Source organism: Candidatus Skiveiella danica, assembly GCF_022705245.1.
GTDB lineage: Bacteria > Pseudomonadota > Gammaproteobacteria > Burkholderiales > Burkholderiaceae_C > Skiveiella > Skiveiella danica.
On sequence record NZ_JAKJEW010000001.1, the window covers coordinates 1 to 55,458 of the forward strand.

52 protein-coding genes and 2 pseudogenes are annotated in these 55,458 nt (G+C 64.2%); 32 read left to right on the forward strand and 22 right to left on the reverse strand.

What is annotated here, in order from left to right:
* From ACMUOY_RS00005 to soxB, 7 genes and pseudogenes are all read left to right on the forward strand, one after another.
* Positions 1–201, forward strand: a pseudogene (locus ACMUOY_RS00005) (sulfite dehydrogenase); the annotation flags it as partial.
* Positions 185–1,291: a c-type cytochrome gene (locus ACMUOY_RS00010; RefSeq protein ID WP_413889789.1), complete on the forward strand. Its 1,107-nt coding sequence runs from the start codon at positions 185–187 to the stop codon at positions 1,289–1,291. The pseudogene ACMUOY_RS00005 and the gene ACMUOY_RS00010, both read left to right, overlap by 17 nt.
* A gap of 68 nt (positions 1,292–1,359) precedes the next feature.
* Entirely contained in the window at positions 1,360–1,818 is a 459-nt protein-coding gene (gene soxY / locus ACMUOY_RS00015; RefSeq protein ID WP_290732872.1) for a thiosulfate oxidation carrier protein SoxY, read from the forward strand.
* A gap of 51 nt (positions 1,819–1,869) precedes the next feature.
* Positions 1,870–2,181 (forward strand): thiosulfate oxidation carrier complex protein SoxZ, encoded by a 312-nt coding sequence (gene soxZ, locus ACMUOY_RS00020; protein WP_290732870.1) that lies wholly within the window; start codon positions 1,870–1,872, stop codon positions 2,179–2,181.
* 84 nt (positions 2,182–2,265) lie between these two features.
* Positions 2,266–3,069: a sulfur oxidation c-type cytochrome SoxA gene (gene soxA, locus ACMUOY_RS00025; RefSeq protein WP_413889792.1), complete on the forward strand. Its 804-nt coding sequence runs from the start codon at positions 2,266–2,268 to the stop codon at positions 3,067–3,069.
* A gap of 18 nt (positions 3,070–3,087) precedes the next feature.
* Positions 3,088–3,741 (forward strand): sulfur oxidation c-type cytochrome SoxX, encoded by a 654-nt coding sequence (gene soxX, locus ACMUOY_RS00030; protein ID WP_290732866.1) that lies wholly within the window; start codon positions 3,088–3,090, stop codon positions 3,739–3,741.
* Between the two features lie 72 nt (positions 3,742–3,813).
* A complete protein-coding gene (soxB, locus tag ACMUOY_RS00035; RefSeq protein WP_413889794.1) occupies positions 3,814–5,547 on the forward strand; it encodes a thiosulfohydrolase SoxB in 1,734 nt (577 codons plus the stop codon).
* Between the two features lie 50 nt (positions 5,548–5,597).
* Here soxB and ACMUOY_RS00040 read toward each other — a convergent pair whose 3' ends face one another.
* The 5 genes from ACMUOY_RS00040 to ACMUOY_RS00060 all read right to left on the reverse strand — a co-directional run bounded on the left by ACMUOY_RS00040 (position 5,598) and on the right by ACMUOY_RS00060 (position 11,049).
* Entirely contained in the window at positions 5,598–7,238 is a 1,641-nt protein-coding gene (locus ACMUOY_RS00040; RefSeq protein WP_413889796.1) for an NAD(P)-binding protein, read from the reverse strand.
* Positions 7,239–7,307: 69 nt separating this feature from the next.
* Positions 7,308–8,306 carry a thiamine pyrophosphate-dependent enzyme gene (locus tag ACMUOY_RS00045; RefSeq protein ID WP_413889798.1) on the reverse strand — a complete coding sequence of 333 codons (999 nt, stop codon included), beginning with the start codon at positions 8,304–8,306 and terminating at the stop codon, positions 7,308–7,310.
* Positions 8,307–8,337: 31 nt separating this feature from the next.
* Positions 8,338–9,588 (reverse strand): transketolase C-terminal domain-containing protein, encoded by a 1,251-nt coding sequence (locus tag ACMUOY_RS00050; RefSeq protein ID WP_413889800.1) that lies wholly within the window; start codon positions 9,586–9,588, stop codon positions 8,338–8,340.
* The gene (locus tag ACMUOY_RS00055) at positions 9,581–10,168 is read right to left on the reverse strand and encodes a 2-oxoacid:acceptor oxidoreductase family protein (RefSeq protein ID WP_413889802.1); all 588 of its coding nucleotides are present in this window, start codon (positions 10,166–10,168) and stop codon (positions 9,581–9,583) included. The genes ACMUOY_RS00050 and ACMUOY_RS00055 overlap by 8 nt, the downstream gene beginning before the upstream one ends.
* 326 nt (positions 10,169–10,494) lie before the next feature.
* Positions 10,495–11,049, reverse strand: a complete 555-nt coding sequence (locus tag ACMUOY_RS00060) for a C40 family peptidase (RefSeq protein ID WP_413889804.1) — start codon at positions 11,047–11,049, stop codon at positions 10,495–10,497.
* Between the two features lie 179 nt (positions 11,050–11,228).
* Here ACMUOY_RS00060 and ACMUOY_RS00065 point away from each other — a divergent pair, with 179 nt between their 5' ends.
* The 5 genes from ACMUOY_RS00065 to ACMUOY_RS00085 all read left to right on the forward strand — a co-directional run bounded on the left by ACMUOY_RS00065 (position 11,229) and on the right by ACMUOY_RS00085 (position 17,212).
* Positions 11,229–12,209, forward strand: a complete 981-nt coding sequence (locus ACMUOY_RS00065; RefSeq protein WP_413889806.1) for an MDR family oxidoreductase — start codon at positions 11,229–11,231, stop codon at positions 12,207–12,209.
* Between the two features lie 137 nt (positions 12,210–12,346).
* Entirely contained in the window at positions 12,347–14,746 is a 2,400-nt protein-coding gene (locus ACMUOY_RS00070) for a Tex family protein (protein ID WP_413889808.1), read from the forward strand.
* 93 nt (positions 14,747–14,839) lie between these two features.
* Positions 14,840–15,925 carry a patatin-like phospholipase family protein gene (locus ACMUOY_RS00075; RefSeq protein WP_413889810.1) on the forward strand — a complete coding sequence of 362 codons (1,086 nt, stop codon included), beginning with the start codon at positions 14,840–14,842 and terminating at the stop codon, positions 15,923–15,925.
* Positions 15,922–16,998, forward strand: coding sequence for an acyltransferase family protein (locus ACMUOY_RS00080; protein WP_413889812.1), 1,077 nt, complete (start codon positions 15,922–15,924; stop codon positions 16,996–16,998). The genes ACMUOY_RS00075 and ACMUOY_RS00080 overlap by 4 nt, the downstream gene beginning before the upstream one ends.
* Positions 16,999–17,032: 34 nt before the next feature.
* Positions 17,033–17,212 carry a hypothetical protein gene (locus tag ACMUOY_RS00085; protein ID WP_413889814.1) on the forward strand — a complete coding sequence of 60 codons (180 nt, stop codon included), beginning with the start codon at positions 17,033–17,035 and terminating at the stop codon, positions 17,210–17,212.
* Between the two features lie 99 nt (positions 17,213–17,311).
* Here the strand turns inward: ACMUOY_RS00085 and ACMUOY_RS00090 are convergent, their stop codons facing one another.
* A complete protein-coding gene (locus ACMUOY_RS00090; protein WP_413889816.1) occupies positions 17,312–17,611 on the reverse strand; it encodes a BrnA antitoxin family protein in 300 nt (99 codons plus the stop codon).
* A 376-nt stretch (positions 17,612–17,987) separates the two neighbouring features.
* On the opposite strand from ACMUOY_RS00090, the pseudogene ACMUOY_RS00095 reads away from it, so the two are divergent.
* Positions 17,988–18,377 (forward strand): annotated as a pseudogene (locus tag ACMUOY_RS00095) (phospholipase); the annotation flags it as partial.
* Between the two features lie 311 nt (positions 18,378–18,688).
* The gene (locus tag ACMUOY_RS00100; protein WP_413889818.1) at positions 18,689–21,151 is read left to right on the forward strand and encodes a hypothetical protein; all 2,463 of its coding nucleotides are present in this window, start codon (positions 18,689–18,691) and stop codon (positions 21,149–21,151) included.
* Positions 21,152–21,323: 172 nt separating this feature from the next.
* Here the strand turns inward: ACMUOY_RS00100 and ACMUOY_RS00105 are convergent, their stop codons facing one another.
* Together ACMUOY_RS00105 and ACMUOY_RS00110 are read right to left on the reverse strand one after the other, a co-directional pair.
* Positions 21,324–21,770, reverse strand: a complete 447-nt coding sequence (locus tag ACMUOY_RS00105; protein ID WP_413889820.1) for a hypothetical protein — start codon at positions 21,768–21,770, stop codon at positions 21,324–21,326.
* A gap of 317 nt (positions 21,771–22,087) precedes the next feature.
* A complete protein-coding gene (locus tag ACMUOY_RS00110; protein ID WP_413889822.1) occupies positions 22,088–23,224 on the reverse strand; it encodes an iron-containing alcohol dehydrogenase in 1,137 nt (378 codons plus the stop codon).
* Positions 23,225–23,286: 62 nt separating this feature from the next.
* Here ACMUOY_RS00110 and ACMUOY_RS00115 point away from each other — a divergent pair, with 62 nt between their 5' ends.
* The 3 genes from ACMUOY_RS00115 (at position 23,287) to ACMUOY_RS00125 (ending at position 27,606) form a co-directional block, all read left to right on the forward strand.
* Entirely contained in the window at positions 23,287–24,282 is a 996-nt protein-coding gene (locus tag ACMUOY_RS00115; RefSeq protein WP_413889823.1) for an alpha/beta hydrolase, read from the forward strand.
* A gap of 28 nt (positions 24,283–24,310) precedes the next feature.
* Positions 24,311–25,168 carry a YbgC/FadM family acyl-CoA thioesterase gene (locus ACMUOY_RS00120; RefSeq protein WP_413889825.1) on the forward strand — a complete coding sequence of 286 codons (858 nt, stop codon included), beginning with the start codon at positions 24,311–24,313 and terminating at the stop codon, positions 25,166–25,168.
* Between the two features lie 122 nt (positions 25,169–25,290).
* Positions 25,291–27,606, forward strand: coding sequence for an O-antigen ligase family protein (locus ACMUOY_RS00125; protein WP_413889827.1), 2,316 nt, complete (start codon positions 25,291–25,293; stop codon positions 27,604–27,606).
* A 56-nt stretch (positions 27,607–27,662) separates the two neighbouring features.
* Here ACMUOY_RS00125 and ACMUOY_RS00130 read toward each other — a convergent pair whose 3' ends face one another.
* Complete coding sequence (locus ACMUOY_RS00130; protein WP_413889829.1) at positions 27,663–28,592, reverse strand: YgfZ/GcvT domain-containing protein; 930 nt, start codon at positions 28,590–28,592, stop codon at positions 27,663–27,665.
* 75 nt (positions 28,593–28,667) lie between these two features.
* On the opposite strand from ACMUOY_RS00130, the gene mltG reads away from it, so the two are divergent.
* From mltG to ACMUOY_RS00160, 6 genes are all read left to right on the forward strand, one after another.
* A complete protein-coding gene (gene mltG, locus ACMUOY_RS00135; protein ID WP_413890222.1) occupies positions 28,668–29,621 on the forward strand; it encodes an endolytic transglycosylase MltG in 954 nt (317 codons plus the stop codon).
* Positions 29,622–29,625: 4 nt separating this feature from the next.
* Positions 29,626–30,270: a dTMP kinase gene (gene tmk / locus ACMUOY_RS00140; protein ID WP_413889831.1), complete on the forward strand. Its 645-nt coding sequence runs from the start codon at positions 29,626–29,628 to the stop codon at positions 30,268–30,270.
* A complete protein-coding gene (locus ACMUOY_RS00145) occupies positions 30,267–31,277 on the forward strand; it encodes a DNA polymerase III subunit delta' (protein WP_413889833.1) in 1,011 nt (336 codons plus the stop codon). The genes tmk and ACMUOY_RS00145 overlap by 4 nt, the downstream gene beginning before the upstream one ends.
* Positions 31,278–31,301: 24 nt before the next feature.
* Positions 31,302–31,664, forward strand: a complete 363-nt coding sequence (locus ACMUOY_RS00150; protein WP_413889835.1) for a PilZ domain-containing protein — start codon at positions 31,302–31,304, stop codon at positions 31,662–31,664.
* Between the two features lie 111 nt (positions 31,665–31,775).
* A complete protein-coding gene (locus tag ACMUOY_RS00155; protein WP_413889837.1) occupies positions 31,776–32,579 on the forward strand; it encodes a TatD family hydrolase in 804 nt (267 codons plus the stop codon).
* On the forward strand, positions 32,579–33,238 hold the full coding sequence (locus tag ACMUOY_RS00160) for an ankyrin repeat domain-containing protein (protein WP_413889839.1): 660 nt from the start codon (positions 32,579–32,581) through the stop codon (positions 33,236–33,238). Before ACMUOY_RS00155 ends, ACMUOY_RS00160 begins: the two co-directional genes overlap by 1 nt.
* A gap of 201 nt (positions 33,239–33,439) precedes the next feature.
* Here the strand turns inward: ACMUOY_RS00160 and ACMUOY_RS00165 are convergent, their stop codons facing one another.
* The 4 genes from ACMUOY_RS00165 to ACMUOY_RS00180 form a co-directional block, all read right to left on the reverse strand.
* Positions 33,440–34,573, reverse strand: coding sequence for a branched-chain amino acid ABC transporter substrate-binding protein (locus ACMUOY_RS00165; RefSeq protein ID WP_413889841.1), 1,134 nt, complete (start codon positions 34,571–34,573; stop codon positions 33,440–33,442).
* Between the two features lie 146 nt (positions 34,574–34,719).
* The gene (locus ACMUOY_RS00170; RefSeq protein ID WP_413889843.1) at positions 34,720–35,079 is read right to left on the reverse strand and encodes a hypothetical protein; all 360 of its coding nucleotides are present in this window, start codon (positions 35,077–35,079) and stop codon (positions 34,720–34,722) included.
* The gene (locus tag ACMUOY_RS00175; RefSeq protein WP_413889845.1) at positions 35,072–35,515 is read right to left on the reverse strand and encodes a DNA polymerase III subunit chi; all 444 of its coding nucleotides are present in this window, start codon (positions 35,513–35,515) and stop codon (positions 35,072–35,074) included. Before ACMUOY_RS00175 ends, ACMUOY_RS00170 begins: the two co-directional genes overlap by 8 nt.
* 2 nt (positions 35,516–35,517) lie before the next feature.
* A complete protein-coding gene (locus ACMUOY_RS00180; protein ID WP_413889847.1) occupies positions 35,518–37,038 on the reverse strand; it encodes a leucyl aminopeptidase in 1,521 nt (506 codons plus the stop codon).
* Positions 37,039–37,061: 23 nt separating this feature from the next.
* On the opposite strand from ACMUOY_RS00180, the gene lptF reads away from it, so the two are divergent.
* The 5 genes from lptF (at position 37,062) to ACMUOY_RS00205 (ending at position 41,942) form a co-directional block, all read left to right on the forward strand.
* A complete protein-coding gene (gene lptF / locus ACMUOY_RS00185; protein WP_413889849.1) occupies positions 37,062–38,177 on the forward strand; it encodes an LPS export ABC transporter permease LptF in 1,116 nt (371 codons plus the stop codon).
* Entirely contained in the window at positions 38,174–39,277 is a 1,104-nt protein-coding gene (gene lptG / locus ACMUOY_RS00190; RefSeq protein WP_413889851.1) for an LPS export ABC transporter permease LptG, read from the forward strand. Before lptF ends, lptG begins: the two co-directional genes overlap by 4 nt.
* Before the next feature lie 8 nt (positions 39,278–39,285).
* Positions 39,286–39,666 (forward strand): sirohydrochlorin chelatase, encoded by a 381-nt coding sequence (locus ACMUOY_RS00195; RefSeq protein WP_413889853.1) that lies wholly within the window; start codon positions 39,286–39,288, stop codon positions 39,664–39,666.
* A 58-nt stretch (positions 39,667–39,724) separates the two neighbouring features.
* On the forward strand, positions 39,725–40,678 hold the full coding sequence (locus ACMUOY_RS00200) for a CysB family HTH-type transcriptional regulator (RefSeq protein WP_413889855.1): 954 nt from the start codon (positions 39,725–39,727) through the stop codon (positions 40,676–40,678).
* Between the two features lie 94 nt (positions 40,679–40,772).
* Positions 40,773–41,942 carry a pyridoxal phosphate-dependent aminotransferase gene (locus tag ACMUOY_RS00205; RefSeq protein ID WP_413889857.1) on the forward strand — a complete coding sequence of 390 codons (1,170 nt, stop codon included), beginning with the start codon at positions 40,773–40,775 and terminating at the stop codon, positions 41,940–41,942.
* Between the two features lie 47 nt (positions 41,943–41,989).
* Here ACMUOY_RS00205 and hrpA read toward each other — a convergent pair whose 3' ends face one another.
* Entirely contained in the window at positions 41,990–46,105 is a 4,116-nt protein-coding gene (gene hrpA, locus ACMUOY_RS00210) for an ATP-dependent RNA helicase HrpA (protein ID WP_413890224.1), read from the reverse strand.
* On the opposite strand from hrpA, the gene argA reads away from it, so the two are divergent.
* Together argA and ACMUOY_RS00220 are read left to right on the forward strand one after the other, a co-directional pair.
* Positions 46,104–47,453 carry an amino-acid N-acetyltransferase gene (gene argA / locus ACMUOY_RS00215; protein WP_413889859.1) on the forward strand — a complete coding sequence of 450 codons (1,350 nt, stop codon included), beginning with the start codon at positions 46,104–46,106 and terminating at the stop codon, positions 47,451–47,453. The genes hrpA and argA overlap by 2 nt on opposite strands.
* Positions 47,454–47,564: 111 nt before the next feature.
* Entirely contained in the window at positions 47,565–48,269 is a 705-nt protein-coding gene (locus ACMUOY_RS00220; protein WP_413889861.1) for a mobilization protein, read from the forward strand.
* Positions 48,270–48,272: 3 nt separating this feature from the next.
* On the opposite strand, the gene ACMUOY_RS00225 is transcribed toward ACMUOY_RS00220, so the two are convergent.
* Together ACMUOY_RS00225 and ACMUOY_RS00230 are read right to left on the reverse strand one after the other, a co-directional pair.
* Complete coding sequence (locus ACMUOY_RS00225) at positions 48,273–48,785, reverse strand: disulfide bond formation protein B (protein ID WP_413889863.1); 513 nt, start codon at positions 48,783–48,785, stop codon at positions 48,273–48,275.
* A gap of 226 nt (positions 48,786–49,011) precedes the next feature.
* Positions 49,012–49,785 carry a ferredoxin--NADP reductase gene (locus ACMUOY_RS00230; RefSeq protein ID WP_413889865.1) on the reverse strand — a complete coding sequence of 258 codons (774 nt, stop codon included), beginning with the start codon at positions 49,783–49,785 and terminating at the stop codon, positions 49,012–49,014.
* A 261-nt stretch (positions 49,786–50,046) separates the two neighbouring features.
* Between ACMUOY_RS00230 and ACMUOY_RS00235 the strand changes: the two genes are divergently transcribed.
* Both ACMUOY_RS00235 and mnmC read left to right on the forward strand, forming a co-directional pair.
* Entirely contained in the window at positions 50,047–50,319 is a 273-nt protein-coding gene (locus tag ACMUOY_RS00235; RefSeq protein WP_413889867.1) for an oxidative damage protection protein, read from the forward strand.
* Between the two features lie 35 nt (positions 50,320–50,354).
* On the forward strand, positions 50,355–52,289 hold the full coding sequence (gene mnmC / locus ACMUOY_RS00240) for an FAD-dependent 5-carboxymethylaminomethyl-2-thiouridine(34) oxidoreductase MnmC (protein ID WP_413889869.1): 1,935 nt from the start codon (positions 50,355–50,357) through the stop codon (positions 52,287–52,289).
* Positions 52,290–52,425: 136 nt separating this feature from the next.
* On the opposite strand, the gene ACMUOY_RS00245 is transcribed toward mnmC, so the two are convergent.
* The 6 genes from ACMUOY_RS00245 to ACMUOY_RS00270 all read right to left on the reverse strand — a co-directional run bounded on the left by ACMUOY_RS00245 (position 52,426) and on the right by ACMUOY_RS00270 (position 55,432).
* On the reverse strand, positions 52,426–52,800 hold the full coding sequence (locus ACMUOY_RS00245) for a putative quinol monooxygenase (protein WP_413889871.1): 375 nt from the start codon (positions 52,798–52,800) through the stop codon (positions 52,426–52,428).
* A 193-nt stretch (positions 52,801–52,993) separates the two neighbouring features.
* Positions 52,994–53,476: a cupin domain-containing protein gene (locus ACMUOY_RS00250; RefSeq protein ID WP_413889873.1), complete on the reverse strand. Its 483-nt coding sequence runs from the start codon at positions 53,474–53,476 to the stop codon at positions 52,994–52,996.
* 75 nt (positions 53,477–53,551) lie between these two features.
* Complete coding sequence (locus tag ACMUOY_RS00255; protein ID WP_413889875.1) at positions 53,552–54,040, reverse strand: hypothetical protein; 489 nt, start codon at positions 54,038–54,040, stop codon at positions 53,552–53,554.
* A 142-nt stretch (positions 54,041–54,182) separates the two neighbouring features.
* Entirely contained in the window at positions 54,183–54,719 is a 537-nt protein-coding gene (locus tag ACMUOY_RS00260) for a GNAT family N-acetyltransferase (RefSeq protein ID WP_413889877.1), read from the reverse strand.
* Between the two features lie 114 nt (positions 54,720–54,833).
* Positions 54,834–55,133: an addiction module antidote protein gene (locus tag ACMUOY_RS00265; protein WP_413889879.1), complete on the reverse strand. Its 300-nt coding sequence runs from the start codon at positions 55,131–55,133 to the stop codon at positions 54,834–54,836.
* Positions 55,133–55,432 carry a type II toxin-antitoxin system RelE/ParE family toxin gene (locus ACMUOY_RS00270; protein WP_413889881.1) on the reverse strand — a complete coding sequence of 100 codons (300 nt, stop codon included), beginning with the start codon at positions 55,430–55,432 and terminating at the stop codon, positions 55,133–55,135. The genes ACMUOY_RS00265 and ACMUOY_RS00270 overlap by 1 nt, the downstream gene beginning before the upstream one ends.
* Positions 55,433–55,458 lie beyond the last annotated feature (26 nt).

The following is a 55,458-nucleotide window of genomic DNA, read 5'->3' on the forward strand; positions in this document are numbered from 1 at the left end:
TCCCGATTCAATATCGACTGGGTGTGGGACGGAAAGCCCGCCATCATCCAGAGCAGAGCAGTCGATGAAACCGGCTATGTACAGCCGACCTACAAGCAATTGCGTGCTGTTCGGGGCACGCGGTCGATTTATCACAACAACGCAATCCAGTCGTGGCTGGTCCAGGAAAACGGAGAGGTCAAGAATGTTCAGCTGTCGTAAGGCATTTTTGACGCTGGGCCTGATAGCCGTAACCGGTTATGTCAGCGCACAGGCAACCGGCATGTATCCCGGAATCGGGCGCAACGCGACACCCAAAGAGGTTGCCGCATGGGACATCGATGTCCGCCCTGATTTCAAGGGACTGCCCAAAGGCAGTGGAACTGTTGCCAAGGGGCAGGACGTCTGGGAAGCCAAGTGCGCCCAGTGCCACGGCATATTCGGTGAATCCAATGAGGTGTTCAATCCCCTGGTCGGTGGCACGACGGCCGAGGACGTCAAGAGTGGGCGCGTTGCCAAACTGAAAGACCCCGATGGCGGACGAACGACCTTCATGAAGGTGGCTTCCCTGTCAACCGTATGGGACTACATCAACCGCGCCATGCCCTGGACGGCGCCCAAATCGTTGTCCACCGACGAGGTCTATTCGGTGACCGCGTTTCTGCTCAACCTGGCGGGTGTTGTTCCGGACAATTTCACTCTGTCTGACAAAAATATCGGTGAAGTCCAGGCCCGCATGCCCAACCGCAACGGCATGCAGACCCGGCACGCCATGTGGCCCGGTAACGAGTTTGGGGGAACCAAGAGGCCAGACACCGCAAATGTGGCGTGCATGAAGAATTGCGCTACCGAGCCAACGGTCGCGTCTTTCCTGCCGGACTTTGCGCGTGACGCTCACGGCAACCTGCAGGAACAGAACCGCATTGTCGGACCTCAACGCGGAGCCGATACCAGCAAGCCAGAAGGCAAGTCGGCGGCCACGGGCACAACGACTCCCGTTGCTGTGGCACAGGCAACCACCGCTGCCAAGCCCGCGGCCGCTTCGGATGCTGCGGCACCCGATGGAAAGTCGGCGCTTGCCTTGGCGACCAAGAGCGGTTGCACGGTATGTCACGGCGTCAGTAACAAGATTGTTGGCCCAGCCTTTTCCGATGTTGCCAAGAAGTATGCCGGCAAGCCGGACTATCTGGCTGGAAAGATCAAGTCGGGCGGCTCGGGGCTGTGGGGTCCCATCCCCATGCCGCCGCAGACCTTGAGTGACGCCGACGCGAAAACAATCGCAGCTTGGCTGGCCACCGGCTCGGTCAAATGAGTTGGGGATTACGCGAGTACCCTTACCCGTATTTTTTATTAGCATCCATCTAACCAAGGAGATTTCATATGCAAACTCGCCGCGAGACACTCAAACAAAGCGCATTGGTAGCCGGTCTTCTGGCCTCTACCGGGCTTTTCCCCCAATACGCCCATGCGGCGTTCAACAAGACGGCATTTGAAGCCAAGAACGTGGCTGACGCGTTGAAGGCTCTGGGTGCTGGTGCGCCGGTTGAAAGCAAGGACGTCACCATTACTGGCCCGGATATCGCTGAGAACGGCGCTGTCGTTCCCTTGGGCGTCAGCACGTCGCTCGCAGGCGTCAAACAGATGCTGATTTTGGTGGAAAAGAACCCGACGTCGCTCGTGGCCGTATTCAACGTGACCGACAGCGTGGATGCGAACTTTGCGACGCGCTCCAAGATGGGCCAGTCCTCGGACGTGTATGCAGTCGCCGTCATGGCGGATGGCAAGACACTGTTCGCCAAGAAGGAAGTCAAGGTCACGCTCGGCGGCTGTGGCGGCTGATGCACGGGCAATTCCGTCGAACCTATTGAATCACTGAACAGGAGAAAGAAAATGGCAGATCCGATGCGCATTCGCGCCCAAGCAGCAGGTGACAAAGCGACCGTCCGTGTCCTGATGAGCCACGAGATGGAGTCCGGACAGCGCAAAGATGCGGCCGGCAAGGTCGTTCCCGCGTGGCATATCCAGGAAGTGGAAGCCAAACTCAATGGCAAATCCGTGATGACCGCCGAATGGGGCGCAGCGGTTTCCAAGAACCCATTCCTGCAATTCAACGTCAAGGGCGCCAAAGCCGGCGACAAGATTGCAGTGACCTGGAAAGACAACAAGGGCGACACCCGGACCGACGAAGCCACGGTGTCCTGACACCTGCGGTCGCATTGAAAAAAGGGTGAAGAACTTCACCCTTTTTTTGATCCCGAATCGACTCCAAAACAACGAGAGGCAAACATGATGTTGCATCGATCCATCTCCCTGCTCACTGTGGGCTGCCTGCTGGCGAGCGCTGCCTTGGCGCAGAAAACGGCCGTCCAGAGCATTGAGGAATACCGCGCCATGCTCCAGGATGGCAACCCGGCCGACCTCTTTGAGGCCAAAGGCGAAGACCTCTGGAAACAAAAGCGCGGACCGAAGAACGCCTCACTGGAAAAATGCGACCTTGGCAAAGGCCCAGGCGTTGTAAAGGGCGCGTTTGTCGAACTTCCTCGCTACTTTTCAGACACCAACAAGGTGCAAGACCTCGAGTCTCGCCTGTTGACCTGCATGGAAACCTTGCAGGGCTTCAACGCCGTCGAGATCGCTAAGACGCCCTTCGGCAGGGGCGAGCAGAACAACATGACCGCATTGGTCACCTGGATCTCCGCCGAGTCGAAGGGCATGAAGTTCAATCTGTCGCAGGTTCACCCGCAAGAGAAGACGTTCTATGAAGTGGGCAAGCGCCTGTTCTTCCAGCGGGCAGGTCCGCATGACTTCTCCTGCTCATCCTGCCACGGCCAGGACAACACCCGCATCCGCCTGCAGGACTTGCCCAACCTGACCAAAAACGCGGGAGACGGTATCGGCTTTGCAGCCTGGCCCGCATACCGCGTCTCGAACGGGCAGATGTGGGGCATGCAACAGCGTCTGAACGATTGCTATCGCCAGCAACGCTTCCCCTACCCGGGCTTTGCCAGCGATGCCACAGTCGCTCTGGGCGTCTATCTTGGCGTCAACAGTCAGGGTAGCGCCTCTGTTGCTCCAGCCATCAAGCGTTGATCGATCAGGAAAAAGCTCATGAAGACGCAACACAAAATCACGTTGTCCGTTCTGGTTGCTGCGGCGATCATTGCCGGCTGCGCTACCGCGCCCAGTTCTGCCGACCTCGACAAGACGACCGCAGCCGTCGTCAAGTCATCGTTCCGGGATGAAGGCATCGTCAAGGCTTCCGTGCTGGATACGGATGAAACCAACAAGGCCTGCAGTGCCGCCGATGTGGCGGGTAAGCCCTTGGATGAAGCGACAGCCAAGGCCATCGAAGCGTCCAACATGAAGACCATCAAGTGGCCGGCCAATGGCAAGTTCCTGGGCAATTGGCAAGAAGGCGAGAAGTTGGCTCAGAGCGGCCGCGGCCTGACCTGGACCGACGATGCCAAGACACCGAACGGTGGGAATTGTTACAACTGCCACCAGATCGACAAGAAGGAAATCTCTTTCGGCACGATCGGCCCCAGTTTGTACAACTTTGGAAAACTGCGCGGCGTCTCAGACCCAAACAGCCCAGCTTCAAAAGCCATTGTCGAGTACACCTGGGGCAAGATCTGGAACGCCAAGGCCTATAACGCCTGTTCCAACATGCCGCGGGCAGGGCACATGGGCATCATGACCGAAGCCCAGGTGGCTGACCTGGTTGCCCTGCTGCTGGATCCGAAGTCGCCGGTCAATCAGTAAAGACGAGCGAGACGCCTGAAGCCCGGCTTTGCCGGGTTTTCTTCGAATTCTTAGTTCAGTGAATGCAAAGATATGAATTTAACCAAGCGTGAGTTTTTCCAGTTGATTGGCGCGGGCACCATGGCGGGCATGGGCATGGGCCGCTATGCGGACGCGGATGCCGCCACGGCCGCCAATGGCCTGTACGACATCCCCAAGTTCGGTAACGTGTCTTTCCTGCACATGACCGACTGCCACGCGCAACTCAAGCCGATCTATTTCCGTGAACCCAGCATCAACCTCGGTATCGGTTCGATGAAAGGCCAGTTGCCCCATCTGGTCGGGGAACACCTGCTGAAGGTGGCCAAAGTACGGCCGGGCACGGCCGAGGCGCACGCGTTGACCTACCTGGATTTTGACCAGGCAGCCAAACGCTACGGCAAGGTTGGAGGCTTTGCCCATCTGGCAACGCTGGTCAAACGCATGAAGGCCAGTCGTCCGGGCGCCTTGCTGCTGGATGGCGGCGATACCTGGCAGGGCTCCGGAACGGCACTTTGGACCAATGGCCAGGATATGGTCGATGCCTGCAAGCTGCTCGGTGTGGACGTCATGACGGGGCACTGGGAGTTCACGCTGGGCATGGAACGTGTCAAGGAGATCATCGAGAAGGACTTCAAGGGCAAGGTCGATTTTGTCGCCCAGAACGTGAAGACCCAGGACTTCGGTGACCCCGTGTTCAAACCCTATGTGATCCGGGAAATCAATGGCGTCCCCTGCGCCATCATCGGCCAGGCCTTCCCCTACACGCCGATCGCCAACCCGCGCTACATGGTGGCCGACTGGGCCTTCGGCATTCAGGACGAGAACATGCAGAAGATGGTGGATGAGGCCCGGGGCAAGGGCGCCCAGGTGGTTGTCGTCCTGAGCCACAACGGCATGGATGTGGACCTCAAGATGGCCAGCCGCGTCAGTGGCATCGATGCCATCATGGGTGGCCATACCCACGACGGCATGCCGGTGGCATCCGTTGTGAGCAACAAGGGCGGCAAGACCATCGTCACCAACGCCGGATCCAATAGCAAGTTCCTCTCGGTGCTCGACTTCGAGGTCAAGGACAAAAAGGTGAGCGACTTCCGTTACAAGCTGCTCCCGGTCTTCGCCAACATGCTCCCGGCCGATACGGAGATGGACGCGCTCATCAGGAAGATCCGCGCACCGTACGAAGCCAAGTTGGCCGAGAAGCTTGCCGTGACCGAAGGTACCTTGTATCGGCGCGGCAACTTCAACGGCACGGGCGATCAGCTGCTGGTGGATGCTCTGATGGAGGTTCAGGGTGCGGAAATCGCGTTTTCACCGGGCTTTCGCTGGGGAACCAGCCTGTTGCCCGGGCAGGCCATCACGCGCGAATGGTTGATGGACATGACCGCGACAACCTATTCCTACGCCACCGTCACCGAGATGACTGGCGAGACCATCAAGACGGTGCTGGAAGACGTCTGTGACAACCTTTTCAATCCCGATCCCTACTACCAGCAAGGTGGTGACATGGTGCGCGTGGGCGGACTGCAGTACAGCTGTGATCCCGTGGGCAAGATGGGAAGCCGGATTGGAGACATGCGTCTGAACGGGAAGCCGATCGAAGCGGACAAGAAGTACAAGGTCGCTGGCTGGGCGCCGGTGGCCGAGGAAGCCCGAACCGCGGGCAATCCCCAGGTCTGGGATGTTGTGGAAACATGGCTGAAGGCGCGCGGCGGCAAGGTGTCTGCGCGCAAGCTCAATACACCCAAGCTCACGGGCGGTCTGCCCAACCCGGGCTACGCAGGCTGAGGCAGGATGGAGCGGCGCCGCCCTGACGCCGGGCCCGGCGCAACACCGATTCAGGTGCCTTCGGGCACCATCTTGATGGCACCGCACGGACACTCGGACACACAGATTCCACAGCCCTTGCAGTAGTCCAGGTTGAAGTCGAACCCCTTGCCGGGTCCGTGCTTGATGACCGCATTGTCCGGACAGACCCCATAGCAGTTGTCACACTCGAAACAGTTGCCGCATGACAGGCAGCGGCGCGCCTCGAACAGGGCGTTGGATTCGTCCAGCCCGCCTTGCACCTCCTCGAAGGTCGACTTGCGCCGCAGGATGTCCAGCATGGGGCGCACCGTCTTCGGCGCGTCGCTGTAGTACCACGGGTTGAGTGTGTCGAAGCTGGCCAGTTCGCTCTTGGCGGGCGCCTGGTAGCTTGCGCCTTGCAGCCAGGCGTCGATGTTGCGCGCTGCTTTCTTGCCGTGGCCGATCGCGACCGTCACGTTGCGTTCGGCGGGAACCATGTCGCCGCCGGCAAAGATGCCGGCGTGGCCCGTCATCATTTGCGCGTCGACCTGCACAACGCCGTCGTCCACCGCCAGGCCCGGCACCCCTTCGATGAGGGACAGATCAACATCCTGGCCCAGCGCCAGCACCACGGAGTCAGCCTCCAGGGTCTCGAACTCGCCGGTCGGTTGCGGAAAGCCTTTGTCGTCCAGTGCCATCTTCTCCACCGTGATGGACGACTCGCCGGCCTGCTTGATGGTGGACAGCCACTTGATCATCACGCCTTCCTGCAATGCCTCTTCCACCTCGAAGTCGTGCGCCGGCATCTTTTCACGGTTGCGGCGGTAGACGATGATGGCCTCGCTCGCGCCCAGGCGCTTAGCCGTGCGTGCAACGTCGATCGCGGTGTTGCCGCCGCCATAGACGACGACGCGGCGGCCCAGCATGGGTTTGTCCTCGCCCTCCATGGAGCGCAGCACGGCGACCGCATCAAGCACCTTGGCCGAATCGCCTGCGGGAATGAAGGCGCGCTTCGCAATATGGGCACCGACGGCCAGGAACACGGCGTCGAAGCCGCCGGCTTGGCGGGATTCCAGCACGTTCGAGACCTTGGTGTTGTAGGCGATGGTGACGCCCATGTCCACAATGCGCTGGACCTCGGCGTCGAGCACCTGGCGGGGCAAACGGTATTTCGGAATGCCGAAACGCATCATGCCGCCGGGCATGGGACCGGCCTCGTGCACCGTCACGGCATGGCCCAGGCGCGCCAGGTGGTAGGCCGCCGAGAGGCCGGACGGACCCGCGCCGACAACCAGCACTTTCTTTCCGGATTGCGTCTTTGCAGCCGGGAACCGCCAGCCCCGGGCGATGGCCTGATCACCCAGAAACCCCTCGACGGAGTTGATTCCCACCGCCTCATCGATCTTCGCCCGGTTGCAGGCCCCTTCGCAGGTGTGATAACAGACCCGACCCATGGTGGCGGGGAACGGGTTGTCTTCGACCAGCTTGCGCCAGGCCTGCTCGTAGTCCCCCGACTCCGCATGAAACAGCCAAGCCTGGATGTTTTCCCCGGCGGGGCACTGGTGGTTGCAAGGCGGTTTGCGGCTGACGTACACGGGCCGCGAATTGCGCCACGAGCCGGTGTGGTTGACCAGGGAACTGCCCACGTCAAGGGTGATGGCAAAGGGCTTTTGCATGCGGATGAACCTCAATGATTGGGTGCGGGTCGAGCCAGGTACGTGGAATCGGGTGTGGCGCAGCGGCTAGGGTCGAGTGGGCGATCAGGCTTCCTCGTCCAGTAGCCCGTAACGCTGGATGTTGCGATCGGCCATGGCCTGCAAGCGCGCCAGGGTGGCCGTGTCCGGCGTGCTGCCGAACAGGTGGGCAAAGCGCTTCTGGGGCCGCAGGTAGTCTTCGACCGGCACGCGCCGGCGGATCTTCGAGACCCCCGTGACTTCGCCGTGCTCGGCCTCGAACACCGGGAACACACCGCTTTCATGCGCCAGCCGGGCGAGGCGGATGGTGTCGTGCGACGCCGCCCCCCATCCCAGCGGGCAGGGGACAAAGATATGGATGTAGCGCGCGCCACGCATGGACATCGCCTTCGTCACCTTGTATTCCAGGTCGCGCAGGTCCGCTACGGTGGCGGTGGCGACATACGGAATCTCGTGCGCCATGGCAATGCGCGCCAGGTTCTTGCCCTGGCCGAAGACATTGCCAGGGTTCGGGCCGACGGGCATGGTGGTGGCGGTGCGTGCGGCCGGCGGGGTCGCTGAAGACCGCTGCACCCCGGTGTTCATATAGGCCTCGTTGTCGTAACAGATGTAGAGCACGTCGTCGTTGCGCTCGAACATGCCCGACAGGCAGCCGAAGCCGATGTCGGTCGTGCCGCCATCGCCGCCCTGGGCCACCACGCGCACCTGGTCACGGCCTTTGACCCGCATGGCTGCCGCGATGCCGGTGGCCACCGCTGCCGTGTTGCCAAACAGCGAGTGGATCCACGGCATCTGCCACGAGGTCTCGGGGTAGGGCGTGGAGAAAACTTCCAGGCAGCCGGTGGCGTTGGCGGCGATCAACTGGCCATTCGTGGCCTGCATCGCCGCGTCGATGGCGTAGCGGGCGCCGAGCGCTTCGCCGCAGCCCTGGCAGGCGCGATGGCCGGAATTCAGCGAATTGTTGCGCTGGGTGTTGGCCTGCACGCTGCGCTGGTCGGGCGCCAGCAGGCGGTTGCCCACGGTGAAGGTGCCGGTCTGGTAAAACTTGACGACGGTGTGTTCCATGATGTCGGTCCGGATGGTCTGCCAGTGGGCCTCAGGCGCCAGCCGCTGAGGGGCCCAGGTCGCGCAGGATGTTTTCGGCGATCGGGCCGGAACGGCGCTGCTTCTTTTCGCGTTCCAGCACCCGGTTGACGATGTCCCAGTCGAGGTCCAGGAAGGTCAGCAGTTCCAGCTTGTCGGCGATGGCGTCGTTCAGCAGCTTCGTCAGCGAGGCCTTGGTGATGGCCCGCCCACCCAGCCCGGCGACGACGGTCAGCACCGGTTGCGGCCGGTTGCGCACCGCGCTGCGCACGTCGCGCGAGACGATGCCGCCGATGCCGACCGCAAAGCATTTCTCGATGACGACGATGCGTTTCGCATGGGCGGTCGCGTCCCGGATGTCCGAAATCGGGAACGGGCGGAACGAGGTGATGCCCAGCACGCCGATTTTCACGCCGGCGTCCCGCAGATCGTCCACCGTGTCCTTGATGGTGCCCAGCACGGAGCCCAGGGCGATGACGATGGTTTCGGCGTCGTCCAGGCGATACGGTTTGATCAGACCGCCCGAGTCGCGTCCAAAAATCTGGCGGAATTCCTCTGCCACCTGCGGAATCAGGTCCAGCGCCTGCATCTGCTTGGCGTGGGCCAGGTAGCGCACCTCAGCAAAGGCCTCGGGGCCCACCATGGCGCCGATCGTTACGGGTTCGTCCGGGTCCAGCACCTGGCGCGGCTCGTAAGGCGGCAGGAAGCGGTCCACCTGCGCCTGATCCGGCATGTCCACACGTTCGTAGGCATGGGTCAGGATAAAGCCATCCATGCACACCATGACCGGCAAGGACAGTTCCTCGGCGATCCGGAACGCCTGGATATGCAGGTCGAGCGCTTCCTGGTTCGTCTCGGCGAACAGTTGCAGCCAGCCGGCGTCGCGCATCGACATGCTGTCGGTATGGTCGTTCCAGATGTTGATCGGGGCGCCGATGGCACGGTTGGCCACGGTCATCACGATGGGCAGGCCCAGCCCGGAGGCGTTGTAGACCGCCTCGGCCATGAACAGCAGGCCCTGGCTGGCGGTGGCCGTGTAAGCCCGGGCGCCGGCCGCCGAGGCGCCGATGGCCACGCTCATGGCGGCAAATTCGGACTCGACGTTGATGAACTCGCAGCGCGAGAGCGCGCCGGATTTCACCATTTCGCCCAGCCCTTCGACAATGTGCGTCTGGGGCGAGATCGGGTAGGCGCAGATCACCTCGGGGCGGCTCAACGCGACCGCCGCAGCCACGGCATGGGAGCCTTCGCATTGTTCAAGCATGGTGGGCCTCTGCCTTCTTTTCCTGTTCCATGACGATCTCGTAGGCCTCGCGGGCCGCGTCCATGTTGCCTTGCGCCACCGCACCTTTGAACTTCTCCCGGATCGCCGCCTGCACCGCATCCAGCGAGATCAAGCCGCCAAGGGCGGCAAAGGCCCCCAGCAGCGGAACGTTCGGCACCGGTCGTCCGACGTGTTTCATGGCCAGTTCGCTGGCGGGCACGGTCAGCAGGCGCTCGGGCCGGAAGTCCCGCGCGAATTCGCCAAGACCCAGCGCCTCGAAGGTCCGGGTGGTGTTGATCAGGATGTAGCCATCCTTCTTCAGGCCGCTGAACACATCCACCTGGTGCAGCAGCGTGGCGTCCTGGATGATCAGGGCGTCCGGCTGCATGATGGGCTCGCGCAGGCGAATCTCCTTGTCGTCCAGTCGGCAGAACGCGACCACCGGCGCACCGGTGCGTTCCGATCCGAAGCTGGGGAAAGCCTGGGCGTGACGCCCGCCCAGGAAGGCGGCGATGGAGAGCATCTCCGCGCCGGTCACGACGCCCTGGCCTCCGCGTCCATGAATGCGTACCTGAAACATCCGTTGCCTTTCGTGAACTGTCCGCGCTTCGAACCCGGCGGTGCCCTGCCTTGCGCGCAAGCTGCGATGGTGCCTGCGCGTCAATGCGGCGGTCTTGATGTGCATCAACAAACTCAGGCGAGGCCGCCGCCGTGGTTCAAGAGATGGGGTCGATTCGGCTGCAAACCTTCGCAACAGGGCTGAAGGTGTCTGGCAAGGATCCGGGACGTCGCCGGAGCGGCCATGCGCGCGAAAAAACGATCAAATCAGCTCAGTCCCAGCGTCGGATGGTCACAAGACGCTATAGAAACATGAGTAGATCAAGTGGCCAGGAAACGGCCTTCGCGCTATTGCGAGGGCGAGTTGCCGCCCGCCACGCGGCGGGCACCATTGAAGCGGGTTTGCCAGTACGCTTCCCGCATGTCCTCGACCCGGACTTGCGCGCCGGAGCGGGGGGCATGAATGAACTTGCCATCGCCGACATAAATGCCGACATGGCTGAACGCGCGCCGCATGGTGTTGAAGAACACCAGATCACCCGGCTTGAGGTCGGTCCGGTCGATGGTCTGGGTGGCCGCGGCCTGTTCGTTGGCACGCCGGGGCAGAACCAGACCAATGGATTGTTCGTACATGGCGCGGACGAATCCGCTGCAGTCGAAGCCGGTTTCCGCTGATGTGCCACCCCGCTTGTAGGGAACGCCCAGGAAGCCCATGGCGTTCACGACCAGCTCTGACGCTTTTTCGCCGGCGGTATGGCGAACGTGTTCGAGTTGACCGCCGAGCCGCTCGATCAGACCTTTGTCGGTGAGCAGGCGTTCGACCGCATCTTCTGCGACCGTGGTCGGAGCCGCATGCACGGCAGCGCAAACAAGCAGGCAGGGAAGCAGGGTCCAGCGGAACATGGCCGCGAATTTACGGCGATCAAATTGAGAAGTCAAATGAAGAAAACGGTGTAACTTATTGATTTATATATGGCTAGCGTTTTCACCTAGTGCCCTATGGTACACCGGTTTGGTTCTTGCCCCGAGAATCCCGGCTGACCCTCCATTGTCCCCGACCCATTCAACAAGGAAGAAAAGACATGTTCAAGGCCCTCCTGCTCGAAAAAGGCGACACCTTCAGCGCCAGCATCCAGTCACTCGACGAGGCGGCCCTGCCACCAGCCGATGTGCTGGTGCGCGTCGACTGGTCCACGCTCAACTACAAGGACGGGCTGGCGATCACGAACAAGGGCCCGGTGGTGCGCCAATGGCCCATGGTCGCCGGCATCGACGGGGCAGGGGAGGTCCTCGAATCCACGCACCCGGCATGGAAGCCCGGCGATGCCTTCATCCACAACGGCTGGGGCGTGGGCGAGACGCACTGGGGCTGCCTGGCAGAAAAGGCCCGGCTCAAGGGCGACTGGCTGGTCAAGCTGCCCGCGGCCTTTACGGCCCGGCAGGCAATGTCCATCGGCACGGCCGGCTACACCGCCATGCTCTGTGTGCTGGCGCTCGAAGATCACGGCGTGAAGGCCGGCGCTGGCGAAATTCTGGTGACCGGCGCCACCGGCGGGGTCGGCAGTGTCGCCGTGGCGCTGCTGGGCCGCCTGGGCTACACCGTGGTCGCGGCCACCGGCAAGACCGCCGAGGCCGACTGGCTGAAAGCCCTGGGCGCCTCGTCGATCATCGACCGGGCCGAGCTGGCCGCCCCCGGCAAGCCCTTCCAGAAGGAACGCTGGGCCGGCGTAGTCGATGCCGTGGGCTCGCACACCCTGGCCAATGCCCTGGCGCAGACCCGCTACGGCGGCGTGGTGGCCGCCTGCGGTCTGGCACAAGGCGCGGACCTGGCCACCACGGTGATGCCCTTCATCCTGCGCGGCGTGACGCTGGCCGGCGTCGATTCGGTGATGGCGCCGCTCGCCAGGCGCCAGCGTGCCTGGGACCGCCTGGCCCGAGACCTCGACCCGGCCAAGCTGGAAACCCTGATCGAGGAGATCCCCCTGAGCGGCGCGATCGACAAGGCCCACGCCCTGATGGGCGGGCAGGTGCGCGGCCGGGTGGTGGTGCGCATCGGCGGCTGAACCGCGCCGGCCCCGGCCTTCGCACCGCCTGGGTGCGTTGCTGACATCCTGAACCAGGCCGGGGAGGGCGCCCGCCCCTGTGGCACACTCCCGCGCTTCGCCGGAATCCGGCGCCTTCTTCTTTCTCTCTCTCCTTCATGCAGACGATCATTTCGCAGATCGCGGCCGAAATCCGCGTCACCCAACAGCAGGTCCAGGCGGCCGTCGACCTGCTGGACGGCGGTGCCACCGTGCCCTTCATCGCCCGCTACCGCAAGGAAGCCACCGGCGGGCTCGACGACATCCAGCTGCGCGAGCTCGAATACCGCCTGGGCTACCTGCGCGAGCTGCAGGACCGCCGTGCCGCCATCCTGAAAGCCATCGACGAGCAGGGCAAGCTCACCCCCGAGCTGCGCGCCGCCATCGAGGCCGCGCCGACCAAGCAGGAGCTGGAAGACCTCTACCTGCCCTACAAGACCAAGCGCCGCACCAAAGGCCAGATCGCCCGCGAAGCCGGCATCGAGCCCCTGGCCGAGCGCCTGTTTGCCAACCCGTCGCTGAACCCGTCCGCCGAAGCCGAGGCCTTCGTGCGCCCGGCCGGCAGTGTGGAGGGGGGCGACTTTTCGACCGTGCCGGCCGTGCTCGACGGCGTGCGCGACATCCTGAGCGAGCGCTGGGCGGAAGACGCCGTGCTGGTGCAGAGCCTGCGCGAATGGCTCTGGGCCAACGGCCTGCTCAAGTCCACCCTGATGGCCGGCAAGGACGAAAACCACCCCGACGTGGCCAAGTTCCGCGACTACTTCGACTACAACGAGCCCATCGGCCGCGTGCCCTCGCACCGGGCGCTGGCCGTGTTTCGCGGGCGCGCGCTCGACATCCTGGACGCCAAACTGGTCCAGCCTGAGCCCCTGGCCGGCGCCGAGCCCCCGCCCGCGGACCGCAAGGTGCCCGCCGTGCCCTCGCTGGCCGAGGGCAAGATTGCACTGCACCTGGGCTGGAGCCACCAGGGCCGCCCCGCCGACGACCTGTTGCGCAAGTGCGTGGCCTGGACCTGGCGCGTCAAGCTCAGCCTGTCCACCGAGCGCGACCTGTTCACCCGCCTGCGCGAAGACGCCGAGAAGGTGGCGATCAAGGTCTTTGCCGACAACCTGCGCGACCTGCTGCTGGCCGCACCCGCCGGCCCGCGCGTGGTGCTGGGGCTGGACCCCGGCATCCGCACCGGCGTGAAGGTGGCGGTGGTGGACGGCACCGGCAAGCTGGTGGACACCGCCACGGTGTACCCGCATGAGCCGCGCAAAGACTGGGACGGCTCGCTGCACACCCTCGCCCGGCTCTGTGAAAAGCACCGCGTGAACCTGATCGCCATCGGCAACGGCACCGCCAGCCGCGAAACCGACCGCCTGGCCGCCGATTTGATGAAATTGTTGGAAAAAACGGCCCATCCCAGCGCAGAATGGTCACCAGCCGCTATTCAAAGGATAGTGGTCAGCGAGGCCGGCGCCTCGGTGTATTCCGCCAGCGAGTTCGCTTCTCAAGAAATGCCCGACGTGGACGTCAGCCTGCGCGGCGCCGCCAGCATCGCCCGCCGCCTGCAAGACCCGTTGGCCGAGCTGGTCAAGATCGACCCCAAATCCATCGGCGTCGGCCAGTACCAGCACGACGTGAACCAGAGCGAGCTGGCCCGCACCCTGGAGGCGGTGGTGGAAGACTGCGTGAACGCCGTGGGCGTGGACCTCAACACCGCCAGCGTGCCGCTGCTGTCGCGCGTGTCGGGCTTGTCCGCCGGCGTGGCGAAGTCCGTGGTGCGCTGGCGCGAGGCCCACGGCGCCTTCCGCAACCGCAAGCAGCTGCTGGACGTGGCCGGCCTGGGCGCCAAGACCTTCGAGCAAAGCGCCGGCTTTCTGCGCATCCGCGGCGGCGACAACCCGCTGGACATGACCGGCGTGCACCCCGAAACCTACCCCGTGGTGGAGCAGATCATCGCGACCACCGGCAAGCCCGTGGCCGAGCTGATGGGCCGGGCGGAAATGCTCAAAACCCTCAAGCCCGAGCTGTTTGCCAATGAAAAGTTTGGCGTCATCACGGTGAAAGACATCCTGGGCGAGCTGGAAAAGCCCGGCCGCGACCCGCGCCCCGACTTCAAGGTGGCGCGCTTCAACGAGGGCGTGGAAGACATTCGCGACCTGCAGCCCGGCATGATCCTGGAGGGCACGGTCAGCAACGTGGCGGCCTTTGGCGCCTTCGTGGACCTGGGCGTGCACCAGGACGGGCTGGTGCACGTCAGCCAGCTGAGCCACACCTTCACCACCGACGCGCGCGACGTGGTCAAGACCGGCGACATCGTGAAGGTGCGCGTGGTGGAGGTCGATGTGGAGCGCAAGCGCATCGGCCTGTCGATGAAGCTCGGCGAGGCGCCCCCACGCCGGGACGGCCCGCGTGACAACCGGTTTGAAGGGGCCGGGCGGGGCCAGCGGGCGCCCCATCGCGGCGCCCCGGCGCCGGCGGCGTCCACCGCCATGGCCTCGGCCTTTGCCAAGCTGCGCCAGCCCGGGCGTTGATCGATCCTGTTTTGATAGCGTCCAGTGACCATTCCACGCCGGGATCGTGCCAAAAACACCCATAAAACGTGATTCCGGCGCTACCATGAGCCCATGAAAGCCCTGCGCATCCATGCCGGCCCCGCCGCCCGGCGCCATATCGAGCAACACGGCCTGCGTCCGCAGGACATCGGCGTCATCCCCGGCGCAGCTGGCGGCCCAAAAGGCCTGATCCTCGGCCCGCTGGACCGCTTTCTGTTCGGCGACTGGCTGGCCCGCAGCAGCCAGCCGGTGCACCTGGTGGGCGGCTCCATCGGCGCCTGGCGCATGGCCACCGCCTGCCTAACCGACCCGGTGGCCGCCTTCCACCGGCTGGAGCACGATTACATCCACCAGCACTACGAGCTGCTGCCCGGCCAGAAGCGCCCCACGGCCGACTTCGTCAGCGAGCGCTTTGGCGAAAGCCTGCAAGCCTTCTACGGCGGGCGCGTCCAGGAGGTGCTGAACCACCCCCGCTATCGCCTGCACATCGTCACCTCACGCGGGCGCCATGTGCTGGCGCGCGAGCACGGCCTGCGCACCCCGCTGGGCTATGCCGGCGCCTTCTTCACCAACGCCGTGCGCCGCAAGGCCATGGGCGCTTGGCTGGAGCGGGTGGTGTTTTCATCCGGTGGCGCAGCGCTGCCGTTCGCCACGCAGGACTACCGCACCCGGCGAATCGACCTGACCGACGCCAACTTCATGCCCGCGCTGCAGGCCAGCTGCTCGATTCCGTTCGTGCTGCGCGCGGTGCACGACATCCCCGGCGCGCCGCCCGGCGCCTACTGGGATGGCGGCATCACCGACTACCACCTGCACCTGGACTACCGGGAGGCGGCCGGGCCCGTTGGCGCCGGCCTGGTGCTGTACCCGCACTTCCAGCAGGCGGTGGTGCCCGGCTGGCTGGACAAGGCGCTGAAATGGCGCCATGGCGCCACGCCTTTCCTCGACACCACCATCGTGCTGGCCCCCGACCCGGCCTGGGTGGAAAGGCTGCCGAACCGCAAACTGCCCGACCGCACCGACTTCACCCGCTACGGCAACGACCTGGCGGCGCGGGGGAAGGCCTGGACCACCGCTGTCTTGGCGAGCCGCCAGCTGGCTGACGAATGGGCCGCGTGGCTGGAGCGCCCCGACCCCAACCAGGTGTTGCCTCTGTGAGCGCCGAGCACGGTGCCGATGGCGGCCGCATCTGGGGCTGGGACCTGCTGCGGGGCCTGTGCGCGCTGTCGGTCATGGCCTACCACCTGCTGCTATGGCAGGACCTTGCCGCGTTGCACACCTTCGGCACCTACGGCGTGTATCTGTTCTTCGTGCTTTCCGGCGCCAGCCTGGCCTACACCTACGGCGAACGGATCACGTCCTGGCGCGCTACCAGAGCCTTTCTGGTCCTGCGCTGGTTTCGGTTGACGCCACTGTTCGCCGTCGTGGCGGTGATCTCGGTGGCCCTTTTCAGTGCCCACTCCGGCCGCCTGACCGACCTGCTGCCCCTGCGCATGGCGCTGAATCTGACCTATGCCTTCGGCTTCTACGACCCCGTGGTCTGGTCGCTGCCGATCGGGGGCTGGTCACTCGGAATCGAGTTTGTCTACTACCTGATGTTCCCGCTGCTGATGTTCGGCCTGAGGCGACGAGGCGGTCGGTGGCCGCTGTTCGGGGCTGCGATCGCCGTGCAAGTGTGCTGGATCGCCGCCACCATCGGTGGCCCTGACGGCTATGACGCCAATGCCATCGCCTACCACCAAGTGCCCGCTTTCGGCGCGTATTTCGTCGTGGGCTGCCTGATCGGGCTGGACGCGCGCGCGCACCGGCCCGCCGATCCATTCATCATTGCGCTGGGGGCGTGGCTCATGCTGGGCGGATGCTTGGCCGCCCTGAATCCGGCGCAGGCGGGCGATCAGTTGCTGGGGTTTTCGGGCCTGGTGCTGCCACTGGCCTGCGTGCTTGTGGTGTGGGTCAGTGGACGCGCGAGGGTGCCCGCCCGGCTCCGGCCGGTGGCCGTGTGGCTGGGCGACATTACCTACGGCAGCTACCTGCTGCATCCCGTGCTGTTCTTCGGGCTGACCTGGTTCGTCTTACCGGGCGACCCATTGACGCACGCGCAGCGCTGGTGGTTGGCGGCCGGCGTGGCCCTGGCGTCATGTCTGGCCGCCATGGCCAGCGAACGCTGGCTGGAATCTCCGGTGCGGCAGTGGGGGCGCCGGTGGACGCGCGACCGCATCGGCCCAGTCTGAGCTGCGCGGGCACACGCACGTTCAGCAGTCCGTGGTGCCAGGCCGGCTGGACAAAGCGCTGAAATGGCGCAACGGCGCCACCCCGTTTCTGGACACCACCCTCGTGCTCGCCCCCGCCCCGGCCTGTGTGGCGACGCTGCCCAACCGCAAACTGCCCGACCGCGCCGATTTCACCCGCTACGGCAACGACCTGGCGGCGCGGGTGAAGGCGTAGAGCGCGGCAACGTCCGCGGCGCAGCAGCTGGCGGATGAGTTTGGTGAGTGGGTGGAGAAGCCGGATTTAGGGCGGGTGCAGGCTTTGTGATGGCAACCGCTACGTCCGCCGGGCCTGCTGCGCGACGTATTCCTTGAGCACGCTGTCCATGCGCGCCTGCCAACCCTCACCCGTGGACTTGAAGTAGGCCAGAACCTCCTGGCTGTAGCGCACGGACACCAGCTGCTTGGGGTTTTCAGACCTGGGCCGTCCGCGCAAGGTGCGCAGCGGCACCATGGCCTTGAGCTGCTGGGGCGTCAGTGGCAGGGCATCAGGGTCGGCCTTGGCGGCCTCGGTGATGGCCCGGTCCTCCGCGGCAGTGGGCATCTTGATGCTGGGGCGTTCAGGTGTTTTCGACATCGTGCTTGACCGGGTTGCTTTCGTTTTAGGCGGGATCAAAATCGGTTTGCATGAATTTGTGTAGCTACTATAAATTAACACTTGGAGAACTTCCCGCCCGTCCTGTGAACCTGCGGAAAGCCGCGGTCGACCAACACGGCGCAGATGGCCGCCAGCTGTAACAACTCGCCGAAGCCTTTCCGACGCTAGAACATATCGCCAGTGCGGGGCTGATGCGGTAGGTGAGGGGCGGGGAGTGAGGCTGGAGGGAGGATTTCCATCAAAAAGTGGCAATACCCATGGTAAAAAGGTCGTTCGTTGCTATGAACTCAGGACTGAAAGGTCGGTGACTCATGCCGACAAGGCAAGAGACAAAGCCTGTTCCTGTAGCCCCCCGCCGCTCGGCGCCTACTGGGACGGTGGCATCACCGACGACCACCTGTACCTGGGCTGGCACGCGGCGGCCGGGCAGGGTGGCGCCGGCCTGGTGCTGTACCCGCACTTTCAGCAGGCCGTGGTGCCCGGCTGGCTGGACAAGGCCCTGAAATGGCGCCACGGCGCCACGCCGTTCCTCGACACCGCCATCGTGCTCGCCCCCGACCCGGCCTGGGTGGCGCAGCTGCCCAACCGCAAACTGCCCGACCGCACCGACTTCACCCGCTACGGCAACGATTTGGCGGCGCGGGTGAAGGCCTGGAACGCCGCTGCCGGGGCCGCGCAGCAGCTGGCGGATGAGTTTGGGGAGTGGGTGGAGAGGCCGGATGTGGGGCGGGTGCAGGCGTTGTGATGGCTGCGGGGCTTGGCTCGCCCAGCAACGCGTTGGCGCCAGGTCTGGACAGCTGCGCATCGTGCACTTCGATGAGATTGCCTGCTCTTTCGACGCGATCGGTAGTGACCTTTCGCATCAGGTGCCGGTGGCCTGCAAACTACTTGATGCTCATGGGTTGTCAGCGTCTGACTGGTGAATGTTTCCAACTGGTGCTGGGTGAGTTGGCGCGGGCTTGCCGCATGGTCAGCTTCGATTGCAGACTGCTATATAGTGTTTCAACTTCCCACGCCCACCCCCCCCATGGCGTTAGACCTTCAAGGAGCCGTACTATGCCCAGATACGCGTACATCAACTACTGGAGCGTTGCGGCAGCGCTGTGCGTGGCCCTGGTGACGAGCGCATGCAGTTCAGGCGGCGGAACCGGCACGCTGAACATCACACACGACACGCGGGCCGTTCCGCTACTCGGCAGCAGCCAGCCTTATCACACCACGTTTACCGGCTACGACAGCGAGGGCAAGGTGGTGTTCGGCCCGGTGTCGCAGCCGTTCAGCGCGGCGCATGTGGTGCCTGACGTGCCCCACACCGTCAGCACGCTGCGCGTGGTCCACCAGCATGCCAACGGCATGTACGTGGCCGAGGCACTCCTCGAGGTCTCGCAGGTTCTGGCCAGCGCGCCGCTGATTGCCGTTGCCGAGGGGCCGGCCGACGCAGTCACAGTGGAGATCGTCAACGACACAGACAACCTTGGTGGCGACGGGGCGATGTACGTGATGTTCGATACACCCAAATCCGATGCGTCAGTCTCCGGCATCGGTATCCTGCAGAATTCAGGTGCCATCACGGCCACCGGGAGCAGCACTGCGCTGGGCTCGCTCACGCAATCCGGCACCACCACCTCGCCATACACCGGCAAGACGCGTGCGGTGTACGGCTTCACCGTCAAAAATGTGGATTCGGGGCGGCTCACCTTCTCTTATGGCAACGCGATGAGCATTGTCAACGGGGCGTCGCCCACTGCCACCAGCCCTGTGCGCTACGACAAGATGGAATTGACCTTCCTCAATGGCTCCGGTGGTGGCAACCTGACGGCGATCGACTTTCACGGCATCCCGATAAAGGTCGAAGTAACACACGCCGGCCAGCTGGCCCCGGACCCGCTACAGACCAAATCGATCCATGTGTCGATGCCAACACTGATGAATATGTTGACGGATATGGGTACCAACATGGGCGGCGCATTCATCAACAGCACCGGCACCGGTACGTTCAGTTTCACACCGGGGGTGACGACGGACTTCTCTTCATTCACGCGCATTCTGTCGCCGAATACGCTGGCGGCGATGCCGGGCAGGAACGGTTCACCCGCGCCCTATCCCAGCTTCGCGGGCTACTTGCAGTCGCTGGTGGGAAAGACTTACCTGATCAATGGCGATCAGTACGGTGGCTACACCTATAGAGCCAGTTTTTCCAAGGACGGTGCCGGCGGCTACATTGTGACGGCCACCGGCACCGTCAAGACAGCGCAGGTACTACCGAAAAAGTCCACGGCGCCACCACTGCCCGGACCCGCAGCCAACGCCACCGTGACGATCAACTTTCCGACGGGGCAGATGGATTTCTTCACCTATGCCACGGTGGCCAACAGCTCGTCTTACAGCGTTGACGGCTATCCGTTCCAGGCTGGCGTGACCACGCTGCCGGGCACCACCACAACGGCCAGCTACACAATCCAGGACACGGTGAAAGCGGCCAACGCCAGCGCCTATGGCGCGCTGGTTGGCGACATCCAGGCCGCGCTGAACTTTGGCTATCTGGGCGGGCGCTTCGATTCGAGCACCACGCCCAGCGGCGGCAGCGGCACGACCACGCAGGACATCAGCCGGTATTACGCCTCGGTGATGCTGCCCTACGCCTATCCCTATGGCGGCGCGCGAGTCACGAACGACGGCTATTACAACCCGTATGCCGCGCTGATGTATTACGTGTCCGATGCCTATGGCCATCCATTCAGCGACCGCATCGCGGCCGCCAGTCCGCTTTACTCGCTGACCGCGGGCGATCGCGTCCGCATCACCATCCTGAACGACAACCGTCTTGACACGCCGCTACCCAGCGTGATCGCAAGCAGCAGCAGCACAATGACGCTGACTTGGGCTGCGGTGCCAGGCGCAAATGGCTACGTTGTCAGCACACGTCCGGCAGGCGGCGTCTGCACGCCTGTCACCAGTGCGGGAATTGTCACCTGCGCGCTCAGTGGCCTGAGCCCGGGCACGGCCTACCTGGTGTCGACCACCGCCACCGGTGCCAGCGCAGCCGGCATGGCCATCCGCTCGGGAGCGCTGGACGTGCAGGGCATGACCACCGGCAGCGGGCCCGGCGCGGGCAGCGGTCCGTACAACATCAGCTTTGGCGTGAACTTGCCCGACGCGCCCGTGATCCCCGGCATGACCGCCTATGTGAACGGCATGAAGGCGCAGGCGGCCGTGAACGCGGTGGCCGGACAGAACATCATGGGCCTTCGCGTGTTGGATGCCGCCGGCAACGTGGCGTACGCGGGCAACTACTTCGTGACGGTCACGCCGGTGGGCAACGGCACCTTCACTGTGGGACCGATCCAGCTTGACTACGGCTTGACGCCGCTGACCACCGCCGGGCCGCCGTCCACGCCGCCCTATGCGAACGGTGGCGGACTGGTGATCGGCACGCCGTTCACGCCCAAGCCGTATTACCGCTACTACCCGACTGTGTTCCCTCAACCTGGTTCGGGGGCTGGCCAATCGCAGCCTTGAACTAGGCCGTGAACGCGCTGTAGCTGGAGTAGCCGCTCTGGCCGCCGTCGCCTCGTTCACGGGTGTCCTCGGGCCAGTAGTGGCAGCACATGGGCCAGCAGGGCCTGTTGGCGCCAATGTCGTTGGCTCATTTGGTCAGGGTGGCGCGTTTGGACAGCACGCGCAGCACCGCCTAGCACAGCGCGCTACACAGCCACAGTCCAAGTGCTTTGCGTGTGAACCGATCGGCCTTGAACATGTGCGCAGTGGGCTTCATCAAATCTCTGACTCCAGCCTGAACAAACAAGTGCATTTCCACGTCTGCATGGTCGATGGGGTGACTGACATGTGAAGGCGGTTCGGCTACCGGGCGCAGGTACTTTTGAAAAGGGGGGAGGCGCCAGCCTCCTTGTTGATGTCGCCTACCAACCTTCTTCACGGCCAAGTGGTCAGAGTTTCCGGGCAAGAGATTCAACCGGGTCTTGAGGCAAGACTCATCGCCTTGCATCCAGCAAATACGGGCAAACGTTCCACCACCAAGCGCAGCGGCCGTGGCACCTGCCTCGTCACCCCAAGCAAGATTGGACAGTTGGATGGCTGAAGTCATCCGGTTTCGCGCGCCAGAGATCAGACGTTTCATTCCCTTCGGCGTAAGGCACAGGATGCAGACGGCTGAACGACCCGGAGGGCAAGGGTGCTGCCCTACCCAACCAAGGACAGCAGCAACGGGCCACATAGGTTTTCGGTTACCTGACGCCGATGCCGCGGCGTACCGTCAACGCCGAAACTAGGCAGCCCTTCATCTCGCCGGAGTTAAGCGCAGTCCTGCGCGATGTTGAGGTTCGCGCTCGTGGTCGGCTGGTTGAGACCGAGTTTCCCAATTTCAAGCGCTGGTAGGCCCAGTGGAAGTTGTGGCGAAGCAAAGAATGCCTCGCTAAAAATGAGGCTCTGACCCCCTCAAAGACTCTCCCGCAACATCCCCCGGTACTCCTCCGCGCTCGCCAGCCGCGGATTGGTCTTGTGGCAGTGGTCGGCCAGGGCACCGGTGATCACGGCGTCGAACAGGTCTTCCGTCACGCCCACGGCGGCCAGGCCGGTGGGCAGGCCCAGGCGGGCGTTTAGTGCGCGGATGGCGTCGGGGATGTCGTCGCCGCGGGCCAGGCCCATGGCCTGGGCCATGCGGTCCAGGCGGCGCTCTTTCTGCACCGACTCGGCCGTGGCGTTGAAGCGGATCACGGCGGGCAGGAACAGGGCGTTCAGCGTGCCGTGGTGCAGGCGCGGGTTCACGCCGCCCAGGCTGTGGCTCAAGGAGTGCACGCAGCCCAGGCCTTTCTGGAAGGCCATGGCGCCCTGCATGCTGGCGCTCATCATGTTCAGACGGGCTTCGTGGTCCTGGCCGTCGCGGGTGGCGCGTTCGATGTGCGCCCAGCCGCGGGCCAAGCCGTCCAGCGCGATGCCGTCGGCCGGCGGGTTGAAGGGCGCGGCCATGAAGGTTTCCATGCAGTGGGCGATGGCGTCCATGCCGGTGGCGGCGGTCAGCAGCGGGGGCAGGCCCAGCGTGAGGCCGGGGTCGCAGATGGCGGTTTTGGGCAGCAGGTGCCAGCTATGAAAACCGAGCTTGCGGTGGTCGTCCACGATGATGATGGCGCCGCGCGCCACCTCGCTGCCGGTGCCGGCGGTGGTGGGCACGGCAATCAGCGGGGCCACGCGCTCGGTGATTTTGGGCGAGCCGCCTTCGATGGTGGCGTAGGTCTTCAGGGGGCCTTCGTGCGTGGCGGCGATGGCCACGCCCTTGGCACAGTCGATGGCCGAGCCACCGCCCACGGCGATCAGGCCGTCGCAGCCCTGCGCGTGGTAGACCGCTACCGCGGCGCGCACGGCGGCCTCGGTGGGGTTGGAGGGGGTCTGGTCGTATACGGCCACGGGCAAGCCGGGCAGGGCGTCCAGCGCCTGCTGCAGGATGCCGACGGCCTTGACGCCGGGGTCGGTCACGATCAGCGGGCGGCGGATGCCGACGCGCTCGCACTCCGCGGCCAGCAGGTTCACGGCGCCAAAGTCGATCTGGATCTGGGTCAGGTAGTAGATGAATGCCATGGTTGTCTCCGGGTTGCCTTGTACGATGCCAGCTTTGCACTGTACCGACAAACCCGCCCGAGATGAGTCACCACCGCAACCCCCGCGCCCTGTTGACGCCCGTCATGCGCCAGGTTCTGGAGCGCATGGCCCGCGCCGGCCGCGCCCCGCTGCACGCGCTGACGCCCGGCCAGGCCCGCGCCGCCTACGAGGCCGGTGCCGGCGTGCTGGAGCTCGCGCCCCACAAACTGGCCCGGGTGGAAGACCTGCATTTCACCGCCCGCGACGGCCACCCGCTGCCGGCGCGCCTGTATGCGCCCGAGCACCCCGCGCTGGACCGGCCCGCCTTGCCGGTGCTGCTGTACTTGCACGGCGGCGGTTTCACCGTGGGCAGCATCGCCACGCACGATGTGCTGTGCCGCCACCTGAGCCACCTGGCGCACTGCGCCGTGGTGTCGGTGGACTACCGGCTGGCGCCGCAGCATCAATTTCCAACCGCCGCCTTTGACGCCTGGGACAGCCTCAACGCCCTACGCACCCAGGCCCCGGCCCTGGGGCTGGATGGCGCCCGGATGGCCATCGGCGGAGACAGTGCCGGCGGCACGCTGGCCGCAGTCACGGCCCTGATGGCGCGCGACGCCGGCCTGCCGCTGGCGCTGCAGATGCTGTTCTACCCGGGTTGTGCGGGCCACCAGAACATGCCCTCGCACCATGCGTTTGCCCACGGCTTCATGCTGGAGGTGGCGCACATCGACTACTTTTACGGCCACTACCTGCGATGCCCCGCCGACCGCAACGACTGGCGCTTTGCCCCGCTGGACGGCGTGGACGAATCGGGCCATGTGCGCGACCTGGAGGGCGTGGCCCCGGCCTGGATCGGCCTGGCCGAGTGCGATCCCCTTACCGACGAAGGCATCGCCTACGCTGACCGCCTGCGCGGCGCCCATGTGCCGGTGGACCTGGAAATCTACCGCGGCGTGGTGCACGGCTTCATCAACCTGGGGCGCGCCATTCCCGAGGCGTTGACGGCCCATGGCGACGCCGCGCGGGCGCTGCGGCACGCCTTTCAGACCCACTGATTCCCCCTTTTATCAGAGAGATTTCGCCATGAAACGCCAGGATTTCCGCTTCTTTCACCGCCTGCGGGTGCGCTGGGCCGAGGTGGACATGCAGAAGATCGTCTTCAACGCCCACTACCTGATGTATTTCGACACGGCCATCGCCGACTACTGGCGCGCGATCGGGCTGCCTTATGAGGCGGCGATGGAGCACCTCGAAGGCGATCTGTACGTGAAAAAGGCCATCGTCGAGTTCCATGCCTCGGCCCGGGCCGACGACCAGATCGACGTGGCGATGCGCTGCGCGCGCATCGGCACCTCGTCCATGCAGTTTGTGTGCGCGATCTTCCGCGGCGACCAGCTGCTGATCACCGGCGAGCTCATCTACGTCTTTGCCGACCCCCGCACCCAGACCTCGCGGCCGGTGCCGCCCGTGTTGCGCGGCATCCTGGAAGACTATGAGGCAGGCCGGTCGGTGGTGGAGCTGGTGCAGGGTGAATGGGCCGCTCTGGGCGCGGACGCTGCGCGGGTGCGCACCGAAGTGTTCATTCAGGAGCAGGCGATTCCGATGGAGATAGAGTGGGACGAGGCAGATGCGACCGCCTTGCATGCCGTGGTGCGCAACCGCCTGGGCCAGCCGCTGGCCACCGGGCGCCTGCTGACCGAGGCGCCGGGCGTCGGCCGCATCGGCCGCATGGCAGTGATCCGCGTCATGCGCGGCACGCAGCGGGGCGCCGATGTGTTGAAGGCCCTGCTGGCAGCGGCCTGGGCGCGCGGCGACCAGGAAGTGGTGCTCAGCGCGCAGCGCAGTGCGGCCGGGTTCTACGCCCGGCTGGGGTTCGAGGAGCGGGGCCCCGACTTCGATGAGGCGGGGATACCCCACGTCGAAATGGTTCGGCGGCGCTGAAGGGCGCCCGGCCGCGGAAAGCCAATCCCGGCGCTGCCCCTGAAACGGCGACAATACCAAGTTTGCCGCGTCCGGTGCTTGCCGGAGTACCCGGCGGCCTTTCACCACGTCATTTCTGATTCATGGCAACCAAGAAAAAACGCAACGCGGCCGCGGCCAAGCTCCAGCCGACCGACCGGCCGGCCGCTGCGGCCGCGTCGACCGCGGCAACGGCTGACGCAGCGGCCGGGAGAGACCCCGCAGCCCGCCCTCCCATACGCGCCCTCAAGCCGCCGACCCTGAGCCTGCCGGTCGAGATCGTGTGGGGCGACTGGACCGTCATCATCCTGGCGCTGATGATGTTCCTGGCCCCCGCGGTGGGCGTGCCCCACGAGGAGATGCTGCAGGACACGCTGAAGTCGATCGTGGTGTCGTTCGCGGTCTTGGGCGCGGGCCTGATGTTTTTCTGGCGTCAGCGCAACCGCCGCGACGCCCTGCGCTGGCACGCGCTCATGTGGCTGCCGCTGGCGCTGATGTTCTACGCCATCGGCAGCATGGCGTGGTCGCACGCCTACCTGGGCGGGGTCGAGGCGATTCGCTGGTTCATCCTGGGCCTGCTGCTGTGGCTGGGCCTGAACACGCTGAGCCGCGAGCGCGTTCCGCTGTTGTTCTGGGGCATTCACTGGGGCGCGGTGGTGGCATCACTGTGGACGGCGCTGCAGTTCTGGACCGATTTCAGGTACTTCCCGCAGGGGCCCAACCCGGCGTCGACCTTCGTCAACCGCAACTTCTTCGCCGAATTCGTGGTCTGCACGCTGCCGTTCTCGGCCATGCTCATTGCGCGGGTGAAGGACGCGGCCCTGATCGCCTTGCTCGCGTTCAGCACCGCGTTCAACCTGGTGGCGATCATGATGACCGGCACCCGGTCGGCGCTGCTGGCCATGCTGGCGATGGTTCTGGTGTTGCCGGTAATCCTGTACCGGTACCGCAAGCAGTTTGCCTTTTCGGCCTGGAGCGCCCGCAGCCGAATCCTCCTGTTCGGTGTGCTGCTGGGCAGCACGCTGGGCCTGGGACTGATCCACACGGGCAACCCCAAGCTCATCGAAGAGCACCGGCTGGAGCAGCGTGGCATGAACGCGCTGGAGCGCGCTTTCGCCCGCTCCAAGTCGATGACGCAGACCGAGGAATACACCCAGCGATCGTTCTCGGTGCGTCTGGTAATGTGGAAGGCCACCGCGCGGATCATCAAGGCGCGCCCGTTCTCCGGCGTGGGTGCCGGCGCCTGGGAAGTCGACATCCCGCTGTACCAGGACGAAGGCTCCCAGCTGGAGACCGACTACTACGTGCACAACGAGATCCTGCAGCTGCTGGCGGAATACGGGCTGGTGGGGTGGCTGTTCCTGCTCGCTCTGTTTGGTTATCTGAGCCTGGCCGCCTGGAAAACGCTGCGGGACGACAGCCCCGAGGCCCAGGCCGAGGCGCCGATGCGCGCCATCACCTTGCTGGCCATGCTGATGTTCCTGATCATCAGCAACGCTGGCTTCCCCTGGCGCATGGCCAGCACGGGCGCCTTGTTCGGGTTGATGCTGGCCATTCTGGGTGCCTCCGACGCCCGCCTGGGCTACAGCGGCGTGACAGCTTGCACCCGCATCCCCTGGAAACCCGCCTACTCGCGGGCGGGCGCGGTGGTCATGATGGTCTACCTGGCGTTGGCGACCTTCATCACGCAACAGGCGGCAGCCAGCGAGAGCAAGATTGTCCGTGCTGTCAAGCTCGCACTCGCGGTCTCGCAGTCAGGCGACTACCAGAACCCCAAGTGGGACAAGACCAAACGCGAGATGCTGACCCTGATCAAGGAAGGCACGGACATCAACCCGCACTACCGCAAGATCACGCCGATGGTGGCCGACGAAATGGCCAAGTGGGGCGACTGGAAGAATGCGGTCTGGATCTGGGAGTCGGTGCTCAGCTCGCGCCCCTATGTGGTCGCCATCATGTCCAACGTGGCGCGAGGATATGCCCAGATCGGGCAGAACGAAAAAGCGCTGGAGTACCTCACACGGGCCAAGGCGCTCCAGCCCAAGGCGACATCGGTGAACTCACTGGAAGTCATCCTCTTGAGCCGAACCGGCAATGAGCCGCAGGCCTACCGCCGGTCGAAGGAACTGATGGAAGCCGGGGAGTATGACTTCGATCTGATCAATGCGGCCTACGTGCTGGGGGCCCGCGCCAAGGATTGGCCAATGGCACTCAAGGCGCTTGAACTTCGGAGCCAGCGATGGCCCGAACAGGCGGTGGACGGCTGGCTCAAGATCGGCAACATCTATGCATCGGTAGCGGAAGTGAAGGACGAAAGCAAGGCACTCGCGGCCTACAAGGCTGCCATGGCCGCTGCGCCGGAGGCCAACAAGGCCGCAACCCGCGCGCAGATTCCGGCGGCTTATCAGGCGCGCCTCTGAGCACAGGGGGCCAAGCCGCCCCCGTCGGTGAGACAGGCACAGCGGCCTGCCCGGCGTCAGATGTCGTCCAGCAGCGGGTAGGGCAGTTGCGCCAAGCTCAAAGCGGGCCCCTGAGCCGAACCCAGGTGCAGATCCCCGGATGCCGCTGCACTGATCTGAACCGAAACAATGGCGTCATATCCGCCGCGCGGTGACGCAGCGCCCTGCGCGACCAAGCCGCAAGGCTGATCCGGATCCTGTGCCGAAAAGACGTCCTGGCCGGCGACCATGGCGGCTTCGCCATGCACCAGAAACGCCCGACGCTTCAGGGTTCCCCTGAACTGGCTGCGTGCCACGACTTCCTGCCCCGGGTAACACCCTTTCTTGAAGTTCACACCGCCAACCGACTCGTAATTCAGCATCTGGGGCACGAACGCATCCACGATCGGCGCGGTCACCATGGCAATACCGCTCGCAACCTCTCCCCACTGCCAAATCCCCATATCCAGCGCCAAACCTGGCGGGAGGGGCGTTTGGGCCGCGGCGATCCAGAGCGCCCGCTGCTGCGAACCAGCCGGATGCAGCCAGATCAGCTTTCCGCCCAAGAATTCCTCAACTCCCAGCGTCTGACGGTCATTTCCTGCTATTGCACTGATAGCATCACCGGCGAGCCCCGCCAACTGAAACTCGGCGGTCGCATCGGTCAGCCGGGCTTTTGCCCGAAGAACGAACATGCTCAGGCGCTTCAATGTCGGTCCCAGAATGTCCCGGCTGCAGACCAGCAGGAATCCGTCCGCGCCGTGTCGCAGGCCGATGAAACTCGCCTGCATCCGCCCCTTGGCAGAGCAAAAGGCGGCAAGGCGCGCCCGTGACGGTTCAAGCAGCACGAAATCCTGGGTCAACTGCCCTTGGAGGAATTTGGCGGCGTCTTCGCCCTCGACGCGGATCACGCCAAGATGGGGCAGAGCGGCTACGCCGTTGAGGTGGATGGAAGCGGCTTCGTTCATGGGTGAATTATCATGCCCGATCCCATTCCTGGAGGTTGCAGGGTTGTGCGTCGCATATTGATCATCGGGCTGTTGATGGCCGGCTCGCTGGGCCTGGCGGTCGCCTGGTGGCTGCATCATCCGCTGCCCCTGGCGGCACCCACTCTGGACCTGTCCATCGAACCCGGGACATCGCCGCGCGCAGTGGCCCAGGCGAGCGCGGATGCCGGTGCCGACGTCAACCCGTTTCTGCTGTACTGGTGGTTTCGGTTGTCCGGCGATGCGCGCCAGATCCGGGCCGGCAGCTATGAACTGGTCACCGGCGTGACGCCGGTGTCCCTGCTGCGGATGCTGGTGCGAGGGGAGGAGAGCCTGCGCAGCGTTACCTTGGTCGAAGGCTGGAACTGGCGCCAGGTGCGCCAGGCGCTGGCCCGCGCCGAGGCGATGAAGCCCGAAACCCAGAACCTCACGGACGAAGCCATCATGGCGGCGTTGGAGCGCCCCGGCGAGCCACCTGAGGGACGCTTTTTCCCGGATACCTATACGTATGCCAAGGGGTCCAGTGATCTGGCGGTCTTGCGGCGCGCACTGCACGCCATGGACCGAAAACTCGATGCGGCCTGGGCGCAGCGCGCACCTGACACACCACTCAAGACCCCGCAGGAGGCTTTGATCCTGGCCAGCATTGTTGAAAAGGAGACCGGCAAGCCGGCCGACCGCGCCTTGATTGCCGGCGTGTTCACCAATCGCCTGCGTTCGGGCATGTTGCTGCAGACCGACCCCACCGTCATCTATGGTCTGGGCACATCGTTCGATGGCAATCTGCGAAAACGCCATCTGCTGGCCGATACGCCCTGGAACACCTATACCCGCGCCGGCTTGCCGCCCACACCGATTGCCATGCCGGGCGCCGCATCCTTGCTGGCCGCTGTGCAGCCCGCTCAGACCAAGGCCCTCTATTTCGTGGCCCGCGGTGATGGCACCAGCCAGTTCAGCGCGACACTGGATGAGCACAATCGCGCCGTGAACAAGTATCAGCGAGGACAATGACGGCATGAACCAGCCTTTCTTCATCACCTTCGAAGGGATCGACGGCGCCGGCAAGTCCACTCATATCGACGCTTTGGCTGCAGCGTTTCGCGCGGCTGGACGCAGTGTGACCTTGACGCGGGAGCCTGGGGGCACGCCGCTTGCGGAGAAACTGCGCGCCATTGTGCTGGGGGATCCGATGGATGCGCTGACCGAGGCCTTGCTGATCTTTGCGGCAAGGAGAGACCACCTGCAGCAGGTCATCGAGCCGGCGCTGGCCAAAGGCGACGTGGTGATCTGTGATCGCTTCACCGATGCGACATTTGCCTACCAGGGGGGCGGACGTGGATTTGACCTCGAAATCCTGTCAACCCTTGAGCGCTGGGTGCAGCAAACATCCGTTGCGCCGGGCGACGGAATCAGGCAGCCCGACCTGACGCTCTGGTTCGACCTTGCAACGGACATCGCGGCGGCCCGGCTGGCGGGAACTCGTGTTCCCGACCGTTTCGAAGCGCAGCCGGTGGCTTTCTTTGAGCAGGTTCGAGCCGGCTATGCGCGCCGCATGGCATTGGATCCCGACCGTTTCGCGCGCATTGATGCAGGGCAGGGGCGCGAAGCGGTATGGGCCAGCGTGCGTGCCGCCATCCCTTCCGGATACCTGACATCATGACCGCCGGTCTGGCCATGGCCCCTTGGGTTGCTGATCAGGCCCGGCTGTTGCTGGCACAAAACGGCCATGCCTGGTTGCTGCACGGTCCGTCCGGTCTCGGTCAATACGATCTGGCGTTGTCACTGGCCAGCGCCTGGCTGTGCGATCAGCCGTCAGGGGAGGGCGCATGCGGGCACTGCGGCAGCTGCCATGCGATCGACGTGCGGACCCACGCAGACCTTGCCGTGTTGATGCCAGAAACGGTGTTGATTGAAAGGGGATGGCCCCTTGGCGAAAAGGCGCAAGCCGAAATTGACGACAAGAAGCGCAAGGCCAGCCGCGAAATTCGTGTCGAGGCGATGCGCGAGACGATCGAGTTTTCCCAGCGCACCAGTGCGCGCGGCCGCGCAAAGGTGGTGCTGGTCTATCCGGCGGAGCGGATGAACCACGTCACGGCCAACGCACTGCTCAAGACGCTGGAGGAGCCGCCGGGTGATGTGAAGTTCGTGCTGGCAACGGAGGCTTCCCATCTGTTGTTGCCGACCATCCGCAGTCGTTGCATGGGCCACGCGATGGCGTGGCCGGAGATGTCCGCTGCGCTGGATTGGCTCGCTGCCCAGGGATTTCCTCCGGCCGATGCCCGCGCATTGCTGCGCATTGCCGGCGGCCGGCCCGACGATGCGCTGCTCCTGGGCCGGTCCGGCCCGCCAGCCGAAAGCTGGCCACGATTGCCCCGAGCGCTGGCGCGCGGCGACGTCGGCGCACTTTCAGGGTTCACGCCCGCGCAAGCGATAACGGTGCTGCAGAAGCTCTGTCACGACCTGTTGAGCCAGGGGTGTGGCGCCCCTCCGAGGTTTTTTGACGCCGCCGATCTGCCCGAAACCAGTGCGCGGATGTCGATCGCCCGGCTGAGCGGATGGGCGCAGTCGCTGGCAAGGGCTGCGCGCACAGCCGAACACCCTTTCAACCCGGGCCTCGCACTGGAAGACCTTGCCACACAGGCGCATCACATCTTCCATTTGCCCTAAACTCAGCGCATCGGATTACCACCCATGACCGCTGTCAATCCCTCCACACCCCGGCCCAGCGTCATCCAACTGGCGATCAAGGAAAAGGCGGCCTTGTATGCGGCCTACATCCCGCTGTTCGAGGACGGTGGCATTTTCATTCCGACCACACGGGAATACCGGCTCGGCGACGATGTCTATGTTTTGTTGACGCTGCCGGACGACCCTCAGCGTTATCCCGTTGCGGGAAAGGTGGCCTGGGTGACGCCGGCGCGAGCGACTGGCAATCGCACCCAGGGCGTCGGCATCCGGTTCCCGTCTGACGAAAAGTCGCGTTTGCTCAAGCTCAAGATCGAGGAAGTGCTGGGCTCCCACCTGGCTTCGGAACGGCCCACACAGACCGTCTGAGAGGTCGGTCGCTGAGCGGTACACCGCCTTGATCCTGGTCGTGGAGCGACCCGCAAGACACATTCCAATGCATTCCGCCGAGCCCGGTGGATCCATTTTTCCCCTTCATTCATGTACACCGATTCCCATTGCCACTTGAGCTTTCCCGAACTGGCGGCTGATTTGCCACGTATCCGCGAGGCAATGGCGCAGGCGCAGGTCACCCGCGCGCTTTGCATTTGCACCACCCTCGAGGAGTTCACCGCGGTGGCGGCACTGGCCGACCAACACGACGATTTCTGGGCGACCGTGGGTGTGCATCCGGACAATGAAGGCGTCACCGAGCCCAGCGTTGCCGATCTGATCGAGCGCGCGGCCCACCCCAAGGTGGTGGGCATCGGCGAAACCGGGCTTGATTACTATCAGATGGAGCAACGCAAAGGCGGGCGTTCAGTGGCCGATATGGAATGGCAGCGCAACCGTTTTCGGGTTCACATCCGCGCCGCGCGCCAGGTCCGACGTCCATTGATCATCCATACCCGAGAAGCGGCCGACGACACCATCGCGATCCTTCGAGAGGAAGGCGAGGACGGCGCCTTGGGGTCCGTTGGCGGCGTGTTTCATTGCTTTACCGAGACCGAGCGGGTTGCCCGCGCCGCCCTCGATATGGGCTTTTTCATCTCCTTTTCGGGAATTCTCACCTTCAAAAGCGCAAGCTCGCTGCGTGAAGTCGCGTCGCTGGTGCCAATGGATCGTTTGCTCATCGAGACAGACAGCCCCTATCTGGCCCCCGTGCCGTACCGCGGCAAGACGAACAATCCCGCATACGTGCCCTATGTGGCCGCCGAACTGGCGCGCCTCAGGGGCTGCTCCATTGAGGAAATCGCCAAGCAAACCAGCGAGAATTTTGATCGGCTTTTCCTGCGGAGCGCTTGATGATTAAATACATGAAGTATTTTATTTATCTATTTGTTTTTATTGCTTTTTTTCCAGCGAAAGCTGGATCCTATGAGGACTACTTCGTTGCCATCAAGCAGGATGACTCGCGAACGGTCGAATCGCTCCTGAAGCGAGGTTTCGATCCGAATGCGCGGGACCCCAAGGGCGTCCACGGGCTGTTCGTGGCGGTCAGCGAGCCATCGCCCAAGGTTGCCGGCGTGCTGATCGACTGGCCTAAAACCGACGTTGAACCCCGGACAAAGGAGGACGAAAGCCCGCTGATGATCGTCGCGCTCAAAGGCGACCTTGAGCTTGCCCGCCGACTGGTTGCTCGAGGCGCTCACGTCAACAAGACGGGCTGGACTGCGTTGCACTATGCAGCAACCAATGGCCACCTGACGCTCATTCGATTCCTGCTCGAACAGAACGCGTACATCGATGCAGAGGCGCCCAGCGGCACCACGCCGTTGATGATGGCCGCGCACTACGGCACCCCCGAAGCGGTCAAGCTGCTGCTCGATGAGGGTGCCGATCCGATGTTGAAGAACCTCCAGGGCCTGACGGCCATCGACTTTGCCAATCGCGCCAATCGCAAGGAATCTTCGGAACTGATTGCTGCTTTCATCCGCAGCCGGCAACCCCGAGGCAAGTGGTGATGTTCCGTGGTCGTGGAGCTACCTCTCTTTCCGATTATGTAACTTCATACGATGTATATTATGTTAACTATTGCCTAGACGGACCGAACGGAATGCACCAGGGTCGATCGGCAACCCCGTCGTCTCGAAAGGTCGCCCAACAAGAGAAAGAAAAAAAGCCACCGTTTGGTGGCTTTTTCTTGAGTCTCGAAGCCGAGGAAATCAGTTCAAGGCAACCTTCTTGCCATCCTTGTACACGTACAAGGTCATGGCAGGATTCTTCAATTCGCCATTCGGTTCGAAGGAAATGGTGGACGTGACGCCTTTGTAGTTGGCATCGATCAACTTCGCGGTGTAGACCTTCGGATCGGTGGAGTTGGCGCGCTTCATGGCGTCGACGAGGACAAACGTGGCGTCATAGGTGTAGGGGCTGTAAACCTGGAACTGACCCGGGTACTTGGCGTCATACTTGGCCTTCCACGCGTTACCGCTGGGCATTTTTGCCAAAGAAGCACCGCCTTCAGCGCAAACCACGTTTTCAACGGTCTTGGCGCCAGCCGCAAGCTTTACAACTTCCGCGGTACAAATGCCGTCACCGCCAAAATATTTCACGTTACCCAGACCAAGTTGTTCCATCTGGCGAAGCATCGGACCCGCCTGTGGGTCCATGCCGCCGAAGAAGATTCCATCAGGATTCTTGGATTTGATGGCGGTCAGGATGGCCATGAAATCGGTGGCCTTGTCGGTGGTGAACTGCTCATCAACGATCTGGATGCCCTTGGATTGCGCGGTCTTCTTGAAGACGTCCGCCACACCCTGACCATACGCAGTACGGTCATCAATCACCGCGATGCGCTTCAGCTTCAGCGCATCAGCTGCGTAGAAAGCCAGGCCGGCGCCCAACGCATTGTCGTTCGCAATGATGCGGTACGTCGTCTTGTAGCCGGGTTTGGTCAGGTTCGGGTTCGTTGCTGCGCCCGTCACATGGGGAATGCCGCAATCGTTGTAGACCTTTGATGCAGGAATGGTGGTTCCGGAATTCAGATGCCCGACAACACCTGCCACTTTGGCATCGCACAATTTCTGTGCAACTGCAGCACCCTGCTTCGGATCGGCCGCGTCGTCTTCAGCCGCGATTTCGAAACGGATCTTTTTGCCGCCGATCACGATGTTCTGCGTGTTCAGCTCTTCGATGGCCATGCGCACGCCGTTTTCGTTGTCCTTGCCGTAGTGCGCCTGGCCACCCGACATGGGAGCGACGTGACCAATTTTGACCACTTGCGTGTCTTGCGCGGAGGCCATACCGGCCACACAGGCGATGGCAGCGGCTACGGTCAGTTTCAACTTCAATTGCATAAAAAGATCTCCAAGTAGTGAAAGGTTGAGGATTGGATTTATAGCTCAACGGCCGTGAACATAACGCAATTTCCAGGCCTGAGCCATAGGGAACACGCTAGGGTGCCCCAGATAAGGCGCTTTACTGTACCCAAAATTGCACTTATTCAGGTCGTGCCCGAAACGTGCGGCGCCGCACTGCGAATGCCTGCGCCGGATGTGGGAACGTGGCGAAGCTCCGGAATCGCCTGCGCCAGGCTCGCTTGCACCGATTCGCGAACCGTGCTGCGGATTTCCCGTCGCAAGCGTTCGCTGATCGCAAGCGCCTGCTCGTGCAACAGCACCGCCATCAATTCCGGCAACTTCTGCGTCAAGCCCGCCTCAACCCGCTTCAAGGCCGCATCGACAATGCCCTCCAGAACCTCCGGCGTGATCGGCAACGGCTCAGGCACATGCATCGCCGGAGGAGGCTGCACCACTTCCGTCAGCGTGGGCACAAAACGGTGCATGGGCTTGGGCTCAGTCATGGCGGCGCCCGATCTGCGACGCATCGTGGTGCGTCAGTTCGTGGCCCTGCATCGCATATTGTTTCCAGCGGACGCGCGCCTCGGCGCGCTCCTGCTCACCCTGCCCGACCACCTCGATGACCTTTTCAAACCGTTCCAGATCGATCGCCAAAGGCCCACCAAGATGAACCAGAACCGTCATCTCAAGGGCCTGTGGGAGGCCGGGGCTGGCCAGGATGACGGCTGAGCGCTGCAGCACCTCCGCCGGCGCGTCGGAGCGGCAATGCGGAACAAATTCACGTGGTGCGAAGCACCAGAGCGTGCTGTCCAGCTGGTCCAGTTCGATCCGTTCACCGGTGACCAGTACCTTCGTTCCCAGACCGGCCGCCTTGCGCAGCAAACGACAGGTGTAACCCGCCTTGTCCGGCGCATCAAGGTGAAAAGCCACCTGACTCATATTCACAGGCCGCCCTTGCTGCGCGTACCGGTCGAACGGCCGCTTCGGCCTGCCTTGGTTGGCATACTGCCACGGGCCCCCTGTTCCTTCACAACCGACAGGAGGTAGTCGACGAGAAGCCCCACCGGGCGTCCTGTTGCGCCCTTGGCCGCGCCGCCTTTCCAGGCCGTACCCGCAATGTCCAGGTGCGCCCAGTCCAATCCGGATGCGAAACGCTGCAGGAACTTGGCTGCTGTCACCGCGCCGCCCGCCCGCCCCGCCACGTTTGCGACGTCGGCGAACGGGCTCTTCAGGCCTTCTGCGTATTCATCGTCAAGCGGCAACCGCCAGCACAGGTCCAGCGACGACTCTCCGGCAGTCAGCAAGGCCGCAGCCAATGCATCGCTGCTGGAAAACAGTCCACTGCGCACACCGCCGAGCGCGATCACGCAGGCGCCGGTCAGCGTCGCAATATCCACCACGGCGCGTGGCTTGAAACGCGCTGCATAGGCCAGCGCGTCGCAGAGCACCAGCCTCCCCTCCGCATCGGTGTTCAGGATCTCGATGGTCTGCCCGCTCATGCTGGTCACCACGTCACCGGGCTTCACGGCCTTTCCGCCCGGCATGTTTTCACAAGCCGGGATCAACCCTACGACATTGATTGTTGGTTTGAGTTCAGAAAGCGTCCGGAACACGCCCAGGACGCTGGCGGCGCCACACATGTCGAACTTCATCTCGTCCATCTCCGGCGCCGGCTTGATGGAAATGCCACCCGTGTCGAACGTGATGCCCTTGCCCACCAGAACGACCGGCGGCTCGCCCTTGGCGGCGCCGTCATAGCGCAACTCGATGAACCTCAGGGGCTCTTGAGATCCTTGTGCAACCGCCTGGAAGGCGCCCATGCCCAGCTTGGCCACTTGTTTGGGCCCGAGGACGGTGCACGCGATCTTTCCCTTGGCCAGCGACAGGGCAGCCTCGGCCAATTGACGGGGTGTGGCGTGGTTGGCCGGACGGTTGGCCCATTCCTTGGCCCACTCGATGCCGCAGACCAGCGCCGCGGATTGCCTGAAGGACTCGGAAAGGGCGTCATCTGCGGCGGCGACGGCGATCACCACATCGTGCACCTTGCGTCCTTCCGGTTTGGACTTGGTCGTGGTGTAGACATAGGAGCCATCGGCCACGGCCAGCACGGCGGCACGCAATGCGCCGCCGGCGCAAGGCCCTGCAAAAGCAACGGTCAGGCGCCGGCACGCGGCCGATTTGACATGTGCCATGGCCGCAGAAACGGCCGTTCGGACCTGAACCGCCGATCCGTCACCGGCGCCGGCCAACACCAGACGCTCAGCGGCCACACCCGGCGCGCGCCATGCGGACAGGAGTTTGCCGGCCTTGGTTTCCAGCGCTTGGGACTTCATGGCCTCGCCAATCAGCCGCGACAGGCGGTCGCGACCGGGCTTGAAACCATCCGGCACCAGAACCAGCAACAGATCCGTCGCGTCGTCGGCCATCAGGCCCAGGCTCATGGAAGCAAGTTCAAAGTTCATAATTCGTTTTTTCCTTGAAACTGATGTTATTCCATTCTTCCATCCGCAAGGAGCTGGCACGGACTTTCGGTGCGACGTTGGTGGTCCTGATCACCATCGTGATGACCATCATCCTGATCCGCACGCTTGGTCAGGCTTCGCGCGGGGTCGTGAATCCGTCGGAAGTGATGATGGTGATGGGATTCAGCGTGCTGGGGTACTTGCCGGTACTGCTGACACTCAGTCTCTTCATCGCGATTGTCGGCACGCTTTCCCGCATGTATGCCGAGAGCGAGATGGTGATCTGGCATTCAAGCGGCCGTGGTCTGGCGGGCTTCATTTCCCCCCTGTGGTGGTTTGCGTGGCCGGTCCTGATTGCCATCACCGTGCTGGCGCTGCTGATCTGGCCCTGGACCAATCAGCAGGTGCTGGAATTGAAGGTGCGTTATGAGAAACGCGGAAACATCGAACGTGTCGCGCCGGGACGCTTCCAGGAATCGGCTGACGGCAGTCGTGTGTTCTTCATTGACAAGGAGTCCGCGGACAACAAGTCCGGCAGCAACGTCTTCATCGCGTCCAGCCTGAATGGGAAGACATCTGTGACGTCGGCGCGCAGTGGCCGCATCGAGTTCGTCAATGGCGAGCGTTTCCTGCTGCTGGATAACGGACAACGGCTGGATTCTCCTGCCACAGGCACACTGGAGAAAAAGCTCAGCCAGTTCGAATCCTACGGCATAAGGGTGCCCGATGACGTGCTGGCCACGGAGTACGCGGCCCCTGCCAAGGCCGTCCGGACTCTGACCCTGTTGCGTGAGCCGACGCGGGCCAACAAGGCCGAACTCGCCTGGCGCATTGGCCTGGCGCTTGCCGCGGTGAACCTCGTCCTGATCGCCGTCACAGTGCCCGGCATCAGCCCGCGCAGCGGGCGCGGCGGCAATCTGGTCCTGGCCTTGCTCACGTTTGTCGTCTACTACAACCTGATCAGTCTGGGGCAGACCTGGATTGCGGGGGGACGCATCGGGATGGGGGCTTACCTTCTGATCCTGCATGGCGGCGCGTTTGCGCTTGCGGTCGGCTGGATTGCCAGCCGCCATCAGAACTGGTCGCTGGCCGCGCTGTGGCGCCCACGGAGCCGCAACGCCGCGGCCATTTCCTCATGAAGACGGTCCGGCGTCTGGTCTACGCGGAGATCCTCAATGCCGTGCTTTACGTGGCGCTGGGGTTCTTGTCCCTGTTCTTCTTTTTTGATCTGGTCGACGAACTGCCCGCGATCGGTCGCGACGGCCCCCTGGGCTATCAGCTGACCCATGCCCTGCTCTACGTCTGCCTGCTGGTACCGAGTCACCTTTATGAATTGCTGCCGATCGCGGTCCTGATCGGGTGTGTCTTTGTCATGGCCCGACTGGCTCAAAGCTCCGAGTACACGATCCTGCGCACCAGCGGCCTTGGCCCCTGGCTGGCTTTGAAAACGCTCTTGAAGCTGGGCCTGGTCTTTGTCGCCCTGACGTTCCTGATTGGGGACTATCTGGCACCGCCCGCCGATCGGGCGGCACAGTTGCTCAAAGCGCGCTTCCAGGGGAGGATCTCGGTTGGCCAGACCGGCGCATGGCTGAAAGAGCGGCAGAAGGAGTCCAGCGCATCGGTCAATGTTCGGGCGATCCTGCCCGATGGCAGCCTGAGCGGCGTGCGGATATTCGAGTTCAATGACGAAGGCTACTTCCACGCGTTGATCGAGGCCGAGAAGGGACAGTTCGTGCCTGGGGCCTGGGCGCTCGTGAACGTTCAGCGCACGGAATTCAACAAGGGCGAAGGCGACAGCGCCAGCATGGCGCGCACCGCGATGCCCGCGTACCGCTGGCCGACCGAACTGACTTCGGAGATGGTGTCTGCCGCGGTGTTGAATCCCTCGCGCATGCGCATCGTCGACCTGTTTGTCTACATGCGCCATCTCGAGGCCAATCGGCAGTCCGCCCAGCGCTACCAGATCGAGTTCTGGCGAAAGGTTTTCTACCCCCTGAGCTGTCTTGTGATGGTGGTTCTCGCCCTGCCCTTTGCCTATCTGCATTTCCGCGCGGGTGGCATCGCGGGTTATGTGTTTGGTGGGGTGATGGCGGGTATCAGTTTTTTCCTGCTCAACAACGTGTTCAGTTTCATCGGCAATCTGCAGAATTGGCACCCCTGGCTGACGGCAGCCTCGCCCAGTCTGATCTATTCCGTGATTTCGCTGGCGGCCTTTGGCTGGCTGGTCCTTCGAAGGTAACCCAATCAATGTCTCCTGCCACCCTTCTCCCGGTCACTGCCATCGTGCTCTTCGGACACGGGTCACGCGATCCACTTTGGCGCCAACCCATGGATGCCGTTGCGTCGCGCATCCGCGAGATCGACCCGCAGGCACGGGTCGTCTGCGCTTTTCTGGAACTCACAAAGCCCGACCTCCTGGAGGCGGTGGATACCGTGGTGGCCGATGGCGCCACTCGGGTCACGGTGCTTCCGATGTTCCTAGGCGTGGGGCGACACGCCCGCGAAGACCTTCCGGTCTTGCTTGCCGATCTGCGGCAGCGTCACCAAGGCGTGGAATTCGTGCTTCAACCCGCCGTTGGCGAAGACCGACGCCTGACCGACCTGCTTGCGCACATGGCTTTGGGCTGATCCAGCGTCTTTAGATCGTATGTGAAACAATAAGGCGCTGCCTTATGCGCATTTCAATATGAATCTCCACCAGTTCCGTTTCGTTCAGGAAGCCGTGCGGCGCAATCTGAACCTCACCGAAGCCGCCAAGGCGCTGCACACCTCCCAGCCGGGCGTGTCCAAGGCCATCATCGAACTCGAAGACGAGCTCGGCGTCGACATCTTTGCCCGCCACGGGAAGCGGCTGAAACGCGTGACCGAGCCCGGCCAGCATGTGCTTGCCAGCATCGACCTGATCATGCGCGAAGTGAGCAACCTGAAGCGCATCGGCGAACAGTTCAGCGCCCAGGACAGCGGCACCTTGAGCATTGCGACCACGCACACGCAGGCGCGCTACGTGCTGCCGGCACCCGTGGCCAAGCTGCGGATCGCCTATCCCAAGGTCAACATCAGCCTGCATCAGGGTTCACCGGATCAGGTGGCTCGCATGCTGATGGACGAAGTGGCCGAGATCGGCATCGCAACCGAATCGCTCTCGGACTACGCCGAACTCGTCACTCTGCCCTGCTACGAATGGCAGCATGTGCTGGTGCTGCCGGCGGACCATCCTCTTACCCGCAAGGAACGCATCAGCCTGGAAGATATCGCGCACGAACCGTTGATCACCTACCACCCTTCCTATACAGGGCGCACCCGGATCGACCACGCGTTTGCCCAACGCAAGCTCACACCGCGCATCGCGCTGGAAGCCATCGACTCGGACGTCATCACCACCTATGTGCGGCTCGGGTTGGGCATCGGTATCGTGGCGGAGGTGGCCGTCCGCGACTTCAAACCGGTCGAGGCCGGCGGCGACCTGGCGATCCGTCCGATGGGACACCTGTTCGGGCAGAACATCACGCGTGTGGCCTTCCGGCGCGGCGCCTATCTGCGCAACTTCGTGTACAAGTTCGCCGAGCTCGTAAGCGACCGGCTGAACCGAAATGTCGTGTCCCGGGCCATGACGGGTCACGTCAACGACTATGAACTATGAGATTTTCCGGGGCGGATCTTCCGCGCTGCCCCCCAACTAGCCAGTCCTTGCGGGGCGGATGATCCGCTCGTCCCAACACTGCCATTGACTCATCATGACCGAGCACACCCCTTCCCTTCAGACCAAGCTACCCAAGGTCGGCACGACCATCTTCACCGTCATGTCGGCCCTGGCCGCGGAGAAGGGGGCCGTCAATCTGGGCCAGGGTTTTCCGGACTTCGATTGCGATCCCCGGCTGATTCAGGCGGTGACCGATGCGATGCAGCGGGGCCACAACCAGTACCCGCCCATGCCGGGCGTGCCCGCGCTGCGCGAGGCCGTCGCAGCCAAGGTTCAAGCCCTGTATGGACGGGCCTATCAGCCTGCGACCGAAATCACCATCACGGCGGGTGCCACCCAGGCCATCCTGACGGCGATCCTCGCCGTCGTGCGTGCCGGCGACGAAGTCATCGTGCTGGAGCCCTGCTACGACAGCTACGTGCCCAACATCGAATTGGCTGGCGGCGTGGCCGTGCCGGTGCCGCTGACGCCGGGCACGTTCCGCCCCGATTTCGACAAGATCACAGCGGCCCTCACCCCGCGCACCCGCGCCATCATCGTCAACAGTCCGCACAACCCCAGCGCCACCGTCTGGACCGACGCGGACATGCGCAAGCTGCAGGAGATCCTGGCGCCCACCGAGGTGCTGCTGATCAGCGACGAGGTGTACGAGCACATGGTCTATGCGCCCAACCAGCACCTGAGTGCGGCCAGCTACCCAGGCCTTGCGGCGCGGGCCTTCATCGTGTCCAGCTTTGGCAAGACCTACCACGTGACCGGCTGGAAAGTCGGCACCGTCTGCGCGCCGGCTGCAATGACCGCCGAATTCCGCAAGGTGCATCAGTTCAACGTATTCACGGTCAACACCCCCATGCAGCACGGCCTGGCCGCCTACATGGCTGACCCCGCGCCTTACCTTGAGCTTCCGGCTTTCTATGCCGCCAAGCGCGACCTGTTTCGCGCGGGCCTGGAGAAAACCCGCTTTCGCCTGCTGCCCAGCGAAGGCAGCTATTTCCAGTGCGTCGATATCTCCGCCCTGGCGGTGCCCGAGCGCGACCTGCCCGAAGCCGAATTCTGCCAATGGCTCACGTCGGAGATCGGTGTGGCGGCCATCCCGCTGTCGGCCTTCTACGGCGACGGCTTCGACCAGAAGGTCATCCGCTTCTGCTATGCCAAGAAGGACGAGACGCTGCGTGCGGCGCTGAGTCGCCTGGAGCGACTTTGATCCTCCGCGTTCTGATCAGATAACCGGGTCGGCGCAAGGGGGAGGCGCTAGCCCTGCAACTGCGTCCACACCTTGTCCAGCCGCTTCACGCTGACGGGCTGCGGGGTGCGCAGCTCCTGCGCGAAAAAACTCACCCGCAATTCCTCCAGCAGCCAGCGGAACTCGGTCATGCGCTCGTCGACCGCGCCCTTGCGTTCGGCGACCAGGCGCCCGTAGCGCTGTTCCTGCGGGCGCAGTTCGGCCAGCCGGGCGGCGTCGCGCGCGGGGTCGGCGCGCAGCTTGTCCAGCCGCAGCACGATGGCCTTAAGGTAGCGGCCAAAGTGCTGCAATTGGGCCCACGGCGTGGCGGTGATGAAGCGCTTGGGCATCAGCCGCTGCAGCTGCTGGGTGCAGTCGGCGGTGGCGTCGGCGGCGTTGCGGGTGTCCTTGACTTTGCGCATCGCCGCGCCGTATTCCGTGAGGATGACGGACGCCAGACGCGCCACCTCGTTGGCGATCAGCGTCAGGCGGCCGCGACCCTCGTCGAGGCGGCGCTTGAAATCGGCCTCGTTGGCGGGCAGCGGCTCCAGCAGGAAGGCGCGCTCCAGCGCCACGTCGATGATCTGTTCTCGCAGCTCTTCGAGAGTGCCCAGCGGCATGTAGGCCACGGCCATCTTCTGCAGATCCGGGATGTTCTTTTCCAGGTACTTGAGCGCCTCCTTGAGCTGCAGCGCGAACAGGCGGCGCAGCCCGGCGCGGTGGCGCGCGGCGGCAACCTCCGGCTCATCGAAGACCTCGATCGTGACCGCGTCGCCGACGTCGATCAGCGCCGGGAAGCCGATGATGGTCTGCCCGCCCTTGCGGATTTCCATGAGCTCGGGCAATTCGCCGAAAGTCCAGGCGGTGTGGCGCTGGCCGGCAGCACTTCCAGACACATCCAAATTGATAGCATCTTGCGACCGTTTGACGCTGGGATTCGGTTGTTTCGAATCAGATTTGACGTCTGACGGCCCTGAAGATGCGCCTTGAGCCAGTTTGAGCCCCGCCAGAGCCTGAAAAGCCCCGCGGGCCTGCGCCCCCAGCTCGGCCTTCAGGGCGCCCAGGTTGCGCCCGGTGCCCAGCTGGCGACCGTGTTCGTCCACCACACGGAAGTTCATGAACAGATGGGCCGGCACCATGTCGAGCTTGAAATCGGCCCGCTTCACGTCCAGGCTGGTGGCGGCGCGCACCACTTTGAGCAAGGCATCGGTCAGGCTGCCGCTGCCAAAGCCTTCGGGCGTACCGAGCTCCTCTGCCAGCCGCTTTGCGCTCTCGGGCAGGGGGACGAAGCGTCCGCGGGGACGCTGCGGCAGGCTTTTCAGAAGCGCCTGGATCTTGTCCTTGAGCATGCCCGGCACCAGCCACTCGCAGCGGTCTTCGCTGACCTGGTTCAGCACGAAGAGGGGCACCGTGACCGTCAGGCCGTCCTTGGCGTCGCCGGGTTCGTGCAGGTAGCTGGCCGCGCAGTCCACGCCGCCCAGCCGAATGGTGCGGGGAAATGCATTGGTGGTGATGCCGGCGGCCTCGTGGCGCATCAGTTCGTCGCGCGTCAGCGTCAGCAGCTGGGGCTGGCGACGCACCTCGTCCTTGTACCAGGCTTCGAAGCTGGCGCCACTGCAGGCCTCGGGCGGCAATTGCTGGTCGTAAAAGGCATAGATCAGCTCGTCGTCGACCAAAACGTCCTGGCGGCGCGACTTGTGCTCCAGTTCCTCGACGCGCGCGATCAGCTTCTGGTTGGCCGCCAGAAAAGGCAGCCGGGTGTCCCACTCGCCTGCCACCAGCGCCTCGCGAATGAAGATCTCGCGCGCCGCGTGCGGATCGACGGTGCCGAAATTCACGCGCCGCCCGCTGTAGACCACGATGCCGTACAGCGTGGCCCGCTCCAGCGCCGTGACCTGGGCGGCCTTCTTCTCCCAGTGCGGATCCAACAGCTGCTTCTTCAACAGGTGGCCACCCACCTCCTCCAGCCATTGCGGTTCGATGGCGGCGATGCCGCGGCCGAACAGCCGCGTCGTCTCCACCAGTTCGGCCGCCACGATCCAGCGCCCCGGTTTCTTGGACAGGTGCGCACCGGGATGGCGGTAGAACTTGATCCCCCGCGCACCCAGATAGACCTCTTCCTCCTCCATCTTCCAGCCGATGTTGCCCAGCAGGCCGGCCAGCATGGACAGGTGCAGCTGCTCGTAACTGGCGGGAGTGGTGTTGAGCTTCCATTTGTGCTCGGCCACCACCGTTTGCAGCTGGGTGTGGATGTCGCGCCATTCGCGCAGTCGGCGCACGCTGATGAAGTTCTGGCGCAGCACGTGGTCGTATTGCCGGTTGCTGAGCTTGTGCGTCGGGTGCGCAGCCGCCGGTGGCACCGTAGCGCCCTGCCCCGCCAGCGCCTGGCGCGCCGCAGCCATGGCCTGCGCGGCGCGCTGGGCCACGGGCAGCACGGCCTGTGACACCGGGCCCTTGCGGGCGGCTTCCTTCTGCGCGCGGGCCGAGGGCAGCGTGGGCGCACCGCCGCGCGCCTCGTTGATCCACTTCCACAGCTTCAGGTAGCCGGTGAACTCGCTCTTGTCGTCGTCGAACTTCGCATGGGCCTGGTCGGCCTGCTGCTGCGCGTCCATTGGGCGGTCGCGAACGTCCTGCACCGACAAGGCCGATGCGATCACCAGCACCTCGTCCAGCGCGTTGCGGTTGCGCGCCTCCAGGATCATGCGGCCCACGCGGGGGTCCAGCGGCAGGCGTGCCAGTTCATGTCCCAATGGTGTCAGCTCGTTGGCGTCATCGACTGCGCCCAGCTCGTTGAGCAGCTGGTATCCGTCGGCGATGGCCCGGCCCGAGGGCGCATCGAGGAACGGGAAGTCCTCCACCACGCCCAAGCGCAGCGACTTCATGCGCAGGATGACACCCGCCAGCGAGGAGCGCAGGATTTCCGGGTCGGTGAAGCGCGGCCGGCCGTCGAAGTCCTTTTCGTCGTACAGCCGGATGCAGATGCCGTTGGCCACACGCCCGCAGCGCCCGGCGCGCTGGTTGGCCGCCGCCTGGCTGATCGGCTCGACCAGCAGCTGCTCCACCTTGCTGCGGAAGCTGTAGCGCTTGACGCGCGCCGTGCCCGCGTCGATCACATAGCGGATGCCCGGCACCGTCAGCGAAGTCTCGGCCACGTTGGTGGCCAGCACGATGCGCCGGCCATTGTGGGCGTCGAAGATATGGTCCTGCTCGGCCGGCGACAGGCGCGCAAACAGAGGCAGCACTTCGGCCCCCCTGTTCAGCGGCGAATGCGACAGGTGGCCGCGCAGGTGATCGGCAGCTTCGCGGATTTCCCGCTCGCCGGGCAGGAAGACGAGGATGTCGCCGCCGGCGCCGCCGGCCCAGAGTTCGTCCACGCCGTCGGCAATCGCCTCGTTCAGGCCGTAGTCGCGGCTTTCCTCGAACGGCTTCCAGCGCTGTTCCACCGGAAACATCCGGCCCGAGACCATGATGATGGGCGCCGGCCCGGCACGCGACGCGAAATGCTTCGCGAAGCGGTCGGCATCGATCGTGGCCGAGGTCACGATCACTTTCAGGTCGGGCCGCCGCGGCAGGATCTGGCGCAGGTAGCCCAAAAGGAAGTCGATGTTCAGGCTGCGTTCGTGGGCCTCGTCGATGATGATCGTGTCGTAGGCCTTGAGCAGCGGGTCGGTCTGGGTTTCTGCCAGCAGGATGCCGTCGGTCATCAGCTTGACCGAGGCATCGCGGCTCAGCCGGTCCTGAAAGCGCACCTTGAAGCCCACCACGTCGCCCAGCGGCGTGTGAAGCTCCTCGGCGATGCGCTTGGCCACCGAGCTGGCGGCAATGCGCCGGGGCTGCGTATGGCCGATCAGGCGCCCCTTGCCCGGCAACAGGTGCCCGTCCGGCCCCTTCGGCCCGTTGAGCCGCCCGCGCCCCATGGCGAGCGCGATCTTGGGCAGTTGCGTGGTCTTTCCCGAGCCGGTTTCGCCGCAGACGATGATGACCTGGTGCTTGTCGAGCGCGGCCATGATCTCGTCGCGCTTGCCTGAGACGGGAAGGGATTCGGGGAACTCGATCTTCAGGGTCGGGAGGGCAGCGGACACTCGGGCGTTGAACTTCGTGGAGAATCGGCGATTATCCCCGCCACCGAGCCGCCCGCGCCACATGTCCACCGTCTTCAATTTCACCTTTGTCCCGCTGTTCCGGTCGGTGGCGCCCTATATCCACAAGTTCCGCAACCAGACCTTCGTGGTGGGTGTCTGTGGCGAGGCCATCGCTGCAGGCAAGCTCCAGTATCTGGCCCAGGATCTGGCGATGATCCAGAGCATGGGCGTAAAGATCGTGCTGGTGCACGGTTTTCGCCCGCAGGTGAACGAACAGCTTCGCGCCAAAGGACATGAGGCCCGGTATTCGCACGGCATGCGCATCACCGACGAAGTGGCGCTGGACTGCGCCCAGGAGGCCGCCGGACAGCTGCGCTACGAGATCGAGGCCGCCTTCAGCCAGGGCCTGCCCAACACGCCGATGGCCGACTCCACCGTGCGCGTGATCAGCGGCAACTTCATCACCGCGCGACCGGTGGGCATTCTGGACGGCGTGGACTTCCAGCATTCGGGCCTGGTGCGCAAGGTCGATGTGGCGGGCATCACCCGCACGCTGGACATGGGCGCGATGGTGCTGCTGTCGCCGTTCGGGTTCTCGCCGACCGGCGAGGCCTTCAACCTGACGATGGAAGAAGTGGCCACATCGGTGGCGATTGCCCTGCAGGCCGACAAGCTGATCTTCGTGACCGAGATCGCCGGCATCCGCGTGCGGCCCGATGAGCCCGAGAGTGAAGACAACCCGATCGACACCGAGCTGCCGCTGGCCGATGCCGAACAGCTGCTGGCCCGTGTCGCGCCCGGGCAGCGCCCCACCGACACCGCGTTCTACCTGCAGCACTGCGTCAAGGCCTGCAAGGCGGGCGTGGAGCGCAGCCACATCATTCCGTTTGCCGTCGACGGCTCCCTGCTGCTGGAGATCTACGTGCACGACGGCATTGGCACGATGGTGGTGGACGAGAAGCTGGAGAGCCTGCGCGAGGCCACACCCGATGACGTGGGCGGCATCCTGCACCTGATCGAGCCTTTCGAAAAAGACGGCACCCTGGTCACGCGCAGCCGCACCGAGATCGAGCGCGACGTGGCCAACTACACCATCATCGAACACGATGGCGTGATCTTCGCGTGCGCTGCGCTGTATCCCTACCCCGAAGGCAAGACAGCCGAAATGGCGGCCCTGACCGTCTCGCCGCAAAGCCAGGGCCAGGGCGACGGGGAAAAAGTGCTCAAGCGCATCGAGCAGCGCGCGCGCGCCATGGGCCTGACCAGCATCTTCGTGCTGACCACCCGCACCATGCACTGGTTCATCAAGCGCGGCTTCGTCCAGGTCGACCCCGACTGGCTGCCGGAAGCGCGCAAGCGCAAGTACAACTGGGACCGTCGCAGCCAGGTCCTGGTGAAGAAACTCGGCTGATCGGCCAAGCTGAGCACGCTTCTTGCTGCGCCCATGGCGCACGCGATCCGCGCTGCCTCGGTGGCTGCGGGTCACCCCTCCCCCAACGCGGGTCATCCGCAGGACAACAACATGAGTTCCCTCAATTTCATCGGCGGCGAAAAAGGCGGCGTCGGCAAGTCGGTCGCGGCACGGGTGCTGGCCCAGTATTTTCTGGACAAGGGCCTGCCCTTCACAGGCTTCGACACCGATCGCTCGCACACCTCGTTCACCCGCTTCTATGCCGACTACGCCGCACCCGTGGTCGTGGACAGCTACGAAGGGCTGGATCTGGTGGTCGGCGCGTTTGAGGAAACACTGCCCGACGGGCAGCAATCGAGCGTGATCGTCGATCTGGCGGCACAGACGGCTGCACCCCTGGCGCGCTGGGTCAAGGACTCCGACCTGATCGCCGTGCTGTCCGAGATGGGCGTCACCGTCAATTTCTGGCACCTGGCCGATGCGGGGAAGGATTCGGTCGACCTGCTGCAGCGCCTGATCGACACCTATGGCGCCGGGCCCAATTACCTGGTGGTGAAGAATCTGGGGCGCGGTTCGGACTTCTCGCAGCTCGACGACTCCGAAGCCCTGAAGAATGCCCTGGCGCTCGGCGCCCGCGTCGTTTCACTGGGCCAGTTGCACGAAGCCAGCATGCGCAAGATCGACCGCCAGAACGCAAGCTTCTGGGCGGCCATCAACAACCGCAACGGAGCCGACACGCTGGGCCTTCTGGAACGTCAGCGGGTGAAGACCTGGCTCAGGAACACCTACGAGATGCTCGACACCCTGCCGCTTTGAGCGTCAGCGCGCGGCGCGCACGTTGCGCCCGATCATCAACAGCGACAGGAACAGGATGCTGGCGAACACCACGAACGACCAGTTGGCGAGCGTGCCGCCAAGGAAGGTCCAGTCGATCTTGCTGCAATCGCCCGTGCCCTTGAAGATCATTGGCAGCGCGCGCTGCAGCGGGAAGGTTTCGATCATTCCGTAGAAATCACGGCCGCAGTTCACCACCTCGGGGGGATACCACTGCAGCCAGCTCTGGCGCGCCGCAGTGAAGGCCCCGAATCCGGCCACCAGGATCAGCACACCGGCACCACCCAGGTGCACCGGCCGTCTGCTGCTGAGCGCCGACAGACCCGCAGCAATGGCCACCAGCAGCAGCGCATAGCGTTGCACGATGCACATCGGACAGGGGTTCAGCCCCACCACATGCTGCAGATACAGGCCAAAGGCCAGCATGGCGAAACAAGCCGCACAAAGCATGGCGTACAAACGCCGGGGATACCGCTCAAACCAGGTCAGAAAATTCATCAGGCTTCCACAAAGACGCACTTCGCTTCGGTTACCAGCGCCAGCCTGGCACCTTCGCGCAGAACAAGAATCCGGATTGTTGCGCAGGAATCTGCGCCTCGACGCATCCGGCGTTCTTGTACGGAGTCAGGTCTGCGCGATTAAGTTCCGGGCGGGGGAACGATCGAATGACCCAGACGCCCCACCCGCGACAGGCCCGCGGACAGGCGAGCAGGTGCGCAGCAAGTCAATTCGAAACAAACGCCCGTTCAATCACGAAGTCACCCGGCACGCTGGTGCTGCCTTCTTCGAAATCCCGGTGCTCGCAGAGATGCTTGAGGTCGCGAAGCATCTCGGGACTGCCGCAGATCATCACCCGGTCATCCAGCGAGTTGAGGTCTGGCAGGCCCAGATCCTTTGCGAGCCGGCCGCTGTTGATCAGGTCGGGGATGCGGCCCTGATGCACAAAGGGCTCGCGCGTCACGGTCGGGTAATAGAGCAGCTGCTTCTGCACCATCTCGCCCAGGAACTCGTGCTGCGGCAGTTCCTTGGTGATGTAGTCGTGGTAGGCCAGCTCGTTCACCTGGCGCACGCCGTGGACCAGCACGACTTTCTCGTAGCGCTCGTAGGTTTCCGGGTCGCGGATGATGCTCATGAACGGCGCCAGACCGGTGCCCGTACCGAACAGATACAGGTGCCGGGCCGGCAGCAGGTAGTCCAGCAGCAACGTGCCGGTGGGCTTCTTGCCCACGATGATCGAATCGCCGGGTTTGATGTGCTGCAGCCGCGAGGTCAGCGGACCGTTCTGCACCTTGATGCTGAGGAACTCCAGCGTTTCTTCGTAATTGGCGCTGGCGATGCTGTAGGCACGCAACAAGGGCTTGCCATCGACGCGCAGCCCGATCATTGTGAAGTGGCCGTTGGAAAAACGAAGCGCGGGATCGCGCGTGGTGGTGAAGCTGAAAAGGCGGTCAGTCCAGTGATGGACGGTCAGGACTCGTTCTTCGTGAAAAGCGCTCATGCTGGAAATGCCGCAGTTGTCACTGGCTGTGCTCCACGAGCGCAACCGGCGCGGTTGATTAGGGAAAGCCCGGATTCTAGAGCCTGAGGCTTGTTCCAACTTGACATCCGTCAATGGCTGGTGCGCGCGGTCAAACCCCTGTGCGCGGTTGCCGGGCAAAGATTGCTACAGTCTTGCCCATCCGGTGCGTGCCGGCGCCATAGAAATGCATGGTGCCGGAGGTATCCATTCTTCACTCGTTACTCGTTCAAAGGTTTGCACATGGCACGCATGGTCAACTGCATCAAGCTCGGCACCGAAGCCGAAGGACTCGACTTTCCGCCCTACCCCGGCGAGCTCGGCAAGCGCATCTGGGAAAGCGTCAGCAAACAGGCCTGGGCCGACTGGCTCAAGCACCAGACCATGCTGGTCAATGAAAACCGCCTGAACCTGGCCGACGCCCGCGCCCGCCAGTACCTGGCCCGCCAGATGGAAAACCACTTCTTCGGCTCCGGCGCCGACGCCGCGCAGGGCTACGTGCCCCCGACCGCCTGACATCACGATTTCGGGTGCTGAAGCGCCCGGCCTGAATGACCGCATTCGCCAGTCCGGTGCAATGGCTGCCCGACGGCATCCCGCACAACCCGCGTTTCAACGACCGCTATCGCGGCGACGGCGATGACGGGCGGGGCGGCATCCTGCAGGCGCGCCATGTCTTCCTCGGCGGCTGCGACCTGCCCGGCGCCTGGCGTGACGCGCCCCGCTGGACCCTTCTGGAAACCGGCTTCGGCCTGGGCCTGAACTTCCTGGCCACCTGGCAGGCCTGGCGAGCCGATCCCCTGGCGCCGCAGTTGCTGCACTACGTGGCCATCGAAGCCTGGCCGCCGACGGCCGACGACCTGCAACGCGGCGCGGCCCCCTACCCCGAACTCGCGCCCCTGGCGCACGAACTGGCAGCGCGCTGGACCGGCCTGCTGCCCGGCTTTCACCGCCTGGCCTTCGAAGGCGGCCGGGTGCAGCTGACGCTGTGCATCGGCGAGGTGCGCGCCATGCTGCGCGAGCTGCGTTTCGAGGCCGATTCGGTCTATCTGGACGGCTTCACCCCGGCCCTGAACCCTGACATGTGGGACCCCCACACGCTGAAAGCTGTCAGCCACCTGTGCCGGCGCGGCACCCGCGTCGCCACCTGGACCATCGCGCGCAGCGTACGCGATGGCCTGGCGCAACACGGCTTCATCGTTGAAAAAGCCGCGGGCCTGCCGCCCAAGCGCGACTGCCTGCGCGCCACGTGGGACCCGCCCTGGACCCCGCGCCGCCCCGAGCCCGCCCCGGTGGCGCCCTGGGCAGGAGGCGACCGGCGCGCCCTCGTCATCGGCGCCGGCCTGGCAGGAGCCTCGGCGGCGTACAGCCTGGCGCAGCGCGGCTGGCAGGTGACCGTGTTGGACCGCGCCGGCGCACCGGCTGCGGGCGCCTCTGGCCTGCCGGCCGGCGTGGTGGCGCCCCATGTCTCGCCCGACGACCGCCTGCTCTCGCAGCTCAGCCGCAGCGGCGTGATGGCCACGCTGGCCCGCGCCGCCAACTTGTTGCCCGAGGGTGTGGGCTGGGCCGCCAGCGGTGTGCTGGAGCGGCGCCTGAAAGACAGCCGCGAACTGCCCTCCGACTGGGCGGACCCCGCTTCACCAGGTCACGCCTGGAGCCGTGCTGCCGATGTGGTGCAACGCAACGCCGCCGCCCTGAGCGACGACAGCCCTGCCCACTGGCACGCCCGCGCCGGCTGGGTGCGCGCCCCCGCGCTGGTGGCTGCCATGCTGGCGGCGCCCGGCATCACCTGGCAGGGAAACGCCGCGGTGGCCGCGTTGCGGCTGGATCGCCCTCAAGCGGAGGGCGCCGTTGACGATGGCGAAGGATGGACCGCCCTGGCCGCCGACGGCACGGTGCTGGCCCGGGCGCCCGTGGTCGTCGTGGCGGCAGGCTTCGACAGCCTCGGCCTGCTGGCCAGCACCGACGCGCCCGCGCTGCCGCTCAACCCGCTGCGCGGCCAGCTGCTCTATGGCCCCATGCCCGATGCGCCGCACCCGCTGCCCCCCTTCCCGGTCAACGGGCTGGGCAATTTCATCACCGGGGTGCCGGTGGACGGCACGCCGAGTTGGGTGCTGGGCTCCTCCTTCGAGCGTGGCTGCCGAGAGCCGGTGCTGCGCGAGGCCGACACGGCCGAGGTGGCCGGCAAGCTCGCCGTGCTGCTGCCCGAAAGCGCCCGGGCCCTGGCGCCACAGATTGCCAGCGGCGCCGCCCGCGCCTGGGCCGCCGTGCGCTGCACCGTGCCCGACCGCCTGCCGGTGGTGGGCGCGCTGGATGCCACCGCCCTGCCGGGCCTGTTCGTCAGCACCGGCATGGGCGCGCGCGGCATGACCCTGGCCGTGCTGTGCGGCGAGCTGCTGGCGGCGCAGCTGGAAGGCGAGCCGCTGCCCGTGCCGCTGCGGCAGGCGCGCGCACTGGTGCCTCAACGGCTGCTGCGGCCGTCCTGAGAACTCCTGAAACGATAGCTATCAATGACCACTTTACGCTGGGAAAGAACGAAAATAGCTCGAAAATGAGCCACAAAAGGCCTTGGCGATCGGTGGTCCGCCCGGGATGGCGCCGCAAGGCCGTTTGAGCGGGGGCTCAGGCCTCGCTGGCGCGCCGGATGCCCGGCTCCAGGGCGAAAAACTGCGGGCTGAGTGAAGCCATCGGCGCGCGGAGTTTCTCGATCTCGGACGCCGGCGCATGCACTTCCAGCCGCACGATCTTGGCGATCTGGAGCGCCTGCCCGAGCAACTCGCCGACATTCTGAAGGTGCGCGAGCACGGCCTCGGCATTGGCGTAGCCCTCACGGCAGTGTGCCGTGGTGCCATTGAATGAAAACGCGTAGTGCATGCAACCCGGCTCCGTGCGGGTGCGCTCCACGAACTGGGGACCGAGCGCCTTGAACGCCGCGAGTTGGCCTTCCGGCACTTCGAAATAGGGCACCAGCGTGCAACAGGTATCAGGCTTGAACATGTTTTTGTCTCCAGCATTTTTGTCCGGGCAAACTCGCCCGAGGGCCATTCTGCGCGCAATGGCCGAATGCTGGAAGCTTATCGCGCGGCCGGCGTGGGTTACTCCTAAAGGAATAGCGTCAAATGACCGTTTTACGCGGGGATGGGGCAATTTTCATCGAAAATCCGGCCGCATGCGCCGACTGGATCCCGCCTCACCGATAAGGCGTTCCGTCCTTGTGCACAAACGTCCACGCGCCATCCACCAGCACGGCCACGAGGTCGTCATCGGGATAGCTGCCTTCGTCGCCTGGCGTCCGGTCGCCGACTTCGAGGTACACGACGTCCTCGGTGGTTTCGTTGATCAGGCGGTGGGCGTTGCCCGTGCCGGCCTTGAACCCCGCGCACTGGCCGGGCGAGAGCTGGTGCCGCCCTTCATCAGTGTGCAGCGTGGGCCGGCCTTGCAGGATGTAGATGAACTCGTCCTGGCGCGTGTGGGCGTGGCGAAGGGCCGACACCGCCTGGGGCGCCAGGCGCGTGAGGTTGACGCCGAAGTTCGTCAGCCCGAAGACTTCACCCAGCTGGCGCTTCTCCCGGCCCGCCATGCGCGACGCGAAGGGCTCGGGGTAGACCGATGGCTTGCTGCGCGGTGGCACGTCGGCAGCGATGACGGCGACTGGATTCGGTTTTTTCGACATGCGGGTTTGCGAGTTCGATTGAAGCGGTAGCGTTGAAATGCATCGGGCGGCGGATCCATCCGATGGCATGGCACTTCAGATGCGCCGGGTTTCGGGCGTCTGGGCCGCAATGGTGGCCGAACCATCCAGGAACTTCTGAAAACCGATGCTGAAGGCGTTCTTTCGGTCCTTCCACACGCGCTGCATGCCGGGGCGTCGAAAGGCCCACAGCAGGTTCTCGCGGTGGCCGATCCAGAAGTCGTCATCGACCAGACCCGATTGCCATTGAAAGTAGACGTTCTCGTAACGCCGCAGAAAGCTGAGCATCACGTAGCTGTATTGCGTGAACTCGTCTTCGGTTAGGTCGTCGGGGGTGTTCCACCCGATGCGAACGATCCGCGACAACTCGGCATTGGACCCGATCAGCGCGGCCATTTCGGCCAGCGCCGCAGTGGCCAGGTAGTAGGTCTGCGAGCGTGTTGCCTTGGCTCCCGCCTTCACCTGCAGCGCGAGATACACCACGCTCAGCGCGACGAAGAGCGTTCCGAATACGCCGGCAACCGCCGAAACAGCACCCCAGTCCATCAACACACTCCTTGTTCGGGCAACGTTGGAAGCCAGCCGACCGCAAACAAGCGCAGTGTAGAGACAATCGGCCGCACGCGCCGCCTACACCGTGGGTTCGATTCGATTTCGCTGCGGGTCCGGAACCGCGCTCCCGCGCTACTTACCACAAAGCCGGGTTGCGGAATGGTTCAACACACTGCGGGCGCTCCCGCCGGGGCTGGATGGGCTGGCCGTTCAGCGACTGGCCGAGCCACCCATGCGGCATCGACAAGGCCACCGGCGAGCGAATCACGCCCTCTGAAAGCGGCGCAAATCCAAATCGGCCGTAGTACGCCGGATCGCCATACGTGATCGCGACTGTAGCGCCCTGGCCCGCCAACACCTCCAGCCCGAACCGGATGAGCGCCTGCCCGAGGCCGGCTCCCTGGTGCGCGGTGGCCACCGCCACCGGCGCGAGCATGTAAACCCGGGCGTCGTCGGCGAAGCGAAGTCGTGTGAAGAAGATGGCGCCGATAAGCGCCTCGCCCTGCGTGGCGCCGAAGGCCATCACATCGAGGTCGTCGATGGCGGCGCCCAACTGGTCGGCCAGGTCTCCGATCAGCAAGCCCTCGCCCTCTCCTTCGGACGCGCCGAACGTCGAACGGAAGAGGCTCGCGAGCGCCTTCTGGTTGTCCCTGCCGATTTTTTCAAACTTCATCCGGGTTCCTCGCGGTGGTCACCGCCAAGGGTGAAATGCCAGATCGTTGTGAAGCCCAACGTTTGACATGTGCGGCTTGCCGAAGGCAAGTCCGCTGGATGGAATGGATGGGCGTCACGCGGGATGGGCTGAGAACCGAACACCTAGCGCACGTGCGACCTTGAGAATGGTGTCGAGGCGGGGTTTGGCCCCTGGAGCAAGGGCTTTGTAGAGACTCTCACGGCCGAGCCCAGCATCTTTGGCCACCTGAGCCATGCCTTTGGCTCGCGCGACGTCGCCAAGCGCCAGCAACAGAAGGTCTGTGTCTCCGGTTTCAAGAACCGCCGTCATGTACTCGGCGATCGCATCTTCATCTGTGAGGTATCGAGCCGCATCAAACGGAAGAAGCTTTGCCTTGGTTTTGGACGTAGTCATCATTCAAGCTCCAACTGTTGCAAGATCTTTTGGGCTCGCTTGATATCTCTTGCCTGGGTTGACTTATCACCGCCAGCGAGCATGACGATGAGGATATTCTGGCGTTTTGTGAAGTACAGGCGATAGCCTGGCCCGAATGCGATGCGCATTTCGGACACCTCACCGCCAACGGGTTTCCAGTCGCCAAGGCTTCCCGTCTCGGCCAGGCGCAGCCTTGCGACGATGCGCAACTGCGCCTTAACGTCCTTCAGGCCATCAAGCCAGTCCTGGAACTCTTGCGTCTGCCGTACCGTGAACATGGCCACATAGTATCCATTTGGATACG

Coding starts and splice junctions, on each gene's coding strand:
- ACMUOY_RS00010 (WP_413889789.1), top strand. CDS start 185: ATGTTCAGCTGTCGTAAGGCATTTTTGACGCTGGGCCTGATAGCCGTA.
- soxY (WP_290732872.1), top strand. CDS start 1,360: ATGCAAACTCGCCGCGAGACACTCAAACAAAGCGCATTGGTAGCCGGT.
- soxZ (WP_290732870.1), top strand. CDS start 1,870: ATGGCAGATCCGATGCGCATTCGCGCCCAAGCAGCAGGTGACAAAGCG.
- soxA (WP_413889792.1), top strand. CDS start 2,266: ATGATGTTGCATCGATCCATCTCCCTGCTCACTGTGGGCTGCCTGCTG.
- soxX (WP_290732866.1), top strand. CDS start 3,088: ATGAAGACGCAACACAAAATCACGTTGTCCGTTCTGGTTGCTGCGGCG.
- soxB (WP_413889794.1), top strand. CDS start 3,814: ATGAATTTAACCAAGCGTGAGTTTTTCCAGTTGATTGGCGCGGGCACC.
- ACMUOY_RS00045 (WP_413889798.1), bottom strand. CDS start 8,306: ATGGAACACACCGTCGTCAAGTTTTACCAGACCGGCACCTTCACCGTG.
- ACMUOY_RS00050 (WP_413889800.1), bottom strand. CDS start 9,588: ATGCTTGAACAATGCGAAGGCTCCCATGCCGTGGCTGCGGCGGTCGCG.
- ACMUOY_RS00055 (WP_413889802.1), bottom strand. CDS start 10,168: ATGTTTCAGGTACGCATTCATGGACGCGGAGGCCAGGGCGTCGTGACC.
- ACMUOY_RS00060 (WP_413889804.1), bottom strand. CDS start 11,049: ATGTTCCGCTGGACCCTGCTTCCCTGCCTGCTTGTTTGCGCTGCCGTG.
- ACMUOY_RS00065 (WP_413889806.1), top strand. CDS start 11,229: ATGTTCAAGGCCCTCCTGCTCGAAAAAGGCGACACCTTCAGCGCCAGC.
- ACMUOY_RS00070 (WP_413889808.1), top strand. CDS start 12,347: ATGCAGACGATCATTTCGCAGATCGCGGCCGAAATCCGCGTCACCCAA.
- ACMUOY_RS00075 (WP_413889810.1), top strand. CDS start 14,840: ATGAAAGCCCTGCGCATCCATGCCGGCCCCGCCGCCCGGCGCCATATC.
- ACMUOY_RS00090 (WP_413889816.1), bottom strand. CDS start 17,611: ATGTCGAAAACACCTGAACGCCCCAGCATCAAGATGCCCACTGCCGCG.
- ACMUOY_RS00100 (WP_413889818.1), top strand. CDS start 18,689: ATGCCCAGATACGCGTACATCAACTACTGGAGCGTTGCGGCAGCGCTG.
- ACMUOY_RS00105 (WP_413889820.1), bottom strand. CDS start 21,770: ATGAAACGTCTGATCTCTGGCGCGCGAAACCGGATGACTTCAGCCATC.
- ACMUOY_RS00110 (WP_413889822.1), bottom strand. CDS start 23,224: ATGGCATTCATCTACTACCTGACCCAGATCCAGATCGACTTTGGCGCC.
- ACMUOY_RS00115 (WP_413889823.1), top strand. CDS start 23,287: ATGAGTCACCACCGCAACCCCCGCGCCCTGTTGACGCCCGTCATGCGC.
- ACMUOY_RS00120 (WP_413889825.1), top strand. CDS start 24,311: ATGAAACGCCAGGATTTCCGCTTCTTTCACCGCCTGCGGGTGCGCTGG.
- ACMUOY_RS00125 (WP_413889827.1), top strand. CDS start 25,291: ATGGCAACCAAGAAAAAACGCAACGCGGCCGCGGCCAAGCTCCAGCCG.
- ACMUOY_RS00130 (WP_413889829.1), bottom strand. CDS start 28,592: ATGAACGAAGCCGCTTCCATCCACCTCAACGGCGTAGCCGCTCTGCCC.
- mltG (WP_413890222.1), top strand. CDS start 28,668: ATGGCCGGCTCGCTGGGCCTGGCGGTCGCCTGGTGGCTGCATCATCCG.
- tmk (WP_413889831.1), top strand. CDS start 29,626: ATGAACCAGCCTTTCTTCATCACCTTCGAAGGGATCGACGGCGCCGGC.
- ACMUOY_RS00145 (WP_413889833.1), top strand. CDS start 30,267: ATGACCGCCGGTCTGGCCATGGCCCCTTGGGTTGCTGATCAGGCCCGG.
- ACMUOY_RS00150 (WP_413889835.1), top strand. CDS start 31,302: ATGACCGCTGTCAATCCCTCCACACCCCGGCCCAGCGTCATCCAACTG.
- ACMUOY_RS00155 (WP_413889837.1), top strand. CDS start 31,776: ATGTACACCGATTCCCATTGCCACTTGAGCTTTCCCGAACTGGCGGCT.
- ACMUOY_RS00160 (WP_413889839.1), top strand. CDS start 32,579: ATGATTAAATACATGAAGTATTTTATTTATCTATTTGTTTTTATTGCT.
- ACMUOY_RS00165 (WP_413889841.1), bottom strand. CDS start 34,573: ATGCAATTGAAGTTGAAACTGACCGTAGCCGCTGCCATCGCCTGTGTG.
- ACMUOY_RS00170 (WP_413889843.1), bottom strand. CDS start 35,079: ATGACTGAGCCCAAGCCCATGCACCGTTTTGTGCCCACGCTGACGGAA.
- ACMUOY_RS00175 (WP_413889845.1), bottom strand. CDS start 35,515: ATGAGTCAGGTGGCTTTTCACCTTGATGCGCCGGACAAGGCGGGTTAC.
- ACMUOY_RS00180 (WP_413889847.1), bottom strand. CDS start 37,038: ATGAACTTTGAACTTGCTTCCATGAGCCTGGGCCTGATGGCCGACGAC.
- lptF (WP_413889849.1), top strand. CDS start 37,062: ATGTTATTCCATTCTTCCATCCGCAAGGAGCTGGCACGGACTTTCGGT.
- lptG (WP_413889851.1), top strand. CDS start 38,174: ATGAAGACGGTCCGGCGTCTGGTCTACGCGGAGATCCTCAATGCCGTG.
- ACMUOY_RS00195 (WP_413889853.1), top strand. CDS start 39,286: ATGTCTCCTGCCACCCTTCTCCCGGTCACTGCCATCGTGCTCTTCGGA.
- ACMUOY_RS00200 (WP_413889855.1), top strand. CDS start 39,725: ATGAATCTCCACCAGTTCCGTTTCGTTCAGGAAGCCGTGCGGCGCAAT.
- ACMUOY_RS00205 (WP_413889857.1), top strand. CDS start 40,773: ATGACCGAGCACACCCCTTCCCTTCAGACCAAGCTACCCAAGGTCGGC.
- argA (WP_413889859.1), top strand. CDS start 46,104: ATGTCCACCGTCTTCAATTTCACCTTTGTCCCGCTGTTCCGGTCGGTG.
- hrpA (WP_413890224.1), bottom strand. CDS start 46,105: ATGTGGCGCGGGCGGCTCGGTGGCGGGGATAATCGCCGATTCTCCACG.
- ACMUOY_RS00220 (WP_413889861.1), top strand. CDS start 47,565: ATGAGTTCCCTCAATTTCATCGGCGGCGAAAAAGGCGGCGTCGGCAAG.
- ACMUOY_RS00225 (WP_413889863.1), bottom strand. CDS start 48,785: ATGAATTTTCTGACCTGGTTTGAGCGGTATCCCCGGCGTTTGTACGCC.
- ACMUOY_RS00230 (WP_413889865.1), bottom strand. CDS start 49,785: ATGAGCGCTTTTCACGAAGAACGAGTCCTGACCGTCCATCACTGGACT.
- ACMUOY_RS00235 (WP_413889867.1), top strand. CDS start 50,047: ATGGCACGCATGGTCAACTGCATCAAGCTCGGCACCGAAGCCGAAGGA.
- mnmC (WP_413889869.1), top strand. CDS start 50,355: ATGACCGCATTCGCCAGTCCGGTGCAATGGCTGCCCGACGGCATCCCG.
- ACMUOY_RS00245 (WP_413889871.1), bottom strand. CDS start 52,800: ATGTTCAAGCCTGATACCTGTTGCACGCTGGTGCCCTATTTCGAAGTG.
- ACMUOY_RS00250 (WP_413889873.1), bottom strand. CDS start 53,476: ATGTCGAAAAAACCGAATCCAGTCGCCGTCATCGCTGCCGACGTGCCA.
- ACMUOY_RS00255 (WP_413889875.1), bottom strand. CDS start 54,040: ATGGACTGGGGTGCTGTTTCGGCGGTTGCCGGCGTATTCGGAACGCTC.
- ACMUOY_RS00260 (WP_413889877.1), bottom strand. CDS start 54,719: ATGAAGTTTGAAAAAATCGGCAGGGACAACCAGAAGGCGCTCGCGAGC.
- ACMUOY_RS00265 (WP_413889879.1), bottom strand. CDS start 55,133: ATGACTACGTCCAAAACCAAGGCAAAGCTTCTTCCGTTTGATGCGGCT.
- ACMUOY_RS00270 (WP_413889881.1), bottom strand. CDS start 55,432: ATGTTCACGGTACGGCAGACGCAAGAGTTCCAGGACTGGCTTGATGGC.